The organism is Streptomyces sp. SID12488, from assembly GCF_010548275.1.
Taxonomy (GTDB): Bacteria; Actinomycetota; Actinomycetes; order Streptomycetales; family Streptomycetaceae; genus Streptomyces.
In genome coordinates this window covers 1-57671 of sequence record NZ_JAAGLT010000044.1, presented here as the reverse complement: position 1 = coordinate 57671, position 57671 = coordinate 1, and the positions used below count along the sequence as shown (strand labels likewise).

The window sequence follows — 57671 nt, the reverse complement described above, 5'->3', positions numbered from 1 at the left end:
GCGCGGCCGGTCGTCGCCGACGTGGTTGTCGAGGTAGGAACTCCAGGCCCGGCGCAGCATGTTCTGCGCCGTATGACTCGGGAAGACGTTGTGCTTCACGGCGGAGTTGTCCACGGCGGTCAGATCGAACCAGCCGCTCACCCGCACGGTGCCGTCCGGCGTGGTGTGCGTGGTCCTCGCTGAGATCTGCCGGTTGACGGATTCCGGATCCGGGGCGAAGAGTCGCCAGTTCTGCTCGAACAGCGGGAAGACCCACGCGTTGATCTGTCGGCTGTACTGCTGGGAAAGCGGATTCGGAGGCGCCACGTGCAGAAACACCAGGAGCACATGAACCAGGGCCGTGGCCAGACAGAGGGAAACGGCCGCACTCGTTGCCGCTTGCAGGAGAATCGGCGGAGGCTCCGATTGTTCCGTATGTCTTTCCGCGGATCCTTCCGTCGGTCGTTGCTCGGATTTCTGCGTGAATTCGTCCGCTGACAGGTCCACACGTACGTCCGTATCCATCGGCGCAGTGCCATCCAACACGGCCCCACCCGGCCTTTCGATCCCGGCTTCGCTCACTGTTTCTCCTGAGTTCTCGGCGGCAGCGCGCGGCGGAACCGACATCGGTCCACCGCGCGCCGGGCGCCGCTCGTCCCCTCAGGGACGCATGTACGACTCAGTGACGAACGCGCGCGTAGCCGTCGTCTTTGCCGGGCTTGCTGCCGTGCCCGTCGTAACCGCCGTGCTCTTCGGGCTTCTCGCCGTGGTCGTAGCCGCCGTGTTCCTCGGGCTTCTCGCCGTGGTCGTGGCCACCCGGCTTGCCCGGCTGCCCGCCGTGGTCGTGTCCGGGCCCGCCGGTCGTGCCGCCGTTGGTGCCGCCTGTGGTGGCGCCAGTGGTCCCGCTTGTCGTGGTGCCGGCGACAAGGCCGCCGAGCGCTCCGCCCGTGGTGCCGCCCGTCGTCAGGACGCCGCCGAGGAGACCGCCCAGGGCGCCACCGGTTCCGCCGCCCGTCGGTACACCGGCGATGGCGCCGACGGTGGTGCTGCCCGTGGTGCTGCCCGTGGTGCCCGGGGCGTTCGGGCCACCGGTCGTGGCCCCGGCGATCACACCGCCACTGACCAGCCCGCCCGTGGTTCCACCGGTCGCGCACGGCCCAAGGAAGATCCTGTTGCTGTCCAGCGTCACGGCGCCGTCACCGCGTGCGCCGGCGTCGGCCAGCAGGCGGCCGTTGATGGTCGCTCCCGTGGTGGCGGTGATCGAGGTGTCGGCCAGGATGGTCCCCACGAACGAGGTGTTGGTACCGAGCGTGGCCGAACTGCCTACCTGCCAGTACACGTTGCAAGGCGAGGCACCGTTGACGAGGCTCACCGAGCTGTTCTCGGCTGCCGTCGTCAGCGTCGAACCGATCTGGAACACCCAGACGGCACTGGGGTCGCCCTGGGCGTCCAGGGTCAGTGTGCCGGTGATCTGCGCGCGGCTGTTCGCCCTGTAGAGGCCCGCGGTCAGCTTCTGGCCCCCGAACTCGTGGGGATCGTCGTTGTACACCGCGTTCGTCAGAGTCTGTCCGGCGGCCTGGTTGTACGCCGTGGTCAGGTCGACCTTGGCCTGACCCGCGGCGGCGTCGGCGGAATGCAGAGTCCCGGGCGGGGTCACGTCGCCGGGACCTCCGTCGGACGCGAGGAACCCGGTGATGGCCGTCCCGGGGCTCACGCCGACGTTGAGACCGTTGACCACCGTGGGGCCGGTGTTGGTGACGGTCGCACCGGCGAGTACTCCGTAACCGGCCGCCGTGCCCAGCGGCACGGGAGTGGCGATGGCGTGCGCGCTTGTGGGCGTCAGGGCGAGGACGACAGCGGCGACCACCACGGCCGTCACCGCCGAGATCCACACCGACATTGTGCGCCGTGCGGGCGCGTCATGGATATCCAGCGTCATCGAGGGGCCAACTCCTTTGAGGGGATGATCTTGGCGATTCTCGGCCGCGCAGAATCGCCTGATTCTGCGGCTGGAATATTACGCAGGAAAGTGATCCGACTGCTGTTTCTCCTCGTGATGTAGCTGGAATGGAAGAATTCCCTGTGATAGGTGTACAAATGACTAATGGACCGAATGGCGCTGCTGTCATTCGGTCCATTCGGTCTATTCAGTTCATTCGGTCCGATGCGCCGCGCTCGTCAGCACTTCGTGGTGACACCGCCGGTCTCGTCGCCCTTGAGGTAGATCCCGCTGACATAGCCGGCCCCGCCCGCGTTCAGCGGCAGCCGCACCCACTTGTTGTTGGTGACGCCCTCGTCCGTGATGCTCTGACCGACCACCCAGCACTCCGCCGGGTAGGTCTCACCCGCGCGTACCGTGCTGCGGATGTCGCACGAAGTCGACGCACAGGCACGGACATTGGCCTGGGTCCACGCCGTCACCGTCGTCCCTCCGCCGCCGGTCGGCATGAAGGTGACGTCCACGTAGTCGTTGCCGGTCATGCCGAGGCCGTCCCAGAAGGTGCCGTCCGCGACGTCGATGCCGGCCGGATTCGCCGCTCGTCGGCCGAACTCGTCGAGCCCGCCGTTGTAGCCGTTGAGGTACGCGGCCTGGGCCTCGGGGGTGCCCTGCGGCAGGTCCCGCCACATCTCGCGCTGCGCGGGCGGGTTCCAGTAGTCGTCGCGGGTGTTCCACGGGCCTACGTCCCACACGGGCGCGGTCTCACAACGCCCCTTGTAGCAGAGGCGGACCTGGTACTCCTGACCGCCGTTGACCGCCAGCATCCGGCGCGACGGCAGGGCCACGAAGTGGTCGCGGGGCTGGATGACGTGGCCGTTGGCGGTGGTCTCGCCGACGAGGCCCTCCCGGGTGGCGAACAGCCGGTAGGTGGGGCCGGACGCGGCTGCCCTGCTGCCCCTCGGGGTCTGCTCGGGCGCGGGCTGCACGGCCGCCGCGGCGACGGTGACGGAGTGGACGGTGGGTGACGCTCCGCCGGGGACGCCGAGCAGGGTGAGCCGGACCTGGAGGAGCGAGACCGCCTGCGGCAGCCGGACCGCGCCGGTGTTGCCGGTGGCCCGCCACTGCGTCCAGGTGCCCGGGTGGTTGCTGCCCCGGACCTCGGTCTGCACCCTGGTGCCCTTGGGGATCTTCGCCTCGGTCCGTACGGTGAACGCCGTGAGCCGGCGCCCGAGGCTTCTGCCGGGCGACGTGTAGACGGCGGAGGTGCCCGGTATCGACCGGGTCCGGCCTCCGCTGTTCTTGACGGTTATCCCGTGCGGCCGGCGGGTGACGTTGCCCCGGTCGGCCTCCGGTCCCGTCAGGTCGATGCGCCAGCTGTCCTGGAGCTTCGGAGCCTGCGCGGCGGCGGGCGGCGCCGTCAGGCCCATCAGGACGAGCAACAGACACAGGACCTGTGTTCCCCACAGCGGCGTACGCCACTTGGTGGGCATGGATACGACAGGCACGGGTTCCCCCTCGGTGGATGCGGACGAGGGCCCAGGACTACAGCCCGGCCCGGGGCGGCGTCTCTCCGCAAACTTCCGGATGCCCCGCGAGGCCGCCGCGCGCCTAGGGTCCGTGGACCGGCCCCGCCCGACATCGGGTGTGGGCCGGACCATCGCACCCCACGGCTCGTCAGAAGCCGCTACCTCATGGGAGAACCCACGTGCGTCTCGCTCTGCGCGGCATGAACCGCGGCATGAACCTACGGGCCGGTCTGCTGGCCGCGGCGGCCCTGTTGCTGCCCCTCGCGGTGGCCACGCCCGGTCACGCGGCGACGAACGCCGCCACCGCCTACGCCGGCTCCTGTCCGGCCGCCGGCGTGGTCACCCAGGGCTACAGCAGCGGCCACGACGGTGTCGACATCGCCAGCTCGCTCGGCACCCCTATCTACGCGGTCGGCGCCGGCGAGGTCATCGCCTCCGGCCCGGCCCAGGGCTACGGCCAGTGGATCCGCATCCTGCACTCCGACGGCACCGTGACCGAGTACGGCCACATGTACCAGCGGGACGTCTCGGTCGGCCAGCAGGTGTCGGCCGGTCAGCGCATCGCCCTGATGGGCTCCGAGGGCGACTCCACCGGCGTCCACCTGCACCTGCGCGTCCGGGTCGGCACCTCCACCTCGATCCGGGGCATCGACCCGGTCCCGTACCTGCGCGACCGCGGAGTCGGGCTGCCGTGCACGCCCGGCGGCGGCGGTGGTGGTGGCGGGGGCGGCTCGACGGTGACGGCGTGGACCCAGGCCAATGTCCGTGCCTGCGCGTCGACTTCGTGCGACGTCCGCAGCACGGTGTACGCGGGTGAGTCGTACCCGGCGGAGTGCTGGGTGGTCGGTCAGAGCGTGACCGCCGAGGGTGTCACCAACGACAAGTGGGTGCGGCTGCCGCTGAACGCGGGCGGGGTCGGCTATGTCAGCGGGATCTTCCTCAAGGGCGACGAGACCGGCGGGGTCAGTACGAAGTGCTGACGAACGCGGGCTGAGCCGCAGGCCGTTGGCCCGCAGCCCGTGGTCCGCGGCTCAGCCGGTCGCGCAGGCAGGGACGAGGGGCTTGCTCCTGGTCCGTACCTCGGGAAGCCAGGCGGTGGCCTGCACGGTTGCCGTGCTCTTCTCCGCTTCCGTCTCCGTCGCGGGCAGCCGCACCCGGTACCACCGTGACGACCGGATGCCAGCCTCGTCGGTGACGGGGATGCCGCGCTCCAGACCGCACTCGACGGTCAGCACGTCGCCGTGCCACACCCGGGTCGTCACCACGTTGTCCAGGACGTAGGGCGTGGCGGGGTCGATGGCGAGGCCGAGGCTGCACATCGGGTGCCGGTCGGTGCGGGCGCGGCACTTGGCGTCGGCGTTGTACACGCTCAGCCGAGCTTCCGGCGACGTACGGGGGTCGTTGCCGGAAGCTCCCCACTGCCACCAGGCGGTGCCGCCCGCGCCCAGCAGGGCCAGGGCGGTGCCGGCGGCCAGCGCGGCGGTCCGCCTGCCGGTGCGCTGCCGGGCGGTGGGATGGCCGTCCGTGTGCCCGGCGGCCCGGACGCGGTCCAGCAGGCTCTCCGACGTGTGCGCCGCGCGCTCGGCGTGGGTGGGCAGGAGACAGTCGGCAGCCAGGGCGCGCCAGAACTCCGGCACCGCCACGTGCGGTCTGAACGGTGCTCTGCCCTCGGCGTACTCCTGGACCGCCGAGACCCGGGCGGCGAAGGTGGCCCCGGGGAAGGGCGAGGCGCCCCCGGTGAACACCTGGTGGATCATCACGCCCAGGGCCCACACGTCGGCGGAGGGCCGCACCTGCACCCCGCGTTCGTCCAGCGGGGCCCGCCAGCGCTCGGGCGGCAGGAAGTCGGGCGAGCCCAGGGGCGGGATGTAGCCGTGGGTGCCGCGCGTCCCGTCCAGCTCGACGGTGAGACCGAAGTCGGAGAGCCGCACCGAACCGTCCGCCATGATCAGTACGTTGTCCGGCTTCAGGTCGCCGTGCACCCAGCCGAGCCGGTGCAGATGGGCCAGCCCCTCGCAGACCTCGGTCACCAGCCGCTCCGCTTCCGGCAGGGGGCTGCCGTCGGAGGCGTCCAGCAGGTCCTGGAGGCTGCTCTCGGCCCGCTCCATGACGAGCACGACGGCGCCGTCCAGTCCGGGCATGCCGGTGTCGCCGAGCACCACGGAGTCCAGCAGCCGCATCAGGCGGGGGTGGCGGGCCCGGCTGCCGAAGTCGATCTCGCGCCGGACCGTCTCCGCCAGCCGTTCGGCCTGCCGGGGGGCCAGCCCCGCGGTCGGCAGGAACTTCAGCGCGACCCGGCACTCCGACTCTGCTCCGGAGCTCCCCTCGGAGCTCTTCCCGGCGGGCTCCGCCGCGTCCACGGGCGTCTCGCGGCCCTCGTAGACGCGTCCCCAGCCGCCGTCGGCGATCGGCTCGGTGACCTCCCAGCGGCCCACGCGGAAGCCCCGGGGTATCAGACCGGCCGTCTCGTCGGACCCGCCGTGACCCGGTTCGCCCGGACCGCCGCCCGTACTCCCGCCTGTCCTCCCGCCGACGGTTTCGTCGACCGTCTCGTCGTACTTCTCGTCCGTGCTGCTCACCGGTGGCCCCCGGACCGTGCCGGGTCCGGGAGCGCGGGGCCCGGGGCGCGGGACGGCAGCAGCGCCAGGTGCTCCTCGCGGACCAGGCCGAAGCGCAGCGCGACGCCGACCACGGCCTCGCGCTTGCCGGTACGCCGCGCACCGCCGCCGCCCGTGTCCGCGACGTCCTGCGGCCCGCGAACCCGCAGTTTCTGCTCCGCCAGGTAGTCGATGTGGGAGCTGACCGCCCGTGCGGTCAGCCGCGTCAGGGCCGGGTGCGTGCTGAGGCGTTCCACGACCTGGGGGGTGGTCGGCACCGAGACGGCCGACTCGTCGCGCAGCCGCGGTTCGCAGAGCGCCACCAGCACGAGGAAGTACGTGGCGGTCTCGTCCAGGGAGTAGGCGTTGAGGGTACGGGTGCCCCAGGCGCCGCCGGGATCGTCGGCGTCGAGGTAGACGTGGTCGGGCGCGAACACCTGGAAGCTCACCGTGGAGCCCCGGGTGGGCAGTACGACCCGGGCGAACTCGAACGGGATCGGCGCCCCCGACCGGCGCGGCGGGATGCGCAGGTACTCCCCAGCGCCCTCCGGGTTCTCGACCAGATAGCTGTGGGTGGTGGAGAAGTTGCTGAGCTGCCAGTGGTCCTCCGTCACCCGGATCTCCCCGGCGAGCCGGGAGACGGCCGGGTCGGGCAGCAGCAGTTCGACCGGACGCGCCTTCGTGCCACGCCCGAAGCGCGCCGCCTCCCCTGGTCCCAGGCGCCGGGTCGTCGCCGGTTCCGTGGGGTGCGCTGACGGCAAATGGATCAGTATGCCGCTCATCGGCAGATCTTCCTTCCCCCGCTGTTCGGCTGGTCAAGCCGCCGGGCATCATAGCCCCGGGGGGTACCCCGTGCGGGCTCGATTCTGCGCACGTTGGCTGGATTCAGCCGGTGGCCGGGGCGGGCGTCCGCCCGGTGGTCGGTACCCGGGGAAGGAGGCGCAGGGCCCCGTGGAGTCCGCTCCACGTGAGGCCCCGCGCCGCTCTTCCAGCGCTTTCTACGAGGAACAGACGGGCACACCGGGAAGCTGGTTCCCCGGCGAGCTGATGTAGATGTTGGTGATGTAGCCGCCGTACTGGGGGAGATAGGCCCACCAGGAGTTCGTGTATGGCGGAATGCTGACCTCCTGGCCGAGTTTCTGACAGCTCACCAGGACCTCCACGCCGGCCGGCAGTGTCGTCAGCGGAGCGGAGTCGACGGTGGTCGGCCGCGGGCGCACGTTCACGCCCGAGCTCCAGGTGCCGAACCAGGTTCCGGACGGGTGGACGCCGCCCGGCACGTCGAGGGAGCGGGTGAGCCGGCCCAGGTCCGTGTACGCCTTGCCGTACGGGGTGCCGTCGGGGTGCAGCGTGAACACGGCCACGATGGTGCGGTCACCGGCCCCGACCGTGCCGGTGGTGTGCAGCGCCTCCTTCGTCAGGTCGACCGCGGCGGCGGCACGCTGCTCGGACTGCTGTGCCGCCGCGAGGGTGGGGACGGTCGTCGGGGGCTTGGGGGTGCAGCCGCCGGAGCTGCCGAAGCCGGACCAGCCCTGCTTGACCGCCCACGGCCGCTCGAAGGAACCAGGGATGCCGAACTGCTGGTCGAACCCGTCGGTGCCGCAGCGCGTCGGCTGCCGCAGGTTGCCCATCACGTAGTCGCGCACCGGCGCGGAGGCGGTGTCCAGGATGTACCGGTAGATCCGTACCGTGTCGGCGGCCGACAGGGCCACGTACCCCCAGTAGTCCTCGTACCCCGCCGGGGGGTTGGCGGTGTCGGAGAGGCTGAGCTGCTCCACCGCCCGGTTGATGATCGCCGTCCGGCCGCCGAGGCTCCAGTAGTAGCTCGCCGCGTTGTCGTCGCTGCTGCGCAGCATCGAGTCGAGCCGGGTGCGGTCGGCGGTGGACAGGGTGCGGGGGTCGCGGGTGCGCAGGTAGTCGAGGGCGATGAGCAGTTTCACCACCGAGGCCGAGCGGAACCGCATGGTCTCGTTGAGCCGCTCGGTGAAGGTCCCGGTCGTACGGTCGAAGACCGCCACACCGGCGGTCACGTTCGCCGGTACGTCGGCCTGTGTGACACCGGCCGGCGCGGCGGTGGCCGGTGAGGTCCCGCTCAGGCCCAGCACGGTCGCGGCCAGGGCGAGGGTGGCGGCGAAGGCACCGAGTCGGCGCAGCCGGGTCCCGCGCCGGTTCGGCGGTCGTCCGGCGGCGGATCCGCCGGGGTGGGTGGTCGGACTGTTCACGTGGGTTCCCCATTTCACTTGGGCCACCTCGGCGACGATGGCCCTCCGGGTGTGCAGGGACACCTGTCCTCCGGGACCGTCTCCGCGTACGGACCGCAGGTGGCGGGAGCACGCTATGGCGGCCGTCGGCGCCGCGGTATCCGGAAGTTGACGGGGTACCGCGCCGGGACACCGGTCCCCTCGGGACCGCCCGCGACGGTCCCCCACAAGCCCGCAGAGCGTCATTTGCACCGGCGCGAGCGGCGGTGGAGCCGAGCCTCGCGGTGCGGTGCGTCGCATTACGGGTGACTCCACCGGTTGATTCGCCGCTCGGCCAATCCGCCGCCCGACCTGATCCGGATTACGCGGAGATCCCTGATCGCAGGGCAGGAGGAGACGCGATGGAACGGACACCGACGGAGACGGAACGCTCGCACGGCCAGGAACGGACGGCGCGGCCGGGGCGGCGCACGGCAGTGGTGGGGAGCGGGGTGGCGGGACTGACCGCTGCGTACGTCCTGGGCGGCACCGGTCACGTCACGCTGTACGAGGCCGACGACCGGCTCGGCGGACACGCGCACACCCACGAGCTGACGTCGCCGCACGACGGGCGGGTGCACCGCGTCGACTCCGGGTTCATCGTGCACAACCGGCGCACCTACCCGCATCTGCTGCGGCTGTTCGACGAACTCGGCGTCGCCACGCAGGAGTCGGAGATGAGCATGTCGGTGCGGTGCGAGGGGTGCGGCCTGGAGTACGCCGGCGCCCGTGGCCCGGCAGGAGTGTTCGCCCAGCCCCGCAACCTTCTGCGCGCCCGCTATCTGCGGCTGCTGGCCGAGGTGCCCGCCTTTCACCGCGCGGCCCGGCGACTGCTGGCGCAGGGGGACCAACAGGCGCTCACGCTGGGGGAGTTCCTGGACCGGGAGGGCTACTCCGCCTACTTCCGAAGCCACTTCATGACGCCGGTGGTGTCGGCCGTGTGGTCCTGCGACGCCGTCACCGCCCAGCGCTACCCGGCCGCCTATCTGTTCCGCTTCCTGGAGCACCACGGGCTGCTGTCGGTGAGCGGCTCACCGGTGTGGCGCACGGTCAGCGGCGGCTCGGCCACGTACGTCGACCGGATAGCCAAGCAGATCGGCGACGTCCGCACCGGCACGCCCGTACGGGCGGTACGACGCAACGCGGACGGCGTCGACGTGACGTCGGGGGACGGCACCACCGAGTCGTACGACGCCGTGGTGATCGCGGTCCACCCGGACCAGGCGCTGCGGCTGCTGGCCGACGCGAGCGAGCGGGAGCGGGAGGTGCTGGGCGCGTTCCGCTACTCCCGCAACACCACGCTCCTGCACACCGACACCCGGCTGCTGCCGCGCGCGCCCGGCGCCCGCGCCGCCTGGAACTACCTGATGCCCTCGTGCGCGGCCGACGGCGGCCGGGTGCGGGTCAGTTACGACATGAACCGCCTCCAACGCCTCGACGCCACCGAGACGTTCGTGGTCACCCTGGGCGGCGAGGACCGCGTCGACCCCGGCCGGGTGCTGGCCCGCATGGTCTACGAACACCCCGTCTACACACCGGAGTCGGTGGCCGCGCAACAGCGCCTGCCCGAACTGGCCAGTGACGTATGCGTGTTCGCGGGCGCCTATCACGGCTGGGGGTTCCACGAGGACGGCTGCCGATCCGGTGTCGAGGCCGCCGCGGCGCTGGGGGTGCGCTGGTGAACGCCGAACCGGCCCTCTACACCTGCACGATCAGCCATGTCCGGACCACGCCCCGCCGCTACGCGCTGCGCCACCGCACGTACATGTGGCTCATCGACCCCGACCACCCACCCCAACTGCCACGCCCAATAAGGTTGTTGGCCCGTTTCGACCCACGCGACCACTTCACCGGCGACCGGCCGTCGATCCGGGCCGGCCTCGACGACTTCCTCGCCGGTCACGACGTACACCTGGACGGCGGCCGGGTGGTGATGCTCACCCACGCGCGGGTGCTCGGGTACGTGTTCAACCCGCTCACCCTGTACTGGTGTCACGGCCCCGACGGGGAACCGCGCTGCGTGGTCGCGGAGGTGCACAACACCTACGGCGGGCGCCACTCCTACCTGCTGCGCCCGGACGCGTCCGGGACGGCGCGCGCCGAGAAGACGTTCTACGTGTCGCCGTTCTTCCCCGTCGACGGCGGCTACCGCATGCGGGTGCCGCCGCCCGGAGCGCGCCTCGACCTGACCGTTCATCTGGACCGCGAGGGCGGCCGGGCCTTCACCGCGACCGTGCGCGGCACCCGCCGCGCGATGAGCACGGCCTCCCTGCTGCGGCTGGCGCTGCGGCACCCCTGGTCCACCCTCACCGTGTCGGCCGCGATCCGCGCCCACGGCATCCGCCTCTACCTGCGGGGACTGCCCGTCCAGCCCCGCCCAGGCCACCGCACCCCGGAGAAAGCGACATGAGGACAGCAGAGCCCAACACCCCTGACGGCCACACCGCCCTCACCGACCCCACCTCTGACCACGGCACCCCCGTCGACCCCACTCTCTGGCCCGACATCGTCGCCGTACCGGCCGCCTCCCGGCCTCGTACCGCCGTGACTGCCGCTCTCGTTCGGCGGGCCCTCGGGCGGCTGCCCCTGCGGGCCCGGTTCGCCGGGACCGGGGACGTGGGGCTCGGCGGGCCGCTGATCGAGGTGCGTGACCCCGCCGCCTTCCACGCCCGGGTCGGGACCCACGGGCTGGTCGGGTTCGGGGAGTCCTACATGGCCGGTGAGTGGGACGCCCCCGACCTGGTGGCCGTCCTCACCGTGCTCGCCGGGCACGCCGCCGAGCTGATTCCGGGCCCGCTGCAACGGCTGCGCGGCCTGTGGGCGCCGCGTCACCCGCACGACGAGCGGAACACGCCGGACGGCTCCCGCGCCAACATCAGCCGCCACTACGACCTGTCCAACGACCTGTTCGCCCTCTTCCTCGACGACACCCTCACCTACTCCTCCGCCGTGTTCCGAGGTTTCCCCGCGAGCTGGGACGGGCTCGCCGCCGCCCAGCACCGCAAGATCGACCGGCTGCTCGACCTGGCCGACGTCGGCGAGGGCACCCGGCTGCTGGAGATCGGCACCGGCTGGGGCGAACTCGCCCTGCGGGCCGCCGCCCGAGGCGCCCACGTCACCTCGCTCACCCTCTCCCGGGAACAGCGGGCCCTGGCGGTGGAAAGAGTGCGCGCGGCCGGACTCACCGACCGCGTCTCCATCGAGCTGTGCGACTACCGGGAGGCGCGCGGCGAGTACGACGCCGTCGTCAGCGTGGAGATGGTCGAGGCGGTCGGCGCGGAGTTCTGGCCGGTGTACTTCCGCGCCCTGGACGCGCGGCTGGCCCCGGGCGGCCGGGTGGCGCTGCAGGCCATCACCATGCCGCACGAGCGGATGCTCGCGAGCCGTGACACCTTCACCTGGATCCACAAGTACGTGTTCCCCGGCGGCCGGATCCCGTCCACCCGGGCGATCGAGGAGACCGCCCGCGACCACACCGGGCTGCGCCTCACCCGCCGGGATGCCTTCGGCGCCCACTATGCCGAGACGCTGCGGCTGTGGCGCGAGCGGTTCACCGAGCGCACCGACGACGTCGCGGCGCTCGGCTTCGACGACGTCTTCCACCGGCTGTGGACCTTCTATCTGGCCTACTCCGAGGCCGGCTTCCGGGCCGGCTACCTCGATGTGCGGCAGTACCTGTTCACCAAGGAGAATCCCGGCCGATGAACACCACTGTGAGCGACTTCCCGTGGCACGCGTTCGCGCTCAACCTGGCCTGGGCCGCCGCCGCTGCCCTCACGGTCATGCTGGTCACCTTCGGCGTCGCGGTGCGTGTGGGCGTGCACCGGATCGTGGACGTCGCCTGGGGGACCGGCTTCGCGGCGGTGGCCGTCACCACCTTCGCGGCCTCCGCCGGTGAGGGCGACCTCGTACGACGGCTGCTGGTGACCTCGCTGACAGCGGTCTGGGGGCTGCGGCTCGCGGTGCACATCGCCCGCCGGGGCCGGGGCCACGGCGAGGACCCACGCTACGAGAAGATGCTGGCCAAGGCGCCCGGCAACCGGAACGCGTACGCGCTGCGCATGGTCTACCTCCTCCAGGGCGGCCTCGTCTGGCTGGTGTCCCTGCCCGTGCAGGCCGCGCAGTACGTGTCCGGCCCGCCGTCGGCCCTCGCCTGGGCCGGTACCGCGCTGTGGGCGGTCGGGATCGGCTTCGAGGCGGTCGGGGATGCCCAGTTGGCCCGCTTCCGGTCCGATCCCGCCAACCGGGGAAAGATCATGGACCGAGGGCTGTGGGCGTGGACCCGGCACCCCAACTACTTCGGGGACTTCTGCGTCTGGTGGGGCCTGTTCCTGATCGTCTGCGACTCCCCGGCGGCGGCCGGCGTGTCCGTGGTGTCCCCGGTGGTGATGAGCCTGCTGCTGACCCGGGGAAGCGGAAAGCGGCTGCTGGAACGGCATATGGCCGACCGGCCCGGGTACGCCGAGTACACGGCCCGTACGAGCGGCTTCTTCCCGCGCCCGCCGCGACGGACCGGCCCGGGGACGACGTGACGGACCGGTGGGATCAGGTCGGGGCGGGAGAGGATCGCCTCCGTGGCCCGCGCGACGCGGGACGCGGAGGCCGGAACAGCCGTATCAGCCGGAGCAGGGGGCGTGCCGTCGTGCATCAGAACGAGCAGGATGAGCAGGACGAGCAGGACGAGCCCCGTTTTCTTCCGTCGCCCGGGAACACGCTGCTGCTCCGGCGCCGTCCGGCCCTCGCCCGCGCGGCCGTACTGGTGTTGCACGGCGGGCAGGCGACGAGTGAGCGTCGCTCCCGGCCCTGGCAGCTCGCCGCGCTGCGGATGGACCCCGTCGTGCGGGCCGTGACCGCCGAACTCCCGCACCCGGACGTCCTGGTCGCCCAGGTCCGCTACCGCCTCCGCGGCTGGAACGGCGGACGCGCCGACCCCGTACGGGACACCGATGAGGCGCTGCGCGACCTCGCCGCACTGGCCGGCCCCGTGCCCACCGTGCTGCTCGGCCACTCCATGGGAGGCCGGGCCGCCCTGCGCGCCGCCGGTCACCCGCAGGTGCGCGGCGTCGTGGCCCTGGCCCCCTGGTGGCCGCCGGGCGAGCCGGTGGAGCAGACGGCGGGCCGGCACGTCGTCGCCCTGCACGGCGAACGGGACCGCGTCACCTCGCCCACCGACGCGGCGGACTGCGTGCGCCGGGCGCGGGGTACGGCGGCCCGGGCCGGGATGGCCGTCATCGGCGGCGGCGACCACGCCATGCTGCGCCGCCCCCGCTTCTGGCACCGCACCACCGCGACCCTCGTGGCCCACCTCCTCGACCCCGACGGCACCCCGGATCCCCTCCCCGAGGAGTGCTACGGCACCGGCGGCTTCCCGGTGCTCTGAGCGGGCGGCACCTTGGAGAGTTCCGCGGCGAACTGCGCGCCGGTGAGCAGCGCCAAATTCGACAGCCACAGCCAGATGAGGAAGACGACGATGCCGGAGAGCGAGCCGTACAGCCTGCTGTAGGCGCCGAGTGTGGAGGCGTACGTCGAGAAGCCCGCGGACACGGTCAGCCACAGCGCGGCGGCCAGCGCGCCGCCGGACAGGCTGTGCCCGCGTCGGCGCGCGATCTCGGGGCCGGTGTGGAAGACGATCACGACCAGCAGGGCGACCAGGCACAGCAGCAGCGGCCAGCGCAGCAGCCGCCACGTCCAGGCCACGGTGGCGTCCATGCCCAGGGTGCGGCCGACGGCCTCCGCGAGCGGGCCGGTGAGCAGCAGGGTGAGCGAGCCGACGAGGAGCAGAGCGAGCAGGACGAGCGCGGTGAGCACGATGCGGTGCGCCTTGCGCCAGGTCGAGCGCCGGTCCTCGACGCGGTGCATACGGTGCAGGGCGCGGCGGAAGACGGCGAGATAGCTGGTGGCCGACCACAGCGCGCTGGCCGCACCGGTCACCACGAGCGGCCAGACCGTCCGGTCCGTGTCCAGCGCGTGGGTCAGGACGGTGTGCAGTTCGGCACCGGACTCGGCCGGGGCGTAGGCGGTGACGTGGGTGATGAAGCCCTCGGCCGTCTCCGGGCTGATCAGACCGAACGCCAGGACCGTCGCCAGCATGGCGGGGAGCACCGCCAGGATCGCGTAGTACGTCAGTGCTGCCGCGTAGTCCGTGATGTCGTCGTTCCACAGCGACACCGGCGTGCGCCGCACCGCGGACCGCCAGGCCACGAACTGACCCGGCGACGGCCAGGGGAGCCGACGTGCCCGGCGGACATCGCCGGCCACGTCGGTGTACGGCTCAGTGGACACGGGGCATGCGGTGCGAGGCGGCACTCAGCCGGACCCGGGTGTGCGCCGTGTACGGTGCCGCGGCTGTCCCGGCCTCCGCCGTCACCGCGCGCAGGGCGGGCAGTACGGCGTCCGGGGACGTGTCCGGTTCCAGCCAGACCCGTAGATCCAGGTCCAGTCGCCGGCCGCGGCGGGGCAGTACCCGCGCGTGGCTGCGGGCGATGCCCGGGAGGATCGCGGCGCGCGCGGTCAGTGCCTCGGCGAGGGCCTGGGGGCGCACCGTGCAGCGGGGGGAGGGCAGGGCGAGGTGCCGGGTCGGGCCCATGCTGAACCGCGCGACGGCGAGGAGCGCGAACAGCACGGTCAGGCCGATCGCCGCGGCCATGACGGCGGGCGTCCACCAGCCCTCGCCGCGCAGGCGCGCCAGCGCGTCCCCGTCGAGCAGGACGGTGCCCGTACCGGCGGTGGGCCACCAGGACGGCAGCCGGTCCGCGAGGTGGCTGTCGGTGGCGGCGAGCCAGGAGCCCGCGAGGAGGAGCGCGAGTCCGACGCCGCCGAGGACGGCGCGGTTGACGACCGTGCTGGTGCGCCCCCTCACTGGTGGTCTCCTGAGGCGGAGGCGGAGGCGGGGACGGCGGGTGTGGAGGCGCCGTCACCGTGTCCCGGAGTGTCGGCTGTCGGGGTGGGGCGCTGCCACATCCGCTCCGGCTTGACGGTGACCCGCAACCGGGGACCGCCGCTCAGGAGGCAGTCGGCCAGGGCGTCCCGGGCGGCGGCCGTGACGGCGGTGTGCGCGTGCGCCCGGTCGCCGAAGGCGAGCCCGGCCCGCACGGTGACCCGTCGGCGCCGCACGCGTACCCGTACCGTTCCGACGCCGTCCACGTCTCCCACCGCGTCGCGGACCAGGGCCGCCACCGCCGAGCGGTCCACCGCGGCGTCGACATGGGCCGCCGAGGTGCGGATCGTGGACTGGCGACGCCGGCCGGGGGAGAGAGCGAGAACGATCATCCAGATGCCCAGCAGGGCGATCAGCCCGCCCAGGGCGACGACAGCCGGGTCGCCGGGCCCGTGCCCGGTCGCCCAGTGCACGGCGGAGGTCCGCCAGGCGGCGGCCGTCCGGTGCGCGGTGTGCACCCGGACCAGGTCGAAGGCGAGCGCACCGCACCCCAGGGCGGCCACCGCGGACAGCACGGTGACCGGAGTCCGGCGCCGGGACCACCAGCGCCGGGGCGTGCGGCTCTCACGGCCGTCCGGGTCGGCCGGGTGGGCCTCCAGGGCCGGGGACACCAGGGGGTGGGAGGACGACGTCGGCGGGGCGAGCGAGGTGACGCTGACGCGCGCGGCCGGCACGTCGAGGCCCGTCAGTTCCCGGGTGCGTTCCACGACGTGCCGCTGAACGTCCCGCACGGTGTCGGCCAGCGGAGCGGGAGCGGGATAGGGCAGCGTCACCGCGAGGGACACGTCAGCCCTCCTGCCGCGTACGGAGGCCGAGGCTCGGGCCGTCCGGGCGGGCAGCGCCTCGGTGGTCGCCCGCTCGGCGATCCTGCGCACCGCCCGCTCCGAGACGGTGGTGGTGCCCCGCTGCGCGGCGGCGGTCATCGACGGTTCCGCTCGAACGCGTCCCGCACGTCCCGTACGCCCCGGATGCTGCCGCCGCCCTCGGCCCACCGGCCCAGCACCCAGCCCAGGGCGCCGAGAGCGGCCACGAGCAGGAAGGCGCCGAACCCGCCGAACCAGCCGGCGAACGCCAGGGCCATCCCCGCGATCATCCCTACGAACGGTGTGCTCATGCCCACTACCTCTCACCCGGTCCACTCCTGCCCGTGCCCCCGACCGGCTGTTCTACTCCACGCGGGCCTCGGTCGTGCTCGCGGACTCCTCGTCGTCGGGCAGGTGGACGTCGTTGACCGTGATGTTCACCTCGACGACCTCCAGCCCGGTGACGCGCTCCACGGCGGAGACGACGTTCTCCCGGACGTCCTGGGCGACGTCCATGACGGACACCCCGTACTCGACGACCAGGTCCAGATCGATGGCCGTCTGCCGCTCGCCCACCTCGACCTTCACGCCGCGGCCCACGTTGGGCCGGCCGCCGGGCACGCGTTCGCGTACGGCGCCGAAGCTGCGCGAGAGTCCGCCGCCCATGTCGTGCACGCCGGGGATCTCCCGGGCGGCGATGCCCGCCACCTTCACCACGACGACGTCGGCGATCGACGTCCGGCCACGGTTCGCGGCCGGCTGGTCGGCTCCCGTCGCGCCGCCGGACACGGCCGTCGTGCTCTGCGGCGACCTGACCGGCTGCGGGGTGGCCAGGTCCAGGTCCTTGTCGGCGTTGGCGTTGGGGCTGGCGACTGGTGCGGTCTGCATGGTCATGGCATGCCCATCTCTGTCTCGTCGCTCATGTGTGCTGCTGATGTGCTCCGCTGATGTGTTCTCACTTCGTCAGACCCGGCCCGGCCGGGTCTGTGACGCGGGTACCCGGAAAAACCTCGGGGCGCCACCGAAGTGGCGCCCCGAATATGACAGTCCGTCAGCTAGTGGGCATCAGGACGGTGTCGATGATGTAGACGTTGGCGTTGGAGGTCTTCACGTCGCCGCAGACGACCTTGGCGGAGTCGTTGACGGTGTAGGACTCACCGGAGCCCGAGGTGGTCACCTTCGACGTCTCCAGGGTGTCGAAGGAGCCCTTCTCCAGGTCCTTGGGAGCCAGCTTCTGGCCCACCACGTGGTAGGTGAGGATCTTCGTCAGCTGGGCCTTGTCGTTCAGGACCTTGTCGAGGGTCGCCTTCGGGATCTTGGCGAAGGCATCGTTGGTCGGCGCGAACACGGTGATGTTCTGGGCGTTGTTGAGGGTGTCGACGAGGCCGGCCTTCTTCACCGCCGCCACCAGCGTGGACAGGGCGGGGTTGTTGGACGCGGCGGTGGCCACCGGGTCCTGGGCCATGCCGTCGAACGAGCCGGCACCGCTCGCGGGCACCGCCGAACAGCCGGAGCCGAACGGCTGGTCGGCCGTGGTCGTGCTGCCGGAACCGGTCATGCCGTCGTCCGACGTCTCGGCCGGCGCGGACGCCTTCGACGAGGTGTCGGACTTGGCGGAGTCGCTGCCGCTGCCGCTGTCGTCGGAGCAGGCGCTGAGTGCCAACGGCAGGACGGCCGCCGCGGCGACGGTCACGGCGATACGCCGGGTACGGCTGATGTGGCTGATACGGGTGTTCATGGTGTTTCTCCTGTGGGTGGGTGCGGCATGCGCCGCGTTCGTACGGGGGTCGGTGAAGGTGGCTTGGGGGGCAGGGGCCAGGAGGCAGGGGTCAGTCGACGGTCACGACCACCGAGTGCCATCCGCTGGCGCCGTCGGGGATGGTGCGGGCGCGCTTCTCGGTCTGCACCGCGCCGGTGCGGTCGGTGGCGCGGGCGGTGAGGGTGTGGCCGCCCTTGGTGGCCTGCCAGGGGAAGGACCACTGGCGCCAGGTGTCGCGGGTGTCCTCGGCGGCGAGCCGGGCCTCCTGCCAGGGACCGTCGTCGACCCGGACCTCGACCTTGTCGATGCCGCGGTGCTGGGCCCACGCGACCCCGGCGACCATGACCGCGCCGGTGCCGGGGCGGGCGAAGGGCCTGGGGGTGTCGATCCGGGCCTGTGTCTTGATCGGCGCCCTGCGGGCCCAGCCGCGCCTGACCCAGTAGGGGTCGTAGGAGTCGAACGTGGTCAGCTCGATGTCCTTGATCCACTTGCAGGCCGAGACATAGCCGTAGAGGCCGGGCACCACCATGCGGACCGGGAAGCCGTGCTCGAAGGGCAGCGGTTCGCCGTTCATGCCCAGCGCGAGGAGGGCGTCGCGGCCGTCCATCACGTCCTCGACCGGGCTGCCGATCGTCATCCCGTCCACGGAGCGGGCCACCAACTGGTCGGCCGGCCCGCCCTTCGAGGGCGGCCTCACCCCGCATTCGGCCAGCAGATCGGCCAGTCGTACGCCGATCCAGCGGGCGTTGCCGACGTACGGGCCGCCGACCTCGTTCGACACACAGGTGAGCGTGATGTCCCGCTCGACCAGCTCGCGCCGCAGCAGGTCGTCGAAGGAGAGGGTGACCGGCCGGACGACGCCGGCGCCGTGGATGCGCAGCCGCCATTCGGTGGCGTCGACCCTGGGCACCACCAGTGCGGTGTCGACGCGGTAGAAGTCGCTGTTGGAAGTGACGAAGGGGCTCACCCCCGGGACCCGCAGTTGGGCGCCCCTGGGCACGGCCCGGGCCGGGGAACCGGGTGCGGGCAGCAGCACGTTCCGGCGGGAGGCGACCGCGTCCCGTCCGCCGGAAGCGCTCAGCGAGCGGCCGAGCAGACCGGCGCCCGCCGATGCCACGGCCGCCGCACCCGCCACGATCACGAAGCCACGCCGGTCCCAGCCCTCGCCGGACGCCTTGCCCTCGGCGGGCTCGCTGTCCTGTACGTCCTCGCCGTCCTTGCCGGGCGCGCTGCCTTCTGCGGGCTCCTTGCCCTCGGCGGCCCCATCGCCCTCGCCGGGCTCCCGGCCCTTGCCGGACTCCGGTGTGCCGGACGGTGACCGGTCGGGTGCGGATGTGTCGGACTCCGAAGTCCCCGACGGCGATGTGCGGGACTCCGACGCATCGGGCGCCGACGTTCCGGGCGCGGGGGCCCGGGGCGTGAGTCGGCCCGCGAGGGCGTACAGGAGAACCGCTCCGGCGGCGGCGCCGACCACGGAGGGCAGCGCGTCCGTGACGCCGGTCGAGTCGGGCCTGTTCGTCGCCGCGATCGCGCCGACGACTCCGAACAGCAGCACGCCGGCCGCACCGGTGCGCCTGAACCGCAGGGCGAGAATTCCGAGCGCCAGTGCGAAAAGCGCGAGTACCGCGAGAATTCCGAGCTGAAGAACCAGCTTGTCGTCGGAACCGAAATTCCGGATCGCCCAGTCCTTGACGGTGGCGGGAGTCCTGTCGATCGCCGCGCCGCCCACTGCGACGACAGGACCGGCCTGCGGACGCACGCCTCCCGCCACCGCCTCGGCGACCGTGAGCGCGGCGAATCCCGCCAGGACGCCGCTGAGCGCGCCCAGCAGCAGCGGTGCTTTCTTCTCGTTCTCGGTCACGTTGGGAATCCGGTCCCGAAAGCCGGGCGGATTGGTCGTTCCCACGGTCGGATGATTTTCCCGTTCCGACCAATCCGCGCCCGCTTCCGTTACGGAAAAAGGGGACTGAAAGTGCTCCCACGCGGCATCCGTAAGGTGTCCGTCTCCCGAAGTAATCCGTGTTCTTCGGGTTCTCCGTAACGGGGACGGCGCTGCGGTGTCCAACCTTCGGACGACCGGAAGACCTGACGGCCGGACGACCGTAAGAGAGGAGTCGCCCCGTGGCGGGTGACCGCACCCGGAGCGCACCACCGGACACCCGGGACGACCCGGACGACGCCCTGCTGGCGGTCCGTGCCGGGGAAGGCGACGAGGACGCCTTCGCCGTGCTCGTGCAGCTGTACGCGCCGGCTCTGATCCGGCTCGCCACGGGGCTGCTCGGGACCCGTACCGAGGCGGAGGACGCCGTGCAGGACGCCTTCCTCAGCGCCTGGCGGAGGCTGCCGGAGTTCCAGGGGCGCTCCTCCTTCGGCACCTGGACGTACCGGATCGTCACCAACCGCTGCCTGAACGTGCTGCGGGCCCGCAAACCCGTGGCCTCGCTGGAGGCGGCGGGTGACGTGGCCGCGGCCGAGCACACCACCTCCCCGGCCCGCATCACGGAGGCCCACGAAGCCGTGCGCGAGTTGCGGGAGGCCCTCGACCTGCTCTCGGCCGAACAGCGGGCCTGCTGGGTCCTGCGCGAACTGGACGGCCGCTCCTACGAGTTCATCGCGGACACGGTCGGCATCAGCCAGGAGGCCGTCCGCGCCCGTGTGTTCCGCGCCCGCCGTTGTCTCACCCAAGCACTGGGGGCCTGGCGATGACCGACCGCACCGACGTGCCGAACAACGCGTCCACCCACGCTGACGACGACGAACTCCTGCCGTGCGGAAGGCTGTTGTCGCAGACCTGGAACGACTGGGAACAGCGGTCCGAGGACACCGAGGACACCGAGGACACCAGTGACACCGACTCCCATCTGCGGTCCTGCCCGTACTGCAGGCAGGCCGTGAGCGGACTGGACCGGCTGGAGTCCGTGGTGCGCGGCCTGCAGGAGGAGACGGAGACCTCCGCCTACGACGCCGGGCCGCTGACCCGGCGGGTCATGGACGTCGTACGCCTCGAACTGCGTCCGGGCCGCCCCCTGCCCCTCGGTGAACCCGCCGAGGACCTGTGGATCATGGAGGCGGTCGCGGCCCGCGCGCTGCGCGCGGCGGCCGAGACGGTCGCGGGCGTCCGGGCAGGCTCCTGCCGGCTTTTCGACGCTTCGGCCGACGCCCACTCCGATGTTTCCGCCGATACCCGTTCCGACGCCCGCCCCGACGCCCGCTCCGACGGCGCCGTCGGCATCCGCCTCGACATCCACGCCCCGGCCGACGTCTCCCTGCCGGAGCTCGCCGCCCGGGTGCGTGAGCGGGTGCGGGAGGCCGCGGACCGCGAACTGGGCATGGTCGTGGCGGCTGTGGACATCCATGTCACCGATCTGCTCCACACCCCGGCCGACGACGACCAGGAAGAAGGCCGTACGCCATGACCGTGCACCACGAGAGCACCGCGCACGCGGCACTCGTCGCGGAACTCGCCACGGCCGCGGAGGGCGTGCCCGGGGTGGCCTTCCTCCGACCGGGCCTGACCGACCGGCTGCGCTCCGCGCTGTCGCGGCCCCCGGCGGGCACCGCCGGGGCGCCGTCCGCCGGAGTGCGCCTGACCCGCCAGGACGGTGACGGTTCCTGGCACGTCGAGATCCACGTCGTAGCGTTGCGGCGGGCCAGGACCCTCGACGTGGCCCGGGTCGTCCGGGACACCGTCGAGCGCCGCCTGGGCGCCCTGGAGTACGCGCCGCCCTCGCAGCCCGCCCCGAGGATCACCGTGACGGTGACGGGCCTCGTCTGATCCCCGTTGCCCCCCGTTGCCCCCCGTTGCCCCGCGGCGGCACTCGTTCAGCTCGGGAAGGTCATCACGGCGACCGGGGCGGACGTGGGCTCTTTCGAGCCGCCGTCGGGTTCGACGGTGATGCCCATTCCCGAGGCCCCGTCGAGGGCGCCCCGGAGCAGGACGGTCTGGTCGCTGCGGGCGGGGTCCATCAGGCCGGCCGGCCGCATGGTTCCGTTCTCGTCGAACCACAGCTGGTAGACCTTCCCGCCGGGCGGAGAGGCCATCCCCGAGACGAAGAACACCGCCCTGTCCCGGCCACGGGAGACGACGACGGTACCCGTGGCGCCGCCGGTCAGCCCGGCGGCGCGGGTCCTGGCGTCCGGTGCGGCCAGTACGGCGGCGATCTCGTCCGTGGCCCGCGCGGCGCTGCGCGCCTGCGCGCGGGCGTCCTCGGCCCGCTGGTGCTGCCACAGGGTCGTTCCGCCGAGCGTCGTGGCAGCGGCGAGGCAGGCGGCGAGTGCCCACCGGGACAGCGTCCGGGCCCGGGGGCCGGACCGGACGGCGAGGGCCTGGGCCGGCCCGCCGGGGGTGTCCTGGCGGACCTTGGTGATCCGGCGCAGCACCTGTTCGCGCAGCCCGGCAGGGGGTGTCGTGGCGACGGCGAGTCCCATGCGGGCGGCGGTCGCGGACAGCTCGGCGGTCTCCTGCGCGCACGCCTCGCAGCCCGTGAGGTGCCGTTCGAACGCGGTGTTCTCCGTGTCGGACAGGGCGTGCAGGGCGTAGGCGCCCGTCAGCCGGTGCAGATCGGTGGTCGTCACGCGGTCACCCCCAGGCAGTCGCGCAGCCGGATGAGTCCGTCGCGCAGTCGGGTCTTGACGGTCCCCAGCGGCAGCGCCAGCGCCTCCGCCACCTCGCGGTAGGTCAGCCCCCGGTAGTACGCCAGGGTGACGGCCTGCCGCTGGAGCTCGGTGAGCGTGCGCACACAGCGCCGTACCTGTTCCCGCTCCAACCGCGCCTCCACGTGCTCGACCACCTCGTCGTACTCGGGAAGCCGGTCCAGCAGCGCGGCCTTGTGGTCGCGGGCCGCGGCGGCGTCCACCGAACGCACCCGGTCCACCGCCCGGCGGTGCGCCAGCGTGAGGATCCAGTTGATGGCCGTACCGCGGTCGGCCCGGTAGCGGGGAGCGGTCCGCCACACCTCCACCAGCACCTCCTGCGTCACCTCCTCCGACTGCGCCTGATCGCGCAGCACGGCTCGCACGACACCCAGCACCGGTCCCGCCACGGCGTCGTAGACCCCGGCGAACGCGTCCTCGTCCCCGAGCGCCACCCGGCCCAGCAACTCCTCCAGGCCGGGACCGGCCGAGGGATTTCTGCCGATATGCACTGCTTCTTTCACCGAGAGCCTCCACGGTCGCGACATGTCCGGACGTAATCCGTTCCCGCTGAGACCCCGGATTGGTTGCAGTGAGGGTGAAATCGCAGGTGGCGCGCGACGACGCGGACCGGACGGCGAGTGTCACCTGCTGGCTGGACCCAGGAATGTTGGTGACGTATTCTTCTATGTACATCACCAACAATATGTAGGAGGTGTGGCATGTCAGTGACCCAGATCGACATCGACGACGACGCCCTGGAACGGGCCATGGCTCTGGCTCACGTCCGGACGAAGAAGGAGGCGGTCAATCTCGCTCTGAACTTCTACGCCGAGCAGCAGGAGCGTGCGGCGCGCATAAGCCGTCACTTCGAGCGTGCGCGTGAGTGGGGCGCTGTCGAGGACGCCGAACGCCTGCACCGGGCGGAGAAGGACACCCGGTGATCTACCTGCTCGACACGTCCGGCCTGGTCCGGCTGCTCCGCGATCCCAAACTGCGATCGGCCTGGTACGACGCGATCGATGCCGGTGCCGTCGCATCCTGCTACGTGCAGCGCGCCGAGTTCCTGTACAGCGCCCGGGACCGTCGTGAGTACGACGAGATCGCGGAAATGTTCACCGACCTCTACCCCGATGCCTCGGTGCCGAAGAACGCGGGGCGCTGGATCAGCGCGGTGCAACACCGTATGGCTCAGGCCGGGGAGCATCGCAGTGCCTCGGCGGTGGACCTCGTCATCGCCGCCACCGCGGCCCACCACGGCTTGGCCGTCCTCCACGACGATGCCGACTACCGCGCTGTCGCCCGGCACGCATCCGATCTGATCGAGCACAACGTCCACGACGTCGCCTGACAGCATCCCGAGCCCCTCGGATCGTCCGATGCCAGGCGATCAGGGCCGGGCCTCACCGCACCGGGAACCCGAACGAGTAGCCCTGCTGTTTGAGTTCGGGGAGGATCCGGCGCAGGGCCTCGACCGTCTGGGAGCGGTCGCCGCCCGCGTCGTGGAAGAGGAGCGTCGGGCCGTTGTGCAGTTCCTGCTGGACGGTGGCGACGATGGCGTCCGCGCCCGGCCGCTCGAAGTCCTTGGTGTCCACGTTCCAGCCCAGCGGGCGCATGCCCCGGGAGGCGGCGAGCTTGCGGCTGTACGGGGTGAAGGCCCCGCCCGGCGCCCGGTAGTACATCGGGCGTACGCCCCCGGACGCCTCGGTGATCATGCGTTCGGCGTCGAGGATCTGCTGCGACTGGTAGGCCTGGGACTGCTTGTCCATGGTGGTGTCGTGCGACACCGAGTGGTCGCACAGCCGGTGCCCGGCCGCGACCACCTGCTTCACGAGGCCGGGATGGGCCTGCGCCTGCGTCCCCACCATGCAGAACGTGGCCTTCACCCCGTACTCCCGCAGCACGTCGAGCATTTGGGGGGTCCACTCGGGGTCGGGGCCGTCGTCGATGGTGATGTTGACGCCGCGCGCTCCCTTGTCCGAGGCGTGCACGATGGTCACCGCGACCGGCTTGACGGCACCGCCCGGTTTGGCCGACGCGGTCGTCTTCGGCGACTGGCCGTCCACGACACCCGCCTGCGCGGTCCACATCGAGGCACCGGTGGCGAGCAACGTCACCCCGAGAGCCGCACCGAGCACCTTGACGTACCAGCCCCGCCCGCCACTGTGCCGCGCCATGTCCCCACCCATTTCCCGCAGTTCCTCGCCGATCCGTGGTCACCTCGCGACCAACCTGCATGACGAGAAAAAGCGGCCACAGGATGCGTCCGTTACCGATCAAGGACAATCCCGGTGTGGTTCCCGGACAACCGGCCGGGCGGCGGGCGGAACAAGACCGATTTGCGGGGCCCTGCAAGGCAGTTGGCCGCTGCGCCGCCGCAGTGTCGCTGTGCTCAGCCCGGTCGCCGCAGGTCCTCCAGATACCGCAGGACCGCCGCGACCCGTCGGTCCACCCGGTCCGTCGGTGACAGGTCGAGCTTGGCGAAGATGCTGCGGATGTGCTTGTGGACGGCGCCCTCGGTGACGACGAGCCGTTCGGCGACGGCGGTGTTGCCGAGTCCCTCGGCCATCAGGGCGAGTACGTCCCGTTCGCGGGGGCTGAGCCGGTCGAGGCGGGTGTCCTGGTGGGAACGGGTGAAGAGCTGGGCGACGACCTCGGGGTCGATGGCGGTGCCGCCGGCCGCCACCCGGTGCAGGGCGTCGAGGAACTCCTCCACCCTGCCCACGCGTTCCTTGAGCAGATAGCCGAGGCCGTTCACACCGCCGGTGAGCAGGTCGGTGGCGAAGGACTGCTCGACGTACGCGGACAGCACGAGGACGGCCAGGTCGGGACGCCGACGCCGGGCCTCGACCGCCGCGACGATGCCCTCGTCGGTGTGGGTCGGCGGCATCCGTACGTCGAGGATGGCGACGTCCGGCTTGTGTTCGTCGATGGCGGCCAGCGCCTCGCCGGGAGTGCCCGCGGTGGCCACCACGTCGAGGCCCTCGGCGCGCAGCAGCAGGGCGAGGCCCTCGCGCAGCAGGAGGTCGTCCTCGGCGATCACTATCCGCATGTCACCTGGTCTCTTGCGAGGAGGCTCCGGCGTTTACGCCGGGGCGGAATCGTATCCCGTGACAGCGACGCGGAGCGTCGCCGCATCCTGTTTCCCGGGCGCGGAGCACCGCTGTTTGCTTGCTCGGCGGAACGAGTGTGGCGAACGCATGTGCCCATGTTCACTGATGGGGGTGATCGCGACGGGAGAGGGGTGCGGGTGTGTGGCGCTCGTACGTATGGCCGTGCGGCAGGGGGCGGGTGGCCGGGACTTGGGTGGGGGTGAGGGCGTGGTGGAAGCGGCGGGGGCCGACGGGGCGGGGCATGCCCGGTACACGTTCCGGCTTCGTGTGTCGTCCAGCGCTCACACGTTGCTGATGTCGGAGTGGGACCGGTGCCGGTGGGTGTGGAACGAGTGTGTGGCCAAGTCGAAGCAGGTCCACGCCTGGAACAAGAACCGTCCCGAGGGCACGGACAAGCGCTCCTGCGGCCCGGCGCACCTGGACAGGATGCTGACCGGTGCCCGTGCGGGCACGCCATGGCTGCGTGAGGGCTCCAGTGTTCCGCAGCAGCAGCTCATCCGGGATTTCGGCAGGTCCAAGGCCAAGGCGCAGAAGGACGTTCGTGAACGCGTTCCGCAGCAGCGCCGGGCGGGGATGCCGAAGTGGAAGAAGAAGCACGAGAGCCTGCCGACGCTGAACTACACCCGGCGGAGCTTCCGTCTCAAGGACGGCAGGCTGCATCTGGCGGGCGGCATCGCGTTGACGGTGGTGTGGTCACGAGACATGCCTGCGGACCCGTCATCGGTGCGCGTATATCAGGACTGCCTCGGGCACTGGTACGCCAGCTTCGTCGTCCTCGCCGAGGTTCGGCCGCTCCCCGGAACCGGCCGTGTGATCGGTATCGACTGGGGTGTCAAGGAGACCGCGACCACTACCAGCGACGCCCATGACCTCCCCCACGCCCAGCACGGGCGCAAGGCCAGGGAGAAGCTGTCCCGGTACGACCGGATGATGGCCCGCCGCAAGCCCGCCAAGGGGCAAACGGCCTCCAACGGGTATCGCGAGGCCAAAAAGTGGCGGGCGAAGACGTACCAGAAGATCGCCCGCCAGCGGCAGGACACCGGCCGCAAGTGGGCGAAGAAGGTCGTGACCGATCATGACGCGATCGCTGTCGAGGACTTCAGGCCGAAGTTCCTCGCCAGGACCACCATGGCCAAGAAGGCCGCCGACGCCGCCATCGGCGCCACCAAACAGGCCCTGATCGAGATGGGCCGCAAGCACGCACGCCGCGTGCACCTGGTCCACCCCGCGCACACCACGATGGACTGCGCGCACTGCGGAGCGAGAGCCAAGCACGCACTGCCGCTGGGGATGCGCACCTATACCTGCACCACCTGCGGAACCGCATCCCCCCGGGACAAGAACTCCGCACACGTGATGCTCATCCGGGCTGGTCTCAACCCGGCTGGTGTCGAGGGCATAAGACCGTCCGGGGCGCTGCCCCGGACGGCAGCCTGAGCCAGGAATCCCCTTCCCTTCAGGAAGGGGAGGATTCAAAGGGGAGTTCCACCTTCAGGGTTGTCGGGCCGCCGGGTGGGCTGGCCAGGGAGAGGGTGCCGTCGTGCGCGGCGATCCGGCGGCGGATGCCGGTGAGGCCGGAGCCGCCGTCCTGGTCCGCCCCGCCCCGGCCGTCGTCCTCGACGTGGAGCAGGAGACGGCCGCCGCGGCTGCGCGCGGTGACGCTGGCGGACGTGGCGCCGCTGTGTTTGGCGATGTTGGTCAGGGCCTCGGCGATGACGAAGTAGGCGGTGGCCTCGACGGAGGCGGCACAGCGTTCGGGTACGTCGACGTCGATCCGGCACGGCACCGCGCACTCCGCCGCCAGCCCCGAGAGCGCGCCGGCCAGCCCGCGGTCGTCCAGCACCGGGGGCAGGATGCTCCGGGAGACCGTGCGCAGTTCCGCGAGGGCCTGCTCGGCGGCGGACTGGGCGCGTTCGAGCAGGTCGTCGGCGCCCGCCGGGTCGCGGGCCACCATGCGGCGGGCGGCGCCGACCAGGACGGTGACGGAGACGATCCGGTTCTGCGTGCCGTCGTGCAGGGCGCGCTCGATGCGGCGCAGCTCGGTGGCGTGGGCGTCCAGGGCGGCGGCGCGGGTGGCGGTGAGTTCGGCGACGCGCAGCGACAGATCCGTCTCCGGCCCGGCCGCGAGGAGCAGGCGTCCGGGGCGGGCCTGGGCACGGGCCATGCCGGGGCCGAGCCCCAGGAGGATGGCGATCCAGCCCACGCCCAGCATGGCCACGGCGAGCGAGTCCGGCCAGGAGTGCGCGTTGCCGACCCCCATGGACGTGGCGGTCGTGTCCGCGGGCAGGAGCTTCCAGTACAGCGGAAAGAGGCTGTCGCGCACGGCGACGAGCGGCAGGAGGACGCCGAGCAGCCCCAGCAGGCAGCCCAGGGTGGCGTGCCGGGCCAGCCAGCGCAGTTCGCGTCGGGTGGTGGGGTCGACGAGGGCGAGCCGTAGCCGCGTCGGCGGAGGTTCCGGGGCGATGACCTCGGGACCCCGGCGGCCGAGCCGGTCGCGCTCCCGGCCGGCCAGGGCGTGCAGCGCGCCGAGGACCAGGGGCGCCATGAGCAGTCCGACGCCGACCAGGCTCGTCACGGCGGTGACGGCCAGCCAGAGCAGCAGGAGCAGCGCCCGGAAGGCCGTACCGAGCCCGGAGGCGAGTTGGGCGATCGAGGCGCCGGCCGCACTCGTGGTCCGTACGACGGTGTCCCTGAGGCTCACCCGCCGCTCACCGGCTGTCGTCGCGTCCTGCTGGACCGCCATCCGCTCTCCCCTCCTCTGGTTGCGAACGACTTGGGAACGACTGGTTGCGAACGACCTTATGACGCGCATCAGTTCACCGCTGGTCGAGGGCCGGGTACAGCCTGCTGTACCCCGGAGAGGGTGGTCTGCGGGATCGGCCGGGAGGGGTGCCGATCCGTAGCGTCGACGACGTCGGCCGGACCCCCCGGACCGACCGCTCAGCACCCCAGGAGATGCCTCATGGCGACCGCCGACCCCTACCGCCTCACCACCCCCGACACCCCGGCCGACGGCACGCACGAAGGGTCGTCGCCGGCGGTCACCGGCGGGGAGGTCGTCCGTACGCTGCTCTGGATCGTGGTCGTGGTCAGCGCGGTCGCCAACTCGGCGGCCACCTACGCCGACGCGGGCACCGGGGTGCACCTGGCCTGCGGTGTGGTCACCCTCCTCGGCGTGGTCGCCCTCGTCGTGCGCCACCTGCGGGGCCGTCGATGAACGCCGCCCTGGCCCGGACCCGCGACTCCGCGGCAACCGCGCCCGACGCGTCGACGCCCGCCATCGTCCTGGACCGGGTCGTCAAGGAGTACGCGGGAGGCATCCGCGCCCTCGACGAGGTGTCGCTGACCGTCGAACGCGGCACGTTCCTCGCGGTGATGGGCCCCTCGGGCTCCGGCAAGAGCACGCTGATGCACTGCGCCGCCGGGCTGGACTCCCCGACCTCGGGCAGTGTCCGCATCGACGGTCACGAGATCGCGGGCCTGAACGAGACCCGCCGTACCGAACTGCGCCGGGAGCGCGTCGGGTTCGTGTTCCAGGCGTACAACCTGATCCCCTCGCTCAGCATCGAGGACAACATCACGCTGCCGCTGCGGCTGGCGGGACGCACCCCGGACCACGACTGGCTGCGGACGCTGACGGCACGGGTCGGTCTCGCCGACTGGCTCAGCCACCGCCCGGCCGAACTCTCCGGCGGTCAGCAGCAACGGGCCGCCGTCGTAAGGGCGTTGGCGGCCAAGCCGGCTGTCGTGTTCGCCGACGAGCCGACCGGCGCGCTGGACCTGCGCAGCGCCCACGAGGTCCTGGACCTGCTGCGCGACCTCGTCGACGACCTGCGCCAGACGGTGGTGATGGTCACCCACGACCCGGCCGCCGCCGCCCGGGCACACCACGTGGCGGTGATGGCCGACGGCCGGGTGGTCGAGGCCCTCGAAGCACCGACCGCACCCGAACTGGCCGCCCGGCTCGTCGCGTTGGCGGGGGTCTGAGCCATGTTCGACATGTTCCGTCTCGCTCTCCAGATGGTCGGACACCGGATCACCGCGCTGATCGCCGTGGCGTGCGCGGTGCTCGGTGGCGCGGCCCTGATCACCGGTACCGGTGTCCTGGCCGAGTCCGGCCTGCGCTCCCACCTGCCCGTCGGCCGTCTCGGCGGCGCGGACGTCGTCGTCGCGGCCGACCAGGAACTCCACCCGAGCGGCGACATGCCGATCGCCCTCCCGGAACGTCGTACGGTCCCGGCCCGACTGGTCGCCGAACTCGCCCAGTTGCCCGGTGTCACCGGGGCGGTCGGCGACCTCGGATTCCCCGCGGCGCTCATCGACGCGCACGGCCGGGTCGTACCGGCCGCCGCCGATCCCCAGGCGTCGGGGCACGGCTGGTCCTCCGTGAAGCTGCTGGAACGTGCGCCGGTCGACGGCAGGGCGCCCGCCGGTGCCGGAGAGATCGCCGTGGACAGCGCCACCGCCGCCGCTGCGGGGGTCGAGGTGGGCGACCGGGTGCGGGTCGTCGCCAACGCCCGGCCCGCCGCCGGATACCGCGTCTCGGCGGTCGTCGACGCGCCGGGCGCCGGTGTCTTCTTCGCCGACACGACGGCCCTACGGCTGTCGGGAAGGGAGAAGGGCGCCGGCGCCTCGCGCGCCGGAACCGTCGATCTGATCGGCCTGCGCACCGCGCCCGGCGCCGAGGAACAGGTCGCCGCCGAAGTCCGTACGAGGCTTACGAAGCTGAAGGTGACGGGACTTGAGACGGTCACCGGCGCGGACCGAGGGGACCTGGTGTCGCCCGGAGCCGGCGCGTCCCGCTTCCTCCTGGTTCTCCTCGCCGGTTCGCTCGCCGGGATCGTCCTGCTGATCACCGGGTTCGTGACGGCGAGCGCGCTGGCCGTGTCGATCGCCGGGCAGCGCCGGGACCTGGCGCTGATGCGGGCCGTGGGCGCGACTCCCCGGCAGATCAGGCGACTTGCCGCCGCCCAGTCGACCGTCGTCGCCGCCGTGGCACTCGTACCCGGTGTGGCGCTCGGCTACCTGCTGGCCGGGCAGTTCCGCGGCATGCTGGCGGACCAGGGTCTTGTGCCGTCCGAACTCCCCCTGACCGTCAGCCCGTTGCCCGCCCTCGCGACGATCGTCCTCATGGCACTGACCGTGCAGGTCTCGGCCCGCAGCTCGGCTTGGCGCACCTCGCGGATGCCGGCCACCGAGGCGGTCGCCGAATCACGCAGTGAGCCGCGCGATCCGTCCCGTACCCGGACGCGCGTCGGCCTCCTCGTCATCGTCGGCGCGTCCACCATGTCGGCCGTACCGCTCTTCTCCCCGACGGTTCTCGGCGCGGCGGCCACGTCCATCGCGGGCATCCTCGGGGCGATCGGGCTGGCCCTGGCCGGTCCGGCCCTCGTCCGGGGCATCGGGAACGCGGCGGCCCGGCGCACCCGCACCGGCGTCTCCGCGCCGACCTGGCTGGCCATGGCCAACGTCCGTGCCTACGCCCTGCGCAACGCGGGGATCGTCAGCACCCTGGCGATGGCGGTCGTGTTCGTCCTGACGTACACCCTCACCCAGACCACCGTGCTGGCCGCCACCGCCGACGACACCCGCACCGGCACCCTCGCCCAGCAGCGCCTCGACGCGCCGGGCCTGGGCGGACTGCCCGCCGACACGCTCGCCGACGTACGGGGCACGACCGGCGTACGGGCGGCGGCGCCGGTGAGCACGACCACCGTGGTGTGGCCGTACAAGATGTTCGACGACACGGTGACCGAGTCCGCCTCCGCGATGATCCTCACCCCGGACGCGTCGGACGTCCTCGACCTCGACGTACGGGACGGCAGCCTGGAGCACCTCACCGGCGCCACCATCGCCGTCAGCAGCGATGTCGCCCGCTCGCGCTCCGCGTCGGTGGGCCGGCGGGTGGGTCTCGTCCTCGGTGACGGCGCGAAGGTCGACGCCGAAGTGGTCGCCGTCTACGCCCGTGGTCTCGGCTTCGGCACGGTGGTCCTGTCCCACGACCTGGCGGCCGGACACACCACGACGGGGCTCGACCAGGGCATCCTGATCCGCACGGACGGCACGGCGACCGCCAGGCAGGCACTGACGACACTCGCCGCGACCCACCCGGGCCTGGCCCTCACCGACACGGCCCCCACGACCACCGACGGCCTGCGGGACGCACCACCGGAGGTGTGGATCAACCTGGCGACGATCGTCGTCCTGCTCGGCTACCTCCTCCTCAGCATCGCCAACAAGCTCGTCGCCGCCACCGCCCAGCGTCGGCTGGAACTGGCGGCACTCCGGCTCATCGGCACCACGCCCCGCCAGATCCGCGCGATGATGCGGCGCGAGGCAGCGGTGACCGCCGCCACCGCGCTCGCCGCGTCCCTGCTGCTGTCCGCCGTACCCCTCGCCCTCCTGGGCCAGGGCTTCCTCGGCCACCCCTGGCCGGCGGGCCCGGTGTGGCTGCTGCCCGCGCTCGCCCTGACGGTCACCGCCACGGCGTTCCTCACCATCGAACTCCCCACCCGCCAGGCCCTGCGTACCCCGCCCGCCGACGCCATCCGCGCCCAGTGACCCGGCTCGCGTCCTCGCGGGTGCGCGGTTGCGGTGCCCTCCCTCGGCGCCAAGCATGGCCAACAGGGACCGGGAACCGGGAACAGCAGCCGAGCCCCTCGGAGGGCACGTCCCGGTAGGACGGGAAGCCAGGGGAAGACGCTGGAAGCCACGGGAAGGCATGAGTGCCATGACGTCTCATACGGACGACCGGCCGCCGCGCTGTCTGGTCACCGGCGCCACCGGTTACCTGGGCGGCAGGCTGGTGCCGGAGCTGCTGGCGGCCGGGTACTCGGTGCGTTGTCTGGCCCGCTCGCCCGGCAAGCTGCGGGACCATCCGTGGGCCGGGCGGGCGGAGGTCGTGCGCGGGGACGTGACGGACGAGGTGTCCGTGCGCGCGGCCATGGAGGGAATGGACGTCGCGTACTACCTGGTGCACGCGCTGGGCACCGGGCGGGGTTTCGAGGAGACCGACCGGCGCGCGGCCAGGATCTTCGGTGAGCAGGCGCGTGCCGCCGGAATCCGGCGGATCGTCTACCTCGGCGGGCTGAGCCCCGCGGGAGTACCCGAGCGCGAGCTGTCACCCCACCTGCGGTCCCGCGCCGAGGTGGGCCGCATCCTCCTGGCCTCGGGCGTACCGACCGCCGTACTGCGGGCCGCTGTGATCATCGGGTCGGGTTCGGCCTCGTTCGAGATGCTGCGCCATCTGACCGAGCGGCTCCCCGCGATGGTGACCCCGAGCTGGGTGCGCACCCGCATCCAGCCGATCGCCGTCCGGGACGTGCTCCGCCTCCTCGTGGGATGCGCGCAGCTGCCGTACGACGTGAACCGCACCTTCGACATCGGCGGACCGGACATCGTCACGTACCAGGGGATGATGCGCCGGTACGCCGCCGTCGCCGGGCTGCCGAAGCGCGTCATCGTCCCCGTTCCGCTGCTCACGCCCCGGCTGTCCAGCCTCTGGGTCGGACTGGTCACCCCGGTGCCGGGCGCTCTCGCGCGCCCGCTGGTCGAGTCGCTGAAGCACGAGGTGGTCTGCGCCGAGCGGGACATCGTCCGCTATGTGCCGGACCCGCCGGAGGGACCGCTCAGCCTCGACCGGGCGATCCGGCTGGCGCTGCGGCGCGTACAGGACGCCGACGTGGCCACCAGATGGTCCTCGGCCTCGACTCCCCACGCCCCCAGCGACCCGCTGCCGACCGACCCCGACTGGGCGGGCGGGAGCCTCTACACGGATCAACGCGAGCGTACGGTCGCGGCGTCGCCGCAGGCGCTGTGGCGTGTGGTGGAGTCGATCGGCGGCGAGAACGGCTGGTACTCCTCGCCGCTGGCCTGGTCCCTGCGCGGCCGGCTGGACACCCTGGCAGGCGGGGTCGGCCTGCGCAGGGGCCGCCGGGACGCGACCCGGCTGCGGGTCGGCGACAGCCTGGACTTCTGGCGGGTGGAGGAGATCGAGCCGGGCCGACTGCTGCGGCTGCGCGCGGAGATGCGGCTGCCTGGCCTGGCGTGGCTGGAGATGACCGTCGACCGGGATCCCCAGGGCCGCACGGTGTACCGCCAGCGGGCCCTGTTCCATCCGCACGGCCTGGCCGGTCACGCCTACTGGCGGGGCGTGGCCCCCTTCCACGCCGCGGTCTTCGGCGGCATGGCCCGCAACATCGCGGCGGCTGCGGAATCGGCCCACACTCACTGACCTCGACCACTCACTGACCTCGACCCACCTCCCTCGAACCCGCCTCCCTCGAACCCGCCTCCCTCGACCCGCCTCGCGGGAACCCGCCGACATTGTTGACGCGTTCATGATCATCTTCTGGAACGGGGACCGGGGGGTATCGCGCCGCAACCGCGGTGGCCGAAAATGTGTCTCCCAACGCGTGGCCCGATGCTCCGGAGGGGCGGAATCCGCCCGCACGGCCGCCTTGGAGGGGGGACGGGTATGAACACCTGGGCAGTGCCCGGATACAACGAGTCGCTGGAACTCGGGGCCGGGGCGAGCGGGCGGGTCGTCCTGGCCGTGCACGAGGAGACCGGCGTTCCGGTCGCGGTCAAGTACCTCAGCGAGTCACTGCGCACCCGGCCGGGCTTCGTGCACGATTTCAGGGCGGAGGCGCGGCTGCTCGGAGGACTGGAGAGCCCGTACGTCGCCGAGCTGTACGAGTACGTCGAGAGCCCGGACGGCGCCGCGATCGTGATGGAGCTGGTGGACGGGGTCACCCTGCGGGCCCTGCTGACCAGCCAGGGGCCGCTCGAACCCGAGGCCGCGCTCGTGGTCCTCAAGGGATCATTGCTCGGGCTGGCCGACGCGCACCGCGTCGGCGTCGTCCATCGCGACTACAAGCCGGCGAACGTCCTGGTCGTGCCGGACGGAACGTCCAAACTCGTCGACTTCGGGATCGCGGTGGACGCCGGCACCAGCGGCGGCGCGGCGGGGACCCCCTCCTACATGGCCCCGGAGCAGTGGACCGGCGCACCCGCCTCTCCCGCCGCCGACGTGTACGCGGCCACGGCCACGTTCTTCGAGTGCCTGACGAGCCACCGGCCGTACTCGGGTGACAATCTCGCCGAACTCGCCCTGCAGCACGTCGACGCGCCCATCCCCGCCGACGAGGTCCCCGAGGCGGTGCGGGAGCTGGTGAGGCGAGGTCTCGCCAAGGACCCGGCACAGCGCCCCACACACGCCGAGGCGTTCGTCGCGGAACTGGAGGCCGCCGCCGGCGCCGCCTACGGACCCGACTGGGAGGAACGCGGCCGGGGCCGGCTCGCCGCGCTGGTGGCACTGCTGCCGCTGCTGCTGCCCTCCGCCCGCAGTGCCCCGCGGACCACCACGGACACCGCACGCACGGTCCTGAGCCAGGCACCGGCCCACGGCGGGGCGCGGTCGTGGCTCCCCGGGCGGCCCGGGATGCTCGTGTCCGGTGCGGCCGTGCTCCTGGGCATCCTCCTGTCCTACGGCCTCCGGTACGCCCCCGGAGCGGCCACGCAGGACGCGGCGCAGGCCCTGGCCACCAGCAGTGCCCAACCCGCCGTGGCGCCGGGAGGGTCGGGAGAGCCCAGCCTGCTGCCGGTGTCGCCCAGTGCCTCCCCGTCCGAGTCGCCCTCCTCCTCCGCGCTGTCGACGTCCACCTCGCCCTCGCCCACCTTGTCGCCCTCGGGCCCGGCGACCGCCGGTACCGGCGAGCCCTCGGCGTCCACCACCGCGGCTCCGGCCGAGGAGACGACGCCGCCCGGCGGAGCGACCACCGGGGCGACCACCGGGGCGACGCCGACGACGGCTTCCCCCACCGCGCCGGCTGCTCCCGCTGTCAAGGACGTCGCGGTGACGGGCTTCCGGCAGACGGGTTCCACGACCGCCACGGCGACCGTCGACATCACCACGGACGGCACCGGGCCGTTCTCCATCACCGTCTCGTGGTCCACGAGCGACGCCGCGGCAGGGCTCCGCACCCGGGCAGTGCTCGGCACTCCGGACGGCGCGTCCCAGACCTTCGAGCGCAGCGGTGCCACCCGGTACACCCTCACCGTCGACCACACCTTCCAGAACAACGGCTGCTACTGGGCGGTGGAAGTCACGACGACTCCGGCCTCCGCCGACGGCGGCGGCTCGCAGCAGCTTCTGACCAGGCAGTGTGATATCCGATGACCGCTCAGAACGACCGCACGGCCCGGCTTCCCGCTTCCGCCGAGGACCGCGAGGCCACCCAGGTGCTCGGCCCCGCCGACGAGCACGTCCCGCGCGACGAATCCGGCTCCGCCGACGCCGAGTACAGCGCCACCGTGCTGGCCAGCCACTGGATCCAGCGGCCTGAGCCGGACGACACCCTCGTGGAGCCGCTCTCCACGCCGACGCCGACGCCGACGCCTACGTCGGCAACGCCGCCCACGCTGCCCGATCGCGTCGAAGGCACCGTGCTGCGTTTCGGCCCGGGGGTGACCGCCGCCGTCGCGCACCGTACCCACCGGACGCTGCCCGCCTTGCCACCGCCTCCCGCGCCCTCGCGCCGACGGCTGCGCAGACATGCCCTGCCCGCGCTGGTGCTGATCTGCGTCATCGCGTTCCTCGCCTGGCAGCGCCTCGGGCCGTCCGTCGCGGTGCGCACGGTGGAGGTGACGGCCCGGCCGACGGTTCTGGGGTGCGACGGCACCGCTGACATCGTCGCCCTCGTCGCCACGAACGGCCGCCCGGGCACAGTCTCGTACCGCTGGACCCGGAGCGACGGCACCGCCTCGGACGTCCTGCGGGAAGTGGTGGTCCGGGGCCAGAGACAGGCACGTCTGCACCTGCTGTGGACCTTCCAGGGCAAGGGCCACTACGCGGCCGAGGCCGAACTGCGCGTCCTCTCCCCGAACGGCCGCACGGTCATCAGCCACCTCACATACGACTGTCCCTGACCGGCCGGCAGCCGCTCAGGGACAGTCGTCCCGGTCGTACGTCCACTCCTGCCGGCCGGACTCGGTCACGTCGCCGTGCGCGACTCGGCCGGCCCGCGGGTCAGTTGTCGTCGGTGATCGTGGTCGCGATGCCGTTGCTGCGGCCCCAACGGCTACGGCTGGCAGGTTTACACCGACCCGATCGGCCACCCCTTCTGCCTGTGCCGCAACAAGGGCGTCATCTGGACCGACCAGGGCCCGATCTGGCCCAAGCGCGACTAATTGGCCGCCCACTTCCAAGGCTGCCGACGAAGGCGGCTCGGAGGCCTCGGCAGGATCGCGTTGAGACTGTAGATGAGACTGCAACCGTCGAAGGGCCCCACCGCGAACGGTGGGGCCCTTCGACATCGTGCCCGGTGAGGCACTGGCGGAGGATACGAGACTCGAACCTGGTGCGGTTCCTTTCAAGTGACGACCCCGATCAAGTTGTGAGGTCATAGTTCCGCTAGTGGGTGGGGAGGCGTCATGCCGGAAAACCATGCGGCGGGGAACCGTGCTGCGTCGGGATACTGGGCCGGTGAGCGACGCCATGGCTGAGTACGAAGCGGATACTGAACAGTTGATGCGAAGGGTCTACCTCGGCGTGCGCGAGGACAACCTTGACCCACAGGACGTCGTCGCTCTCGCCTGCGAACTGCTCGGCTGGTTCCATCACACCGACGCCGTCCTGGAGGTCGTCGAGCGGAACCCGGCCGAGGTGCCGCAGGCGGAGATGACCGCCCTGGCCCGGCGCATCCTGGACGACGTGGGCTTCGATCCCGGCTTCGACCTCGCCCCCGAACGTTTGGAGACGTTGCGCGCCGCACTGCGAGTCGTAGCCCGCGACCTGCCCACGCGTGGGATCGAGGGCGAACCGGAGATCGAGATCCTGGAGGACTGGTTCCCGGTGGGAGCCGGTGTCCGCCTTGCCGACGGCGAACGGCTCAACTGGGGCGGCCCCATCCTGCCGAACATGTGCGACGACCTGGCCATGGCATTGACCAGTCTGGCGATCCTGATCCAGGAGAGCCTGCTCGAACGGACCTGGCAGGTCTGGCCGGTGTGCCCTGGGCATGACCTCGGCGTCCACGGCTCGGAGCGGGATCACGAGGCTGTGTGGTGGTGCGCGGGCGATGGCGGACACATGCTGGCGCCGGTCGGTGAACTCGCGCGCGCTCTCGGCCGCCGTCGGCCCAAGTAGGGTCGGCGGTGGGGTGCAGTTCGTTTCGGACGACCGCCGTTGGATTTACACTCCCGGAAGGAGCGCGGGCGCAGCCAGAACCGGGACTTGAACCCGTGAGGGCGTTTGTTGCTCAGGTGGCGGCTGGAATGTGCCACAGGGTCGCCGCGTACTGCTCCGGTGGGTTGTTGATGAGCAGTCGGCGCAGGTCTTCGCGCTGTGAGCCGTTGAGGTTGAGGACCTCGGTGAGGTGGCGGAACGTCGTATGGGTGACTCCGCGGCTTCGGGCTTCCGCTTCGAACTGGGCGAGTTGGAGTAGTGCCGATTCGGCGTCGAGTTTCGCCGGCCGTTGGTCCTTGAGCCGGAGGGCCTTGTTGCGCTCGTAGTCGATCTCCGAGAAGCCGCAGATCTCGCGGCTCAGTGCTTCCACCTGGTCCAGGGTGGTGGTCGACATGATGGCGCGGGCCAACTCATTGCGGCTCAACGCCTCGTCCAGGTCGACCTTGTGGACGGTCGGGCTCTCGTCGGTGAGGGGGATGGGAAGTCCGGCGTCTCGGACCTCGCACGTGCCGCGTACGCCCCGGGCTGTTGCTGCGAGCATGCCTGTTGCCTCTGAGGGGTGCCATTCCAGGACCGGGCTGACCGGCTCCGCGTCCTCAGCAGTGAAGGTGTGGACGAGTGGGCCGAGCATGCGTTGCAGGTCTTCGTGCGACAGTTCGCCGTCCAGGCCGGGGCCTGCGACCAACAGGCGTATGGGGACGCTCACTTGGCCGCATGCCGCCAGTGTCAGGGAGTCGGCGAGTGGGCTCTTCAGCGTCGGTTCGTCACGTCGGGCCAACACGTCGCCGCCGACGTCCAGGAGATCGATGGAGGTCGGCTGCAACTGGGTGACCAACTCCTCGAGTTGCCGCGTGACGCCCTCGGCGCCGTGCCCCGGGTCGATCAGGGCGAAGGTGTGGGGAAGTTCTTCCGCCAGTCGGGGGAGCGTGGATCCTGCCGGTGCGATCGGGCGAGCTTCCACCGGCACTGTCCAGACGGTTGGGGTAAGCGGTTCGAGGCCGGTGAAGTCGGTGGGTCCTCGGGGGCCTGGTACCGGGTCGATCAGCAGGCGGTCCCACGCGCACGTGAGGATCACCGCCCGCTCGCTGTTGCCGTACAGGGCGGCGTCAAGCATGGCGGCGGCGACTGCGTCGCCCCCTCCGCCTGCTGCGACGATCAACCGCGTCATGGGCGAGTGGCTGTAGGAATCCGACGAAAGCCGAGGGCCGGTGGGGGCCCGCAAACCAGTCGAGAAAGCCTTTGCGGGCTGTCACCCTGGCCAGATGTTGCTCAAGCTGACCGGATCCAGCGGGGCGGGCAAGACCACGCTCGCCTTCGCCCTAGCCCTGCCCTTGGAGTTGGTTGGAGCAACGCCGTGGGTGGTACTGCTGTACCTACCCTGCCCCCTAGGCCGCTGCCGCCCCCGTAGAGGATGATCGGCACGCGAAGGGCCCGGCGAGTTCGTCGACCACGGTCGTCGGATCTTCATGACGTGAGACGGCGGCGCCGCCCCGCTCGCGGCCGGGTCCTGCTCCTCATGGAACCGACCAACAGCCCTGGAGTCGCCCCGCGCGCGACAACCGGGCCCGACGCGCCGTGGAAAGCGGCTGCTTCCGGGCCCTTCGCTGCCAAAATGCTCCTCAACCAGTCGTAGGCGAAGGGCCGTTGGGCGTGCGGTCGGCCGGAGGAACCCCGTGGCGCCGTCGGCCGGATCGGTCTGAAGCAGAGAAAAGGAACCCACGGTGTCCGACGAAGGACGGCTGATCGCCGGCCGATACCTCATCCTCGACCGCATCGGCCGGGGCGGCATGGCCACCGTCTGGCGCGCCCACGACGAACTCCTCGGCCGCCAGGTCGCCGTGAAGAAGCTCCACTCCCAGCCCCAGCTCGACGACGCCGAACTCGCCACCCTCTTCGAACGCGCCCGGCGCGAGGCGCACAGCGCCGCCCGGATCAGCCACCCGAACGTCGTTGTCGTCCACGACGTCGTGGACGACGAGGGCCGGCCCACCATCGTGATGGAGTACGTGCGCTCCACCACCCTCGCCGACCGGATCAAGGCGTACGGCACGGTCCCGCTCGACGAGGTCGCCCGGATCGGCCGGGGCGTGATCGCCGCGTTACGGGCCGCGCACCGGGCAGGGGTCCTGCACCGGGATGTGAAACCGGCCAACGTGCTGCTCGCCGAGGACGGCCGCGTGGTCCTCACCGACTTCGGCATCGCCCAGGCCGTCGAGACCTCGGCGCTCACCCGCACCGGCCAACTCGTGGGGTCGGTCGACTTCATGGCCCCCGAACGCCTAGTCGGCGCCAAACCCGGGCCGGAGGCCGACCTGTGGGCACTCGGCGCAACGCTCTTCGAAGCGGTCGAGGGCCGCTCACCGTTCCTCCGGGAAACGGTGGCCCAGACGATGTACGCCATCGCCATGGAACCGGCCCCCGAAGTGCGCGGTGCCGGACCGCTCACCCCGCTGATCCAGGGCCTGCTCGTGGCCAAACCGGCCGACCGGCTGTCGGCCGAGGACGCCGAACGCATGCTGCGAAGCCCGGCAGGCGCAGCGGGGCCCTCTGTTGTTCCACCCGCCGCCCACCCCGTGGCCGTGGCCGACGACGCTCCGGCTCCGGCTCCGGCCGCGAACCCAGTGCCCGAGTCCGCATCGCCATCGCCATCGCCATCGGGGCTCAACTCGGACCGCGGAACCGATGATGCCTCCGCAGCCGAGCCACCCGTAGAACCTCCACAGCCCGATACGACCGACCAACAGGCGCACCGGCCCCCAGGCCGTTCGAAGAAGCCGGTCGTGCTCGCCGCGGCCGTCGCCACGGCGCTGTTGATCACGATCGCCGTACTGCTGACCAACCTGCCAACGGGGAAGAGCAGCGTCAGCGCCACCGCGTCCGACGGCCCGCTCGCGGCCGACAACCCCACCCAGCAGTCCACGGACACATCCGCACCCACGGTCTCCTCCCCCAAGGCGTCCCGCTCCGCGAGTTCCGGCGCCAAGTCTCCGACGCCGCACACCTCTTCGAAGCCGACGTCCACAACCGTGCAGGAGGACTCCGAGCCGGAGTCCGGAGGCAATGCCGGATCCGAGGAAAGCGGATCCGGTGCAACGGTCGACCCGGCCGTCGGCCATGCCCTGGTGGTCCCCGCCACGCAGAAGTGCCTGAGCGGCGGCGCCGGGACCGAGGGAATCCAGCTGGTCCATGTCGCCTGCGACGGCTCCGCGGCACAGCGCTGGCAGACCGGATCGGGGGACACCTTCCGCTCCTTGGGGAAATGCATGACCGTGGCCGACGGAGCGAGCGACGACCGGACCGAGATCCAACTGAGCGCGTGCAGCGGCGACTCCAGCCAGCAATTCCACTTCTCCGGTACGGAACTGGTGGCCGATCAGTCACAGAAATGCGTCACCGTTTTCGGGGGCACGAGCGGCACGGTGGTGGTCCTGTGGGAATGCAACGCCTGGGACAACCAGACGTGGACCCTCCAATAACATGGCCGACATGGCACTTCGGCATGGCTGTGCGCGGTTGGCGTGAGCGCATGCCACCGCAGGACAGCGGGCTGACGTTGGGCGGGGAGCGGCGCATCTCCGGACTGCGCCGCGAAGAGCTGGCCGGTCTGGCGGACATATCGAACTCGGCCCCCTCGCCACGCCCTTCGGGCGGGAGGGGGCCGGGTGGGCCCCTCCGAGGGGCCCTTCGGCCTTGATGCCGGACCGACGTGTCGGCCGGCGGCCGAAGCCGTTGATGCCGACACGTACGGTCAGGGCAATGAACTCCCTTGTGGAGTAAGAGAGCTCAGCCGGTCCAGGTCCAGTCGGTGACCTCGGGCAGGTCGATGCCGTGCTCGCGGATCCAGGCGTGGTGGCGGGTACGGGCGTCCGCCATCCGCTGGCGTACGGCGGCGGCGCGGACGCCGAGGCCGGGGACGCGGTCGATGACGTCCATGACCAGCCGGTAGCGGTCCATGTCGTTGCGGACGACCATGTCGAACGGGGTGGTCGTGGTGCCCATCTCCTTGTAGCCGCGGACATGGAGGTTGGCGTGGCCGGTGCGGCGGTAGGAGAGGCGGTGGATCAGCCAGGGGTAGCCGTGGTAGGCGAAGATCACCGGCTTGTCGGTGGTGAACAGGCCGTCGTACTCGAACTCGCCCATTCCGTGCGGGTGTTCCTCGCTCGGCAGCAGCCGGGCCAGGTCGACGACGTTGACGACGCGGACGGCGAGTTCCGGCAGATGGCGCCGCAGCAGATCGGACGCGGCCAGGATCTCCTGCGTCGGTACGTCTCCCGCGCAGGCCAGCACCACGTCGGGCTCGCCGCCGTTCTCGCTGCCCGCCCAGTCCCAGATCCCGGCGCCGCGGGCGCAGTGGGCGCGGGCCTCGTCCATGGACAGCCAGTCGAAGCAGGGCTGCTTGCCCGCCACGATCACGTTGACGTAGTCACGGCTGCGCAGGACGTGATCCGCGACGGACAGCAGGGTGTTGGCGTCCGGCGGCAGATAGACCCGTACGACCCCAGGGCTCTTGCTGAGGACGTGGTCGATGAACCCGGGGTCCTGGTGCGAGAAGCCGTTGTGGTCCTGACGCCAGACATGCGACGTCAGCAGGTAGTTGAGGGAGGCGATGGGTGCCCGCCACGCCAACTCCCTCGATGTCTTCAGCCACTTGATGTGCTGGTTGACCATCGAGTCGACGATGTGCACGAACGCCTCGTAGCAGGAGAACAGTCCGTGCCTGCCGGTGAGCAGATAGCCCTCCAGCCAGCCCTGGCAGAGGTGTTCGGAGAGGATCTCCATGACGCGGCCGTGCCGGTCGAGGTGTTCGTCCACCTGGAGGGTCTGGGCCTGCCAGGCCTTGCCGCTGGCGTTGAGGACGGCGCCGAGCCGGTTGGACTCCGTCTCGTCCGGGCCCACCAGACGGAAGTCGCGCCGCTCCGACGTGTCCCGCATGACCTGTTCGAGGAGGTCGCCGAGGATCCGGGTGGGCTCGTGCAGGGTGGTGCCCGGCTTGTCGACGGGGACGGCGAAGCGGTCGAGGGACGGCATCGGCAGGTCACGTACGAGCAGACCGCCGTTGGCGTGCGGGGTGGCGCCCAGCCGGCGGTTCCCGTCGGGGATGCCGGCGAGAACGTCGGCGGTGGGCCGCCCGTCGGCGTCGAAGAGCTCCTCGGGGCGGTACGAGCGCAGCCAGGTCTCCAACTGCCGCAGGTGCTCGGGGTTTTCGCGTACGCCGGACAGCGGGACCTGGTGGGCGCGCCAGGTGCCCTCGACCGGGACTCCGTCGACCTCGGCGGGGCCCGTCCAGCCCTTCGGCGTACGCAGCACGATCATGGGCCAGTGCACGCGCTCGGTCGTGCCGTCCTCGCGGGCCGCGCGCTGCGTCCGGGCGATACGGTCCAGCGCCTGGTCGAAGGCGTCCGCCATGGCGCGGTGGACCTGGTGCGGGTCGTCGCTGGTGACATGGATCGGCTCGTGGCCGTAGCCGCGCAACAGCTCGTCGAGTTCGGACTCCGGGAGGCGGGAGAGCACGGTCGGGTTGGCGATCTTGTAGCCGTTGAGGTGCAGGATCGGCAGGACCGCGCCGTCGTGCACCGGGTCGAGGAACTTGTTGGAGTGCCAGGACGCGGCGAGCGGCCCGGTCTCCGCCTCGCCGTCACCGATCACACAGGCGACCAGCAGGTCCGGGTTGTCGAAGGCGGCGCCGTAGGCGTGTGCGAGTGAGTAGCCGAGCTCGCCGCCCTCGTGGATCGAGCCGGGTGTCTCCGGCGCGACATGGCTGGGCACGCCGCCGGGGAACGAGAACTGCCCGAAGAGCCGGTCCATGCCCGTCGCGTCGCGTGAGACGTCCGGGTAGGTCTCGCTGTAGCTGCCGTCCAGCCAGGAGCCCGCGAGCACGGCCGGCCCGCCGTGACCCGGCCCCCATACGCACAGCGCGTCCAGACCGCGCGCCTTGATCACGCGGTTGAGGTGCGTGTACACGAGGTTGAGGCCGGGCGAGGTACCCCAGTGGCCGAGCAGCCGCGGCTTGATGTGCTCGGGCGTCAGGGGCTCGGTGAGCAGTGGGTTGGCCAGCAGGTAGATCTGGCCCACGGCCAGGTAGTTGGCGGCCCGCCAGTGGGCGTCCAGGGTGCGCAGTTCCTCGTCGGTCAGTACGGTGCTGGAGCTGGAGCTGTCCTGGTGTTCGGTCTTGGGCACGGTGACTCCGTAGGTCGTCGAGGCGAGTCGGGCTCCGGGAAGGGGCGCGAACCGAGGGCGCCCGCTCGTCGTGGTGTCCGAAGGGCCCCGCGTTCGAACGCGTCTCGGAGCACGTGTACCCGCCTGTGGCGCTTCAGCGGCAGGCCGCACGATTCGGCCTCCATGACCGACCTCTCGCCTGCCCGCCTGCCCGCCTGCTTGCCCGCCCGCCCGCCCGAAGTCTGTGGCGCGGCTCCGGGGCGGGCCGCGGAAGCTCACGATGACGGCGCCGGACCTGGTCTGCACCTCCTGGACCGTTGATCGCGCGACCCGGTTCCAGCCTCGTGCCGGTCGAGCTCGTGGGGGAGGGGCCACAGGTCCCGGACAGGGGCCGACCGGCCCTTGCCGCGCCCTCGACACGCTTTCCGGGGTACGGGTCAGCCATGGCGGGGCCGCAGGCGGTTGTGCCCGCGGCCCCGCTCGGGCGCTGGGGTCAGGACGGGTCGCCGTACTGCAGACCGCGTCCGTTGGTGCCGACGTAGACGCGACCGTAGGTGTCGGGATCGCCGGTGATGACGCCGACCGCACCGATGGCGCCCCACTGGTGGGCGTCGTCGTTGACGCGGAGCCAGGTGGCGCCCTTGTCGGTGGAGCGGAAGACTCCGGTGACGTCCTTGACGGTGCCGATCAGGTACAGGGCCTGGTAGTCGGTGCCCGGCGCGGCCTTGCCGAAGCCGAGGGCGGAGGCGGACTTCACCGTGGTGAGCGTGGTGAAGGTCCGGCCGCCGTCGGTGGAGTGCAGCAGCCCCTTGCCGCCGCCGGAGATCCACAGGTCCCCGGCGATGCCGGGGACGGCGGTGAGCCGGCCGGCGGCCAGGTCGCCGGCGCGGGCGGTGAAGTTCGCGCCGCCGTCGGTGCTGGCGTAGAGGGTGCCGCCGGACAGGGAGTAGAAGGTCCCGGCCGAGGAGCGGTCGGCGACGACCACGGCCCCGTTGCCCAGACCGCCGATCCTCGACCAGCTCGCCCCGTTGTCGGTCGAGCGGTACGGGGCCTGGCCGGCCTCGGTCCAGACGATGCTGGAGCCGTCCGCCGCGAGCGCGATGTGGCCGTCGTCGGCACTGGCCACCGGCTCTGCTGTGAAGCCGTTCCAGCTGAGGCCGCCGTCGGTGGAGTAGGCGCCGTCCTGCGCGCCGCCGTGGCCGACACGGACCATCATCGAGGGCTTGGACTGGGCGAAGTCGATGTCGGTGCTGTTGCCCATCATCGGGTTCGCCAGCCGCCCGGAGGGCACCTTGGTCAGGTCGTCGTGCCGGAAGCCGCCCTGGTCGCCCATGGAGGTGATGACGCTGGCGCCGCCGGGAGGGGCGATCGCGTCGATCAACGAGGTCTCCTCCAGGCCTCGGGCGCCCATGCTCCAGTGGCTGGTGCCGCCGCTGTCGGAGGCGTTGGCGTCCTTGCTGCGCAGGATGGCGTTGCCGGTGCCGTACAGCACGTGCCCGGAGTCGAAGGGGTCGATGGCCAGGGCGGTCATCCAGTGCCCGGTGCGGGTGCCGATGTAGGGAGCGGCGGCGGCGCTGCGCACCGACTTGTCGGCCAGCGCCTTCCAGGTCACGCCGCCGTCGGTGGTGCGGTAGACCTCGTCCTCGGGCCACCAGCGGTCGAGGGTGGTGACCATCACCGTGGACGGCTTCTGCGGGTCGACGGCCAGACCGGAGAACCCGTATCCGCCCTGGGACGGCGAGATGTTCTTCCACGCCCCGTTGGCCGGCGTGTACTTCCACACCGAGCCCGCGGTCACGCCGTTGGGTCCGACGACGTCGGTGTACGTCAGGTACAGCGAGCCGTCGCCGGAGAGCACGCCGTGCTGCGGCATCTGGCCGGTGGGCTGCCCGGAGACGGCCTGCCAGGTGCTGCCGCCGTCGGTGGAGCGGTAGAGGGAGCGGGACTTGTCGGCGACGCCGACATAGACCGTGTTGCTTCCCGCCGGGCCGTACGTCACGAAGGAGATGCCCGCACCGCTGCCCGCCCCGTCCTTGATGGGGAACGACGAGACCTGACCCCAGGTCACGCCGCTGTCGGTGCTGCGCCACAGGCCGTTCTTGCGGGTGCCCAGGAGCAGGGTGCCGTGGTCCCCGGGGTTGACCACGAGCCGTTCGCCCGCCCCGCGGCCGTCCTCGTTGCTGCCCAGCTTGAAGGGCAGGTCGGTGCGCTTGAAGGTGCGGCCCTGGTCGGTGGAGCGCAGGAGCGCGCCGTTGCCCGCCCAGTCGTTGGTGTAGGTGCCCGCGCTGAGGTAGAGCCGGTTGGGGTCGACGGGGTCGGTGGCCACCGCGTCGATGCCCAGCAGGTTCCAGTCCTTCTCGCCGAACTGGTCGGTCAGCGGGATCCACTGCTCGGCCGCGACGTCCCAGCGGTAGGCGCCGCCCATGTCGGTGCGCGCGTACAGCAGGCCCTTCTGGGTGGGGTTGAACACCAGTCCGGTGACGTAACCGCCGCCCACCACCTGGGCGTTCTTCCACACGTACGGTCCGGTCCCGGCCGGGGTCTGCGCCCCGCCGCTCCCTGATCCCTCGGGCGGGGCCATCTTCACCAGCTTCCACTGCTGGTTGGCGGTGCCCCTGCTGGAATACTGGATGACCAACGCGCCGTCGGCCTTGGAGGCCCTGGTGACGTCCAGGACCTGGCCGCTCCTGCGGGAGGTGAGGGTGACGGCGTCGGAACCCTTCACCCCGTCGATCCGCCACTCCTGGGCGGTGGAGGAACTGTCGGTCTGCTGCTCGGCGGCGGCAGCACGGGCGGTCGAACTGCCCTTGATGCCCAGCACTTTGCCGCTGTTGCGGTTCACCAGCTCGTAGTAGCCGCCCCCGGCGGGCTTCAGCTTCCACTGCTGGTTGGCGCTGTGCTGGTCGGTCCACTGCTGGATACGGGTGCCGTCGGCGGTGGAGTAGCCGTTGACGTCCAGCACCTTGCCGCTGCGCACGGAAACGAGCTGGTAGTAGGCCGCACCGTCGACTGTCGCGGCCTGCGAGTCGTCCTGCGTGAACAGGAGATACGGCACGACGACGGCGGCGGGTATGCCGAACAGCAGACCTGTGGCGGTCCAGCGACGGCGGTGACGCCCCCGGCGCCCGCCGTTCGTGGGGTGATTCATGTGGGAGGTGTGCTCCTTGCGCGCGGTTCGCCAGAGGAAATCTGGATCCCTGCCACACCGCTGTGACCGGATCCGCTTTTTTGTGGTCACCGGCACCACAAACGGTTGCCGCGATCCGAAAACTTTCTTCTGGGCAGTACGGCTGGGCAATACGTCCGACCGGACCCTTACCCGCACCCTGGCTGAGGGCTGCGGATCCCCCACCCGCGGTCGGCCGGTCATCCGGCCGGCCGCGGCTGTGCGACACCGTCCGGCGGAGACCGCAAGTGTGTTCTCCGCCTCACCCCATTTGCGCTGATTGGGGAACGCGAACGGTGCAACGTCCCTCCTTCTGTATGAAGGAAGCCGCACAGGTAGTAACAGGCAGGGAAATCGGGGATCAACCGGTATGGGTCTGACCAGCGAGACGACGGTGTATGTGATGGCGGTGGTCGCCGCCCTGGGTGTGGCACTGCTGGTCTGGCTGTGGCCGCGGTTCGCCCGGCGGGGTGTGTGGCAGGTGCTGGGACGCCTGGCGGCCCTCGGGATGACCCAGGTGGTGATCGTCGCGGCGTTCGCGTGCTGGCTGAACTCGTCGTACCAGTTCTTCGGATCGTGGGGCGAACTCTTCGGCCGTGTCGAGACGGCCCCCGTCGGGGTGACACAGGGCGGCGGCGTCGGCACTGTCAGCGGCATCTCCGTGAAGGGGGCGCTGGTACAGCCGGCCTCCGACGAGCAGCTGAGCAGGGTCAGCGGACTGCCCACCAGCCCCGCCGAGGAAAACGGGCGAGTGGAGTCCGTGAAGATCATCGGACGCCGCACCGGAGTGATAGACCCGGCGTTCGTCTACCTGCCGCCGCAGTACTTCCAGAAGGCGTACAAGCGGCAGCGCTTCCCGGTGATCGTCGCGCTCAGCGGCTACCCGGGCAGCATCTTCAACCTCGCGCAGTATCTGCGGGTCTCCCAGACCGCCGGTGACCTGCAGCGGAGGGGGCAGATGCAGCCGACGATCATGGTGATGATCCGGCCGACGATCGCCCCGCCGCGCGACACCGAGTGCGTGAACGTACCGGGCGGTCCGCAGACCGAGACCTTCCTGGCCAGGGATCTGCCCGACGCCCTGAAGTCCGCCTACCGGGTCGGCCACGCCGCCAGTGCCTGGGGCGTCATGGGCTACTCCTCCGGCGGCACCTGCGCCCTTCAGCTGACGATGCGCGATCCGCACGTGTACACGACGGCCGCCGCCCTGTCGCCCGACTACAAGATCAGGGAGGACCCGACGACGGGCAGCCTCTTCGGCACCGGACCGGACCGCACCGACCGGATCAACGCCCACGACCTGATGTGGCGGCTGAAGCACCTGCCCGTCCCCGACGTCTCCGTCCTGGTGGCCGACAGCAAGCACGGTGAACGGGGCTATCCGCAGACGCAGGCCTTCGTCAAGGCCGTCAAGGCCCCGATGCGGGTCGTGGCGATACTCCCCGACGAGGGCAGCCACAACTTCCCGACCTGGGTACGGGAGATGCCTCCCGCCCTGACGTGGATGGGCCAGCAGCTGACGTTCCCCCAGGACGTCGTGCCCCGCCACCTCAAGAAGGGCTCGGCGGCAGCCGTTCCCCCGAAGCTGAGCCACGGCCCCCTGCGCGCCGAGGGTCCGAAGCCGACACCCCGGGTCAAGACGCACAAGTAAAGGCTGCCGACCGCCCGGCCGGGAAAGCTCCCCGGCCGGGCGGTCGGCCGGGTCAGCGCAGGCCCGCGAAGAGATCGTTCTCGGGTAGGGCCGTGCCGGTGGCGTCCTGGACGCGTACGAAGGTCTCCGTGCCCATCAGCTCGCCGAACCTCTCCTTGCCCATCTTGAGGAAGAAGATGTTCTCGCCCTGACTGGCGTGCGCGGCCAGCGCGTCGAACTTCTGACCGCTGAAGGCGATGGTGTCCACCCATGTGGTGATCTCGTCGTCGGGGAGGCCGATCTCGGCCAGCGCGGCGGCCTCGGCGGGATCCGGCTCCGGCATGTCCTCTCCGAACTCGCGTATGACCTCGCCGAACCGCTGCATCGTCGAGCGGGGCATCGTGGTCCAGTACGCCTTCGGTGTCAGCGCGGTCATCTCCAGCGCCGCCATCGTGATGCGGTGGGCCTGTATGTGGTCGGGGTGGCCGTAGAAGCCGTTCTCGTCGTAGGTGACGACCACATCGGGCCGGTAGTGCCGCATGAGTTCCGCGAGCCGGGCCGCGCCTTCCCGCACGGGGGTCTGCCAGAAGGATCCGGGGGCGTCGTTGCTCAGCCAGCCCATCATCCCGGAGTCGGCGTAGTCCAGCATCTCCAGATCGCTGATCTTCAGGACGTCACAGCTCGCCCGGAGTTCCTGACGGCGCATCGAGGCGACCGCCGCCGGATCGTGCCCGGGGTCACCCGGCTTGACACCCCCCGGTCCGTCACCGCAACCGCCGTCGGTACACGTCACGAGAACCGTGCGGATGCCTTCCGCCGCGTACCGCGCGAGGACTCCTCCGGTTCCGGTGGCCTCGTCGTCGGGGTGGGCGTGCACTGCCATGAGCGTCAGAGGCCGGTCAGCCATGAAAACAGTCCTTCTGCAGAAATACGTGTGGTCCGAGCGCGCGGCGGGCGTACCGCGACCCCGGGGCCCGGCTCCTGGCGGGGCGGACGACCTCGTGGTCTCCGTGTTCCCCGCCCGCGCGGCGCCGGTCCCTCGGTCGGTGCAACCGTGCCGGCGGGACCGCCTGTTCCCGGCGCGGCCCACTGGTCTTCTGGACGTCGGCGTTTCGACGCGAACCGTGTACAGGCGCGACCCGTATGTCCGGCTGCTTTGTGTGCTGTGTGTGTCGTGCGCGTGTGACTTCTGCGGCAGGATGCCGGTTTTGAGACCAGGGTTATCGATTTCTGGACAGAGCAGGTGCCCACTCTTTACAGATGTAGTCGGCACCGATCAAAAATGATCGGAGACTTTAGGTTCGGTTCACTGCTCGGTGCGGCTGACCACACCACTCACGTTCAGGACCTCGTGACATTCGTTCGCCTGTCGGCCGGTGGCCGGAGTGCCCGGCTTCGCACAGGTCACTTCGATGGTCACGGTGTTGTTCGCGGGGATCTTGATGGGGGTGACCCAGTGGTAGTCCTGGTTACGGAAGGTTTCCAGGGCGATCGTGGTGATCTTCCGGTTGCCGAAGCTGATCGTCATCACCCCTTCGTCGCCCTGGAAGTTGGCGACGACGATGTCCGTCACGCCGAAGACGGTCTTCTCGGCCACCCTGTGGAAACCGGATTCGGTCGTCCCCGTGGTGGTCTTCAGGTCGATGGTCTCCGAGCTCTGCTGACCGCCGCCGACCGTGGTGCCGCCGTCCCCGTTCCCGGGCGAGATGCCTTCTCCGCCTGTTCCGGAACTCGGGTTCTGGCCCTGGCCCGGACCGCCGGGCGAGGGGCTCGCGCCGCCGGTACCGCTGCCGGGTGTCTGCCCGCCGCCGGCCTGCTCCTCCGCGGGTGTGGGGCGCGGCTGGACCACCTCGTTGGCAGCTTCCTTAGCGGCGCTGCGCACCGCCGGGCGGACCAGCGTGAACCAGGCGAGCAGCAGCGCGAGCAGCACCGCGAGTACGGCGAGCAGCCACTTCGGGAAGATGGGGATCTGGACGAACTCCGCGTCCAGCGGCGGCCGGTGGGCGGTCTCGTCCGGCTGGGTCCTGTCCGGCCGGGTCCCGTCCTGGTCACCGGTCTCGGCGGTGGTCAGGGTGAACGGCCAGACCACCGGGGAGCCGAACCACACAGGCTTGCCCGTACGGACCCGCAGCCCGACCTCGGTCGACTCGCCGGGCTCCAGCTTCGGCCCGGCCGGGTTGAAGGTGAACGCCAGTTCCTCGCCCGGCTGGCCGGGGGTGAAGCCCACCTGTACCGGGGTGTTGCCCTCGTTGCGCACCGCCAGCCGGTAGCGTCCGCGCAGCCAGCCGCGCCGACGGCGCGGCTGCAACTCGGTGCGCAGCTGGTGGAACTCCTCGACGTACACGGTGGTTTCGGGAACCCGTACCCCGTCGGGATGCTCGGTCGGCAGGACCCGTATCGCGAGGGGCAGCTCGCCGGCCCGGATCTCCGGGGAGCGCGGCGGTTCCAGACGGATCGTCACCGTCTCGGAGGTGCCGGGGTAGAGGGAGACCCGCGCGGGTTCCACGGTGGTCCAGGAGGCACAGTCCCCGACGACCTCCAGGCTGTAGGCCTCGACGATGTCGCTGTCGTTGCGGACTGTCAGACTGGTCGTGGCAGTGCCGCCAGGGGCCACTGTCACGACCGGGATGTCGAGTCCGGGCGCACCGGGACCGGAAGGGGCTGCAGAAGGCGTCACGCCCCCACGGTAGAAGCACCCGCCGGGGTGCGCCGAGAGACGCGAGGGCAACACCCGGGCAGTCGTGATGCCCGCGAAGGCACCGTCAACTCGCCTTTAGTGGTGGGTCGTTGATGTCACTCGACGGTTCCCGTGCGCCGCCTTCCGGTATTCGTCCCGCTCCGGCGATCCTCCCCCCACGAACTCAAGAACGCACGAACTCACGAACAGGTAACCCCCCCATGTCCTGCGCAGAGGAGAACACCCCTGCCATGTCTGCCCCCATTTCCTACGAGCACACCACCGTCGGTTCCGGGCACCGGATCTCCCGTACCGGTCGGCCGGAGCGGGTGACCGTGGCCGTCTACGCAGCCGATCCGATCCTGCGTGTCGGTGTCGTCCAGCAGTTACGCCAGCGACCCGAGGTCGATCTGCTCGCCGACGCCGATGCCGAGGGGGCCCAGGTGTCGCTGGTGGTCGTGGACAACGTCGAGGACGACGTGGCCGCCCTGCTGCACCGGCTGCGGCTCAACTCCGCCACCCAGGTGGGCCTTGTGGTCGGCACCCTCGGCTCCGGCGCGCTGCAACGCGTCATCGAGTGCGGCGTCTCGGCGGTGCTGCGGCGCGCCGAGGCCGACCAGGACCGGCTCGTCCACCTGGTCCTCGCGACGGCCAACGGCGAGGGAGTGCTCCCCGGTGACCTGCTCGGCAAGCTGCTCGCGCAGGTCGGCAGCCTTCAGCGCTCGTCGCTCGATCCGCAGGGCCTGTCCCTGTCCACGCTGACCACACGGGAGGCGGACATGCTCCGCCTGGTGTCGGAGGGCCTGGACACCGCGGAGATAGCCCGCAAGACCGCGTACTCCGAACGGACCGTCAAGAACGTCCTGCACGAGATCATCACCCGGCTCCAACTGCGCAACCGGACCCATGCGGTGGGCTACGCGCTGCGGAACGGACTCATCTGACGACAGCGGGGTACGTCGGTGCTGCCCGAAAGCGCACCGCACGTTTCCCCCAGGTACGGCCCCGTCCCCCTGCCGCGTCGTGCGCGGTCGTCGCAGGGTGGTGGGGGCACATCCATGTGCCGCACCAGACCGCGAGGGAGACCCGCAATGCGAACCGCTGGCCCCGGCGGGCGGTACCGCCTGGGAAGACCCGGTATGGCGTTGCTGCTGCTCGTCCCACTGCTCGGGGTGACGGCGGCCTCCGGGCCGGGCAGCGCCGAATCCGCGACGCGGGCCGTGGCCGCCGACCCCGCGAACACCCGGATGGCGTACGCCGGCACCCGGCACCGCAGTCTCGGCCAGGTGGCCACCACGACCTCCAGTACCCCCCTGTTCGGTGCGGGACCGGCCCACCAGGACGTCCAGCCGTCCGCCCTCGGCGACCAGTTGGTCTTCGCGAGCCTGCGCGACGAGGAGACCCCGCAGATCTACCTGCGGTCCGCCGACGGTTCCGTACGGCGTCTGACCAGCGGTCTGGACGCGGCGCACCCCCGGCTGACGCCGGACGGCACGGCCGTGGTGTTCGACGCGGCCGAGTCCGCGGGTCCGGGTGGCGGGACGCAGCGCGACCTGTGGCTGGTGCGCACCGACGGCACCGGCCTGACGCGGCTCACGGACACGCCCGCGAACGAGGAGAGCCCGACGGTCTCCCCCGAAGGGCAGCGACTGGCGTACGCGAGCGACAGCGACGCACTGACCGGGGAGCAGGTCTACGTACGGCCGCTGGCCGGCGGCACCGCCGTCCGGATCACCGACCCGGCGAACGGCACGGCCACCGAACCCGCGTGGAACCCGGTGAACGACGACGAGAACCGGGACTGGATCGCGTACACGGCCACGACCACCACCGACGGGCAGAGCGTGCCCCGGTTGCGGGTGGCGAACGCGAACGCGAACGGTGACGAGGTACTGCTCGGGGGCGCGCAGGCACAGTGGCGTGCCCACGGGGCAGCCTGGCTGCCCGACGGGGACGGTCTGGTGTTCCTGAGCCCCGAGATCACGTGTGAGTGCGAGGGCGACTGGGACCATGTGTTCCGGACGATCGCCCACCTCGACCAGGTCCCCTCGCTCGTGCTGAACGAGGACCGGGAGGTCTCCACGGTCACCTGGTCCGGTCCGCTCGAAGGCGGCGGCGTGGTGGTCGAGCGCACCTCGGCGGCCGGCCCGCACGTGGTGACGCTGCAGGACGCCAGGGCGGACGGGTCCGACCCGCGCGACCTGGGGCTGACGATCCTCAACGAGGACCCGGCGGCCGACACCAACACCGATCCCGCCAAGGACCCGCTGTTCCAGCCCGCCGCCGGGTACGACCCGTGGACCGAGCGGCAGAACTACACGCCCGACGGCCGCCGGATCGTCGTCACCCGCTTCGAGACCGACGCCGACGGGCGGCGGATCGAGCGGATCTGGCTGGTGGACGCCGACGGCTCCAACGCTGCGCCCATGCCCCTCGCGGGACGCGCGGCGACGGACTGGGACACCGACCCGACGTTCTCCCCGGACGGCAAGTCCCTTGCCTTCACCCGGACTTCGCCGGGCGGCGTCGGTGACGCCGCGGGTCCCAGCCGCATCCTCGTCGCGGACGCGGTCACCGGCGCGATCACCGGCGAGGTCACCCCGCCGACCGGGGAGCAGACGGGCCGCGACGCCCAGCCCACCTGGTCCTCCGACGGCACCACCCTGGCCTTCACCCGCAGCGAGGTGATCGACGGGGGCGGCGGCAACAAGCACATCTGGACCGTGCCCGTGACCGACCTGGCCCGGCAGCGCGACCTGAGTTCCGCGATCTGCCCGGGCAGCTGCGAGGTCATCGACGACAGCCCGGCGTTCTCGCCGGACGGGACCAGCATCGCCTTCAACCGCAAGAGCGGCGGCGGCCAGGTCGACCAGGGGGGCGGCATCCTGCTCACCTCCCTCACGGGCGCCGACTGCCGGGTGCTGTCGCCCGCCTCCGCCGTCGACCTGCCCGGGGCCTGCGGCCGGCCGCTGCCGGGCCCCCCGGACACCGGACCGTTCCAGCCGCGCGACGCCGCGTGGACGGCCGACGGGGAGAGCCTGGTCATCAGCTCGCGGGCCAGGATTGCGGTCAACACCCCCGAGAAGCTGAGCCTGTTGGACGTCGAATCGGGTGCCCTCATCCCGCTCACCAGCACCCTCCCGGGCCGGCAGAAGGAACCCAGCGTCCAGCAGTCCGTGGACCTCGCGGTCCAGGCGCCCGGCACCGCCCCGGAGGTCACGGTCGGCGACTCCACCACGGTCCAGGTCGACGTGGTGAACAACGGACCCGCCGCCTCCCCCGGCACCACGCTCACCATCGCCCCGCCCATCGGTGTGCAGGTCACCGGGGTGACCTGGCCCGGGGGCACCTGCGAGGCCGCCTCGCTCCAGTGCGACGTCGGCGTGGTGGTGCCGGGCACCACCGTCCCGGTGACCGTCACCCTCACCGGGGTCACCGTCGGCGACCAGCCGGTCGACTGGTCGGTCACCGGAACGGTCCTGGACCCGGAGCCCAGCGACAACACCGGCCGGACCCTGGTCCCGGTACGCGAGGCCCCGCCGACGCCCACTCCGACCCCGACGCCGACCATGACGGTGCCCACCGTGCCCACGGTGCCCGCCGAGCCGCCCGCACCCGCCGAGCCGCCCGCGCCCGACGCCGGACCCGGAGTGAAGGTCACCGCCCAGCCGAACCCCGGCTACGTCGGCGGCCGTGTCGTGGTGACGTACACGGTGCGCAACGGCCGCAACGCGCTGGCGACCGGGCTGCGGCTGCGCGTCGGCCTTCCCAAGGGCATCCCGGACAGCGGGCCGCCGGCGGGCTGCGACGCCTCCTGGGTGTGCGCGCTGCCGGACCTGAACCCGGGTGCGAGCACCGTCGTACAGGTCGTCCTCAGCCCCGACAAGGCAACGACCGGCCAGGTCACCGGCGTTCTCACCACCACCGGGACGGACGCCGACAAGAACGACAACACCGCCCGGCAGCGGCTGCGCATCCTCCAGCCCCGGATCGTCGCGGTACCGGCGATCGGCAAGCCCGGCTTCGTCACCTCGGTGCGCGGCAAGGACTTCCCGCCGGGAGTGCCGGTGCGGTTCACCTGGAATCCGGGGATCACCGCGGCGGCGCCGCCGACCGTGCCGAAGCGGGACGGCACCTTCATCGGCCAGCTGCTCATCCTCGCCAAGGACCAGACCGGACCGCGCGTCATCACCGCCAAGGGCCCCGGGTTCTCACCGGTGAAGACCGACTTCCTGGTGGTCAGCGGGACCATCCAGCCGCCCGACGAGGTGACCCGCCGGTGATCCACGAGGTCGACGAGGCGCTGCGCCGGCTGCTCGGCGAGGCCGGCCTGGAGGCGTCGGGCGTCGATGTGGTCCTCGACGCACCCACCCGGGACTGGGCCTCGCGCCGCAGCGCCCCCACCGTCTGCGTCTTCCTCTACGACATCCGGGAGGACGCCGTCCGGCGCGGCAGCGGCGCCGGTGAGGTGTACGACGCCGACGGCCACCTGGTGGCGCGGCGGACCCCGCCACGCTGGTTCGAGCTGACGTACCTGGTCACGGCGTGGGCGAGCCGCCCGCAGGACGAACACCGCCTGCTCTCCCAGGTGTTGGCGACTCTGGTGGCCGGCGACACCCTGCCCGCCCGCCTGCTCACCGGCTCGCTCGCCGAGCTCGGTCTGACGGTGGGACTGAACGCCGGCGGGACCGGGCTCGACGCACCGGCCGCCGCCGACGTGTGGTCGGCGCTCGGCGGCGAGCTGAAGGCCTCGCTCCAGGTCCGGGTGAGCGCGCCGCTCGCCGGTGTGACCACGGAGACCGCGCCGCCGGTCACCGAAGGCCTCGTCGTGCGCTCGGCGACCCGGAGCGAGACCGGGGAGCCGACGCCGGGCCGCCGGCTGCGCTACAAGGAGGCGACCGACCCGGGCCCGGCCGGCGGCCTCGCCGGCCCGCGCGAACGGGGCCCCGCCCCCGCCCGTCGCCGTCACCGGGGGGACCGCCAGCCGTGACGCACACCGTCGAACCTGTCGTCGTCGCCGACTCCGTGTCCACCGACGTGGAAAACCTGTGGGCGCGGCTCCAGTTGGTCGAGGATCGGGTACGCCATGCCGTGGCCGTCCGTGGTGCCTCCGTCCCCGCCCGCCGTCGCCGCCGAGGGGACCGTAAGCCGTGACGCACACCATCGAAACCGAGTTGGTCGCCGACTCCGTATCCGTCGACGGCCAGTCCGTCTCCGTCGACGTGGAACACCTTTGGTCGCGGCTCCAGTTGGTCGAGGCCCGGGTACGGCGTGCCGTGGCCGTCCGTCGCGCCGCCGACCCCGACCCCGATGACCCGTACCTCGGCCAGTACCTCACCCCCGACGCGGTCGACCGTGTCCTGGACGAGCCCGGCGGCCTTGGCGTACCCGCGCAGGAGCCCTGGCAGCCGCCCGCCGGGTCCGTCCTCGACGGACTCGCCCGGCGGTTCGGGCTGTCCGCGCTGGACCTGGATCTACTGCTGGTCACGGTGGTGCCCGACCTCGACGCCCGGTTCGAGCGGCTCTACGGCTACCTCAACGACGACCTGACGCGCCGGCGGCCCACGGTCGGGCTCGCCCTGGAGCTGTGCGGGCTGGGCGGGGCGGCAGCCGCCCGGTTCCGGCTCGCTCCCGGAGCACCGCTGGTCGCGGGGGGCCTGGTGGAGATCACTGAGCCGGAACGGCCGCCGCTGTCAAGGGTGTTGGTGGTGCCCGACCGGGTCACCGGGCATCTGCTGGGCAGCGCGCGGCCCGACGCCCGGCTCACCGGGGTGCTCGGCGAGGCCCGCGAGGACCTGACCGCCGGGACGCCGGACGTCCACCGGGCGTCGGCCGCCGCCGGGACCGGCGTCGGCCTCGTCCATCTGCGCAGCCGGGGTGGCGACGCGGCGGGGCTGGCCATCGCCGCCCTGAGCGCGGCCGGGCTGCGTCCGCTCGTCCTGGACGCGACGGCGCTCGCCCGCCGCTCCGGCGACGTACCGGAACTCGCCCGGATCGCCGCCCTCGAAGCCCGCCTGACCGGCGCCGGAGTCGTCCTCGGCCCACTGGAGGCGCTGCCCGGCGAACCCACCGAACGGGCCCGCACGCTCGGGGCGTTGTGCGCGGCGCTGCGGGGGATCCCCCTGTTCACGCACGGCACCGTCGGCTGGGCCCCGGAGTGGGCGGCCGACAGCCCCGTCGTCCTGACCGTGCCGGCGCCCTCGCCCGAACGGCAGGCCGCGCGCTGGCGGTACGCCCTCGGCCGTGCCTCGGGTGACGGCTTCGGGACCGGCGACGCGGCAGCGCTCGCCGAGGCCGTGGCCGCGCACCGCCTGGACTCCGGGCAGTTGC

General features: G+C 71.7%; 48 protein-coding genes and 3 pseudogenes (1 of these 51 running past the window's edge). 28 read left to right on the top strand and 23 right to left on the bottom strand.

From position 1 onward, the window contains the following. The 3 genes from G3I56_RS39545 to G3I56_RS39535 form a co-directional block, all read right to left on the bottom strand. A protein-coding gene (locus G3I56_RS39545) for a DUF5819 family protein (RefSeq protein WP_343240192.1) crosses the window boundary here: on the bottom strand, nucleotides 1–561 show its 5' portion. The gene continues 228 nt to the left of window position 1, outside the view; 561 of the gene's 789 nt are visible here — the first part of the coding sequence; its start codon is at nucleotides 559–561; the stop codon falls past the left edge of the window. 97 nt (nucleotides 562–658) lie between these two features. After that, nucleotides 659–1918 carry an ice-binding family protein gene (locus G3I56_RS39540; RefSeq protein WP_164417856.1) on the bottom strand — a complete coding sequence of 420 codons (1260 nt, stop codon included), beginning with the start codon at nucleotides 1916–1918 and terminating at the stop codon, nucleotides 659–661. A gap of 239 nt (nucleotides 1919–2157) precedes the next feature. Beyond that, nucleotides 2158–3423, bottom strand: coding sequence for an SH3 domain-containing protein (locus tag G3I56_RS39535; protein ID WP_343240191.1), 1266 nt, complete (start codon nucleotides 3421–3423; stop codon nucleotides 2158–2160). Between the two features lie 200 nt (nucleotides 3424–3623). Here G3I56_RS39535 and G3I56_RS44425 point away from each other — a divergent pair, with 200 nt between their 5' ends. After that, nucleotides 3624–4424 carry a M23 family metallopeptidase gene (locus G3I56_RS44425; protein WP_343240190.1) on the top strand — a complete coding sequence of 267 codons (801 nt, stop codon included), beginning with the start codon at nucleotides 3624–3626 and terminating at the stop codon, nucleotides 4422–4424. A 51-nt stretch (nucleotides 4425–4475) separates the two neighbouring features. Here the strand turns inward: G3I56_RS44425 and G3I56_RS39520 are convergent, their stop codons facing one another. The 3 genes from G3I56_RS39520 to G3I56_RS39510 form a co-directional block, all read right to left on the bottom strand. Continuing rightward, nucleotides 4476–6023 (bottom strand): serine/threonine-protein kinase, encoded by a 1548-nt coding sequence (locus tag G3I56_RS39520; protein WP_343240189.1) that lies wholly within the window; start codon nucleotides 6021–6023, stop codon nucleotides 4476–4478. Continuing rightward, complete coding sequence (locus G3I56_RS39515) at nucleotides 6020–6823, bottom strand: serine/threonine protein kinase (RefSeq protein ID WP_164417854.1); 804 nt, start codon at nucleotides 6821–6823, stop codon at nucleotides 6020–6022. Before G3I56_RS39515 ends, G3I56_RS39520 begins: the two co-directional genes overlap by 4 nt. A gap of 216 nt (nucleotides 6824–7039) precedes the next feature. Next, a complete protein-coding gene (locus G3I56_RS39510; RefSeq protein ID WP_239135377.1) occupies nucleotides 7040–8143 on the bottom strand; it encodes a hypothetical protein in 1104 nt (367 codons plus the stop codon). A 500-nt stretch (nucleotides 8144–8643) separates the two neighbouring features. Between G3I56_RS39510 and G3I56_RS39505 the strand changes: the two genes are divergently transcribed. The 5 genes from G3I56_RS39505 to G3I56_RS39485 all read left to right on the top strand — a co-directional run bounded on the left by G3I56_RS39505 (nucleotide 8644) and on the right by G3I56_RS39485 (nucleotide 13661). Then, nucleotides 8644–9963 (top strand): FAD-dependent oxidoreductase, encoded by a 1320-nt coding sequence (locus G3I56_RS39505; RefSeq protein WP_164417852.1) that lies wholly within the window; start codon nucleotides 8644–8646, stop codon nucleotides 9961–9963. Then, nucleotides 9960–10691 carry a DUF1365 domain-containing protein gene (locus G3I56_RS39500; RefSeq protein ID WP_343240188.1) on the top strand — a complete coding sequence of 244 codons (732 nt, stop codon included), beginning with the start codon at nucleotides 9960–9962 and terminating at the stop codon, nucleotides 10689–10691. The genes G3I56_RS39505 and G3I56_RS39500 overlap by 4 nt, the downstream gene beginning before the upstream one ends. Then, a complete protein-coding gene (locus tag G3I56_RS39495; RefSeq protein WP_164417848.1) occupies nucleotides 10688–11986 on the top strand; it encodes a class I SAM-dependent methyltransferase in 1299 nt (432 codons plus the stop codon). The genes G3I56_RS39500 and G3I56_RS39495 overlap by 4 nt, the downstream gene beginning before the upstream one ends. 8 nt (nucleotides 11987–11994) lie before the next feature. Then, nucleotides 11995–12813 (top strand): DUF1295 domain-containing protein, encoded by an 819-nt coding sequence (locus G3I56_RS39490; RefSeq protein WP_164417874.1) that lies wholly within the window; start codon nucleotides 11995–11997, stop codon nucleotides 12811–12813. A 182-nt stretch (nucleotides 12814–12995) separates the two neighbouring features. Next, nucleotides 12996–13661: an alpha/beta hydrolase gene (locus G3I56_RS39485; RefSeq protein WP_164417872.1), complete on the top strand. Its 666-nt coding sequence runs from the start codon at nucleotides 12996–12998 to the stop codon at nucleotides 13659–13661. Here the strand turns inward: G3I56_RS39485 and G3I56_RS39480 are convergent. From G3I56_RS39480 to G3I56_RS39450, 7 genes are all read right to left on the bottom strand, one after another. Beyond that, nucleotides 13631–14482, bottom strand: a complete 852-nt coding sequence (locus G3I56_RS39480) for a YihY/virulence factor BrkB family protein (protein ID WP_343240193.1) — start codon at nucleotides 14480–14482, stop codon at nucleotides 13631–13633. The genes G3I56_RS39485 and G3I56_RS39480 overlap by 31 nt on opposite strands. A gap of 70 nt (nucleotides 14483–14552) precedes the next feature. Further along, nucleotides 14553–15140: a hypothetical protein gene (locus G3I56_RS39475; RefSeq protein ID WP_164417844.1), complete on the bottom strand. Its 588-nt coding sequence runs from the start codon at nucleotides 15138–15140 to the stop codon at nucleotides 14553–14555. Then, nucleotides 15137–16141, bottom strand: coding sequence for a DUF6286 domain-containing protein (locus G3I56_RS39470; protein ID WP_164417842.1), 1005 nt, complete (start codon nucleotides 16139–16141; stop codon nucleotides 15137–15139). Before G3I56_RS39470 ends, G3I56_RS39475 begins: the two co-directional genes overlap by 4 nt. After that, the gene (locus G3I56_RS39465) at nucleotides 16138–16332 is read right to left on the bottom strand and encodes a hypothetical protein (protein WP_164417788.1); all 195 of its coding nucleotides are present in this window, start codon (nucleotides 16330–16332) and stop codon (nucleotides 16138–16140) included. Before G3I56_RS39465 ends, G3I56_RS39470 begins: the two co-directional genes overlap by 4 nt. A gap of 52 nt (nucleotides 16333–16384) precedes the next feature. Beyond that, nucleotides 16385–16915, bottom strand: a complete 531-nt coding sequence (locus G3I56_RS39460; protein ID WP_203691721.1) for an Asp23/Gls24 family envelope stress response protein — start codon at nucleotides 16913–16915, stop codon at nucleotides 16385–16387. A 157-nt stretch (nucleotides 16916–17072) separates the two neighbouring features. Continuing rightward, complete coding sequence (locus tag G3I56_RS39455; protein WP_164417839.1) at nucleotides 17073–17759, bottom strand: fasciclin domain-containing protein; 687 nt, start codon at nucleotides 17757–17759, stop codon at nucleotides 17073–17075. Between the two features lie 91 nt (nucleotides 17760–17850). Continuing rightward, nucleotides 17851–19641, bottom strand: a complete 1791-nt coding sequence (locus G3I56_RS39450; RefSeq protein ID WP_343240187.1) for a molybdopterin-dependent oxidoreductase — start codon at nucleotides 19639–19641, stop codon at nucleotides 17851–17853. Nucleotides 19642–19901: 260 nt separating this feature from the next. On the opposite strand from G3I56_RS39450, the gene G3I56_RS39445 reads away from it, so the two are divergent. The 3 genes from G3I56_RS39445 to G3I56_RS39435 are packed head-to-tail and all read left to right on the top strand — an operon-like array spanning nucleotide 19902 to nucleotide 21555. Then, entirely contained in the window at nucleotides 19902–20486 is a 585-nt protein-coding gene (locus G3I56_RS39445) for a sigma-70 family RNA polymerase sigma factor (RefSeq protein WP_164417836.1), read from the top strand. Then, a complete protein-coding gene (locus G3I56_RS39440) occupies nucleotides 20483–21196 on the top strand; it encodes an Asp23/Gls24 family envelope stress response protein (RefSeq protein WP_164417834.1) in 714 nt (237 codons plus the stop codon). The genes G3I56_RS39445 and G3I56_RS39440 overlap by 4 nt, the downstream gene beginning before the upstream one ends. Further along, nucleotides 21193–21555, top strand: a complete 363-nt coding sequence (locus G3I56_RS39435; protein ID WP_164417832.1) for a hypothetical protein — start codon at nucleotides 21193–21195, stop codon at nucleotides 21553–21555. The genes G3I56_RS39440 and G3I56_RS39435 overlap by 4 nt, the downstream gene beginning before the upstream one ends. A 47-nt stretch (nucleotides 21556–21602) precedes the next feature. Here G3I56_RS39435 and G3I56_RS39430 read toward each other — a convergent pair whose 3' ends face one another. Both G3I56_RS39430 and G3I56_RS39425 read right to left on the bottom strand, forming a co-directional pair. Beyond that, nucleotides 21603–22355 carry an anti-sigma factor gene (locus tag G3I56_RS39430; protein WP_164417830.1) on the bottom strand — a complete coding sequence of 251 codons (753 nt, stop codon included), beginning with the start codon at nucleotides 22353–22355 and terminating at the stop codon, nucleotides 21603–21605. After that, a complete protein-coding gene (locus G3I56_RS39425) occupies nucleotides 22352–22936 on the bottom strand; it encodes a sigma-70 family RNA polymerase sigma factor (protein WP_164417828.1) in 585 nt (194 codons plus the stop codon). Before G3I56_RS39425 ends, G3I56_RS39430 begins: the two co-directional genes overlap by 4 nt. A 198-nt stretch (nucleotides 22937–23134) precedes the next feature. Here G3I56_RS39425 and G3I56_RS39420 point away from each other — a divergent pair, with 198 nt between their 5' ends. Both G3I56_RS39420 and G3I56_RS39415 read left to right on the top strand, forming a co-directional pair. Then, nucleotides 23135–23356 (top strand): type II toxin-antitoxin system VapB family antitoxin, encoded by a 222-nt coding sequence (locus G3I56_RS39420; protein ID WP_203691719.1) that lies wholly within the window; start codon nucleotides 23135–23137, stop codon nucleotides 23354–23356. After that, nucleotides 23353–23763, top strand: a complete 411-nt coding sequence (locus G3I56_RS39415) for a PIN domain-containing protein (protein WP_164417826.1) — start codon at nucleotides 23353–23355, stop codon at nucleotides 23761–23763. Before G3I56_RS39420 ends, G3I56_RS39415 begins: the two co-directional genes overlap by 4 nt. Nucleotides 23764–23815: 52 nt before the next feature. Here G3I56_RS39415 and G3I56_RS39410 read toward each other — a convergent pair whose 3' ends face one another. Then, a complete protein-coding gene (locus G3I56_RS39410; protein WP_164417824.1) occupies nucleotides 23816–24589 on the bottom strand; it encodes a polysaccharide deacetylase family protein in 774 nt (257 codons plus the stop codon). A gap of 215 nt (nucleotides 24590–24804) precedes the next feature. Further along, nucleotides 24805–25464 (bottom strand): response regulator transcription factor, encoded by a 660-nt coding sequence (locus G3I56_RS39405; protein WP_164417822.1) that lies wholly within the window; start codon nucleotides 25462–25464, stop codon nucleotides 24805–24807. Between the two features lie 268 nt (nucleotides 25465–25732). Between G3I56_RS39405 and G3I56_RS39400 the strand changes: the two genes are divergently transcribed. Then, complete coding sequence (locus G3I56_RS39400; protein ID WP_164417866.1) at nucleotides 25733–26962, top strand: RNA-guided endonuclease TnpB family protein; 1230 nt, start codon at nucleotides 25733–25735, stop codon at nucleotides 26960–26962. A 19-nt stretch (nucleotides 26963–26981) separates the two neighbouring features. Here G3I56_RS39400 and G3I56_RS39395 read toward each other — a convergent pair whose 3' ends face one another. Beyond that, nucleotides 26982–28268 (bottom strand): sensor histidine kinase, encoded by a 1287-nt coding sequence (locus G3I56_RS39395; protein ID WP_164417820.1) that lies wholly within the window; start codon nucleotides 28266–28268, stop codon nucleotides 26982–26984. Nucleotides 28269–28487: 219 nt separating this feature from the next. Between G3I56_RS39395 and G3I56_RS39390 the strand changes: the two genes are divergently transcribed. From G3I56_RS39390 to G3I56_RS39355, 8 genes and pseudogenes are all read left to right on the top strand, one after another. Beyond that, entirely contained in the window at nucleotides 28488–28742 is a 255-nt protein-coding gene (locus tag G3I56_RS39390) for a hypothetical protein (RefSeq protein ID WP_164417818.1), read from the top strand. After that, a complete protein-coding gene (locus G3I56_RS39385; RefSeq protein WP_164417816.1) occupies nucleotides 28739–29512 on the top strand; it encodes an ATP-binding cassette domain-containing protein in 774 nt (257 codons plus the stop codon). The genes G3I56_RS39390 and G3I56_RS39385 overlap by 4 nt, the downstream gene beginning before the upstream one ends. Nucleotides 29513–29524: 12 nt before the next feature. Continuing rightward, nucleotides 29525–32086: an ABC transporter permease gene (locus G3I56_RS39380; RefSeq protein ID WP_164417864.1), complete on the top strand. Its 2562-nt coding sequence runs from the start codon at nucleotides 29525–29527 to the stop codon at nucleotides 32084–32086. Nucleotides 32087–32255: 169 nt separating this feature from the next. Next, a complete protein-coding gene (locus G3I56_RS39375; protein WP_164417814.1) occupies nucleotides 32256–33758 on the top strand; it encodes an SDR family oxidoreductase in 1503 nt (500 codons plus the stop codon). Nucleotides 33759–34001: 243 nt separating this feature from the next. Next, on the top strand, nucleotides 34002–35705 hold the full coding sequence (locus tag G3I56_RS39370) for a serine/threonine-protein kinase (RefSeq protein WP_164417812.1): 1704 nt from the start codon (nucleotides 34002–34004) through the stop codon (nucleotides 35703–35705). Continuing rightward, a complete protein-coding gene (locus G3I56_RS39365; RefSeq protein WP_239135374.1) occupies nucleotides 35702–36454 on the top strand; it encodes a hypothetical protein in 753 nt (250 codons plus the stop codon). The genes G3I56_RS39370 and G3I56_RS39365 overlap by 4 nt, the downstream gene beginning before the upstream one ends. 141 nt (nucleotides 36455–36595) lie before the next feature. Then, nucleotides 36596–36715 (top strand): annotated as a pseudogene (locus tag G3I56_RS44420) (VOC family protein); the annotation flags it as partial. Between the two features lie 307 nt (nucleotides 36716–37022). Beyond that, nucleotides 37023–37673 (top strand): hypothetical protein, encoded by a 651-nt coding sequence (locus tag G3I56_RS39355; RefSeq protein WP_239135373.1) that lies wholly within the window; start codon nucleotides 37023–37025, stop codon nucleotides 37671–37673. 112 nt (nucleotides 37674–37785) lie between these two features. Here G3I56_RS39355 and G3I56_RS39350 read toward each other — a convergent pair whose 3' ends face one another. After that, nucleotides 37786–38880: a DUF1152 domain-containing protein gene (locus tag G3I56_RS39350; protein ID WP_164417808.1), complete on the bottom strand. Its 1095-nt coding sequence runs from the start codon at nucleotides 38878–38880 to the stop codon at nucleotides 37786–37788. 553 nt (nucleotides 38881–39433) lie between these two features. Between G3I56_RS39350 and G3I56_RS39345 the strand changes: the two genes are divergently transcribed. Continuing rightward, entirely contained in the window at nucleotides 39434–41188 is a 1755-nt protein-coding gene (locus G3I56_RS39345) for a protein kinase (RefSeq protein ID WP_164417806.1), read from the top strand. A gap of 23 nt (nucleotides 41189–41211) precedes the next feature. After that, a pseudogene (locus G3I56_RS44415) lies at nucleotides 41212–41331 on the top strand (transcriptional regulator); the annotation flags it as partial. Nucleotides 41332–41495: 164 nt separating this feature from the next. Here G3I56_RS44415 and G3I56_RS39340 read toward each other — a convergent pair. Together G3I56_RS39340 and G3I56_RS39335 are read right to left on the bottom strand one after the other, a co-directional pair. Next, a complete protein-coding gene (locus G3I56_RS39340) occupies nucleotides 41496–43889 on the bottom strand; it encodes a phosphoketolase family protein (protein ID WP_164417804.1) in 2394 nt (797 codons plus the stop codon). Nucleotides 43890–44361: 472 nt separating this feature from the next. Next, on the bottom strand, nucleotides 44362–47016 hold the full coding sequence (locus G3I56_RS39335; protein WP_164417802.1) for an RICIN domain-containing protein: 2655 nt from the start codon (nucleotides 47014–47016) through the stop codon (nucleotides 44362–44364). A gap of 388 nt (nucleotides 47017–47404) precedes the next feature. Here G3I56_RS39335 and G3I56_RS39330 point away from each other — a divergent pair, with 388 nt between their 5' ends. Further along, a complete protein-coding gene (locus G3I56_RS39330) occupies nucleotides 47405–48685 on the top strand; it encodes an alpha/beta hydrolase-fold protein (RefSeq protein ID WP_164417800.1) in 1281 nt (426 codons plus the stop codon). A 52-nt stretch (nucleotides 48686–48737) separates the two neighbouring features. Here G3I56_RS39330 and G3I56_RS39325 read toward each other — a convergent pair whose 3' ends face one another. Both G3I56_RS39325 and G3I56_RS39320 read right to left on the bottom strand, forming a co-directional pair. Beyond that, entirely contained in the window at nucleotides 48738–49571 is an 834-nt protein-coding gene (locus tag G3I56_RS39325; RefSeq protein WP_164417798.1) for a PIG-L family deacetylase, read from the bottom strand. A gap of 399 nt (nucleotides 49572–49970) precedes the next feature. Then, nucleotides 49971–51341: a hydrolytic protein gene (locus tag G3I56_RS39320; protein WP_343240186.1), complete on the bottom strand. Its 1371-nt coding sequence runs from the start codon at nucleotides 51339–51341 to the stop codon at nucleotides 49971–49973. A 251-nt stretch (nucleotides 51342–51592) separates the two neighbouring features. Here G3I56_RS39320 and G3I56_RS39315 point away from each other — a divergent pair, with 251 nt between their 5' ends. The 5 genes and pseudogenes from G3I56_RS39315 to G3I56_RS39295 form a co-directional block, all read left to right on the top strand. Then, a complete protein-coding gene (locus tag G3I56_RS39315; RefSeq protein ID WP_164417796.1) occupies nucleotides 51593–52285 on the top strand; it encodes a LuxR C-terminal-related transcriptional regulator in 693 nt (230 codons plus the stop codon). Between the two features lie 147 nt (nucleotides 52286–52432). Continuing rightward, nucleotides 52433–55624 (top strand): DUF11 domain-containing protein, encoded by a 3192-nt coding sequence (locus tag G3I56_RS39310; protein ID WP_164417794.1) that lies wholly within the window; start codon nucleotides 52433–52435, stop codon nucleotides 55622–55624. Beyond that, nucleotides 55621–56331, top strand: coding sequence for a DUF4255 domain-containing protein (locus tag G3I56_RS39305; protein ID WP_164417792.1), 711 nt, complete (start codon nucleotides 55621–55623; stop codon nucleotides 56329–56331). Before G3I56_RS39310 ends, G3I56_RS39305 begins: the two co-directional genes overlap by 4 nt. Next, nucleotides 56328–56495 carry a hypothetical protein gene (locus G3I56_RS39300; RefSeq protein ID WP_164417790.1) on the top strand — a complete coding sequence of 56 codons (168 nt, stop codon included), beginning with the start codon at nucleotides 56328–56330 and terminating at the stop codon, nucleotides 56493–56495. Before G3I56_RS39305 ends, G3I56_RS39300 begins: the two co-directional genes overlap by 4 nt. After that, nucleotides 56492–57671: pseudogene (locus tag G3I56_RS39295) on the top strand (ATP-binding protein); the annotation flags it as partial. The gene G3I56_RS39300 and the pseudogene G3I56_RS39295, both read left to right, overlap by 4 nt.

Bases quoted from the DNA above. Each gene is read 5' to 3' on its own strand.
- G3I56_RS39540 (WP_164417856.1), bottom strand. From the start codon at position 1,918: ATGACGCTGGATATCCATGACGCGCCCGCACGGCGCACAATGTCGGTG.
- G3I56_RS39515 (WP_164417854.1), bottom strand. From the start codon at position 6,823: ATGAGCGGCATACTGATCCATTTGCCGTCAGCGCACCCCACGGAACCG.
- G3I56_RS39505 (WP_164417852.1), top strand. From the start codon at position 8,644: ATGGAACGGACACCGACGGAGACGGAACGCTCGCACGGCCAGGAACGG.
- G3I56_RS39495 (WP_164417848.1), top strand. From the start codon at position 10,688: ATGAGGACAGCAGAGCCCAACACCCCTGACGGCCACACCGCCCTCACC.
- G3I56_RS39470 (WP_164417842.1), bottom strand. From the start codon at position 16,141: ATGACCGCCGCCGCGCAGCGGGGCACCACCACCGTCTCGGAGCGGGCG.
- G3I56_RS39465 (WP_164417788.1), bottom strand. From the start codon at position 16,332: ATGAGCACACCGTTCGTAGGGATGATCGCGGGGATGGCCCTGGCGTTC.
- G3I56_RS39460 (WP_203691721.1), bottom strand. From the start codon at position 16,915: ATGACCATGCAGACCGCACCAGTCGCCAGCCCCAACGCCAACGCCGAC.
- G3I56_RS39455 (WP_164417839.1), bottom strand. From the start codon at position 17,759: ATGAACACCCGTATCAGCCACATCAGCCGTACCCGGCGTATCGCCGTG.
- G3I56_RS39440 (WP_164417834.1), top strand. From the start codon at position 20,483: ATGACCGACCGCACCGACGTGCCGAACAACGCGTCCACCCACGCTGAC.
- G3I56_RS39435 (WP_164417832.1), top strand. From the start codon at position 21,193: ATGACCGTGCACCACGAGAGCACCGCGCACGCGGCACTCGTCGCGGAA.
- G3I56_RS39420 (WP_203691719.1), top strand. From the start codon at position 23,135: ATGTCAGTGACCCAGATCGACATCGACGACGACGCCCTGGAACGGGCC.
- G3I56_RS39410 (WP_164417824.1), bottom strand. From the start codon at position 24,589: ATGGCGCGGCACAGTGGCGGGCGGGGCTGGTACGTCAAGGTGCTCGGT.
- G3I56_RS39405 (WP_164417822.1), bottom strand. From the start codon at position 25,464: ATGCGGATAGTGATCGCCGAGGACGACCTCCTGCTGCGCGAGGGCCTC.
- G3I56_RS39395 (WP_164417820.1), bottom strand. From the start codon at position 28,268: ATGGCGGTCCAGCAGGACGCGACGACAGCCGGTGAGCGGCGGGTGAGC.
- G3I56_RS39390 (WP_164417818.1), top strand. From the start codon at position 28,488: ATGGCGACCGCCGACCCCTACCGCCTCACCACCCCCGACACCCCGGCC.
- G3I56_RS39385 (WP_164417816.1), top strand. From the start codon at position 28,739: ATGAACGCCGCCCTGGCCCGGACCCGCGACTCCGCGGCAACCGCGCCC.
- G3I56_RS39380 (WP_164417864.1), top strand. From the start codon at position 29,525: ATGTTCCGTCTCGCTCTCCAGATGGTCGGACACCGGATCACCGCGCTG.
- G3I56_RS39375 (WP_164417814.1), top strand. From the start codon at position 32,256: ATGACGTCTCATACGGACGACCGGCCGCCGCGCTGTCTGGTCACCGGC.
- G3I56_RS39370 (WP_164417812.1), top strand. From the start codon at position 34,002: ATGAACACCTGGGCAGTGCCCGGATACAACGAGTCGCTGGAACTCGGG.
- G3I56_RS39365 (WP_239135374.1), top strand. From the start codon at position 35,702: ATGACCGCTCAGAACGACCGCACGGCCCGGCTTCCCGCTTCCGCCGAG.
- G3I56_RS39355 (WP_239135373.1), top strand. From the start codon at position 37,023: ATGGCTGAGTACGAAGCGGATACTGAACAGTTGATGCGAAGGGTCTAC.
- G3I56_RS39350 (WP_164417808.1), bottom strand. From the start codon at position 38,880: ATGACGCGGTTGATCGTCGCAGCAGGCGGAGGGGGCGACGCAGTCGCC.
- G3I56_RS39335 (WP_164417802.1), bottom strand. From the start codon at position 47,016: ATGAATCACCCCACGAACGGCGGGCGCCGGGGGCGTCACCGCCGTCGC.
- G3I56_RS39330 (WP_164417800.1), top strand. From the start codon at position 47,405: ATGGGTCTGACCAGCGAGACGACGGTGTATGTGATGGCGGTGGTCGCC.
- G3I56_RS39325 (WP_164417798.1), bottom strand. From the start codon at position 49,571: ATGGCTGACCGGCCTCTGACGCTCATGGCAGTGCACGCCCACCCCGAC.
- G3I56_RS39315 (WP_164417796.1), top strand. From the start codon at position 51,593: ATGTCTGCCCCCATTTCCTACGAGCACACCACCGTCGGTTCCGGGCAC.
- G3I56_RS39310 (WP_164417794.1), top strand. From the start codon at position 52,433: ATGCGAACCGCTGGCCCCGGCGGGCGGTACCGCCTGGGAAGACCCGGT.